We start from the raw sequence: 57,133 nt of genomic DNA, 5'->3' as shown, positions 1-57,133 counted from the left end.
TAGACGATCCCGGATCCCGGCAGCTCGCCCAGGTGCTCGGCGAGCCAGGCGAGGCGGTGCGCCGCGTCGGGCAGCCGGACCACGCCGAGCCGCAGGCTCTCCCGGTCCAGCGGGCCGCGCAGCACCAGGGCCTCGCCGCCGCCGGTGCCGAGCTGCTCGGCGACGTCGGCGGTCACGCGCGCGTTCGCCGTCGCGGTGGTCGCCAGCACGGGCACACCTTGGGGCAGGTCGGCGAGCATGGCGCGCAGCCGCCGGTAGTCGGGGCGGAAGTCGTGGCCCCAGTCGGAGATGCAGTGCGCCTCGTCGACGACGAGGAGGCCGGTCGTGGCGGCCAGTTCGGGCAGCAGCCGGTCGCGGAAGTCCACGGAGTTCAGCCGCTCGGGGCTGACGAGGAGCACGTCGGTCTCCCCGCGCTCGACCTCCTCGTGGATGGCGCCCCACTCCTCGGGGTTGGCCGAGTTGATCGTACGGGCCCGGATGCCGGCCCGCGCCGCGGCCTCGACCTGGTTGCGCATGAGCGCCAGCAGCGGCGACACGATCACGGTGGGGCCCGCGCCGCGGCGGCGCAGCAGCGCGGTGGCGACGAAGTACACCGCCGACTTGCCCCAGCCCGTGCGCTGCACCACCAGCGCCCGGCGGCGCTCGCGCACGAGGGCGTCCACGGCCTGCCACTGGTCCTCCCGCAGCCGGGCCGGGCCCCCGGGGTCGCCGACGAGCCCGGCGAGAACGGCGTCGGCTTCGGCGCGCAGCTCCTGATCGTCCATGCCCCCATGCAACCCGATGGCACCGACAGTCAGCCACCTCACGCACGGTGATCGCTGCTGATATGCAGTTGGTCAGCGGTTGGACAGCGGTCGGGCACCGGCCCGCCGACGGCCGGAAAGGGCCCAGGCAACGGCCGTCGTGGGGCCCGGAAGCGGCCCGTGCCGCAGCGGGCCGGCGACCGGAGAAGAGAGACCTGTCGACAATGCCGCATTGCCGCAGGCCAGTTCGGCGGGGAGAATTGAGGTTCGCTCCCAGCGCCGGCCCGGTCCCCCGGGCTGCTCGACGCTGCGCGCCCACGCCCGTTCGCCCCCGCCGTGCGTTCCGTACGCCCGCAGCCCCAGGGAGGGCCCTTGGTCTTCGGCCCCGCCACCGGCGACACCGGCCCGTCCGGCCGCATCCTCGAACCTGCCGAGTGGGCGGCGGCCGGCATCCCGCTTCTGCGTAACCCCCGCGAGATCGTCACCGGTCTGCACGCCCGCCACCGGCCCGCGCCGCAGACGGCGGTGATCGCCGTGCTCGACCCCGACGAGCGGCTGCGCGCGAGCGCGTCGCTCGCGCGCAGCGGGGCCGGCCGGCCCGAGGTCGCACCGGACGGCTGGGACCTCCGCAACGCGCTGCTGGCCCGGCTCCGCCGGATCATCCCGCACGACCTGCGCCGCCGCTTCCCGGTCCGTACGGCGGTGCTGCTGTACTGCCGCACCGGGGACGCCGGCTGGACGGAGGAGGACGGCGCGTGGATGTGGGGGCTGCGGGACGCCTGCACGCTGCACGGGCTGCGCTGCGGCGCGTACATCACGCTCACCGGCGGCGGCTGGCAGGTGCTGGGCGAGGGCCGCGGCGGCCGCCGCCCGTACGCGGACGGGCCGCCGGCGGACGGGGAGTTCACGGAGGACGCCCCCGCGCGCGAGGTCGGTGCGGCCCCGGGCCCGCGGGCGCTCCAGCCGCCGGAGGCGGACGCGGAGCCGACCATCTCGTGGGCGGTCTGAGCCGCCGGCGCTCCGCCCGCGGGCGGAGCGCGGCGATCAGGCCGAGACGCCCAGGATGCCGTTGATGTAGTCCGCGTCGCCGCAGAGGATCAGCAGCGCCGCCGCGCGCGTCATGGCCGCCGGCAGCGCCGCGGCCGTCGCCTCGTCGCCGCCGCCGTTGACGGCGACGACGACCACCGGCCGCCGGGCCAGCCGCTCCGAGGCAGCGGCGGCGGCGTAGAAGACGTCGTCCCCCGCGGCCTCCTGCGCCCAGTAGCCGTCCTCGCCGAACGACAACTCGTGCGCCGCCCACGGGTGCGGGTCGCCGGTGGTGAGGACGAGGATCTCGGCCGGCGCGCGGCCGGACTCCAGCAGCAGGTCGACGGCTTCGTCGGCGGCGTCGACGGCACCGTCGGGCGTCGCGGGGATGAGCTGGAGCTGCGGCCCGGCGGCGGGCCTGCCCTGGCCGCCGGCGGGTGCGGGACGGGCGCCGGGCGCGGTGGCACCGGGGGCGCGGCCGCCGGGGCCGGAACGGGAGCCGCCACGCGGCCGTACGGGTCGGGGGCCTGGGATGGGACGAGGGGGCGCGCTGCGGCCCGGGACGCTCTCGTGGGTGGGAGAGTCCTCGGCAGGGAGAGGCATGGGCGCATGTCTATCAAATGGCTGTGACAAGCACATCAGCGGGTGGGCAACTGAAGCGGCCGCGCCCGCGGCCCGCGGCCCCGGCGGGAGGCAGCGCGGCACCGGCCGCGGGGCCGCGGGTGTCAGATGTCCAGCCCCAACTGCCCGGCCGCCTCCAGCTCCGCGGCCTCGGGCGCGATCCGCGGGCGCTTCAGGTGCTGCCACCTGTCCAGCCCGTCCATGTACGCCCAGGAGAGCCGGTGCAGATCGGTGGGCCCGTGGTGCTGGAGGGCGGTCCGGTGCACGGGCGAGGGATAGCCGGCGTTGTCCTCGAACGCGTACGGCTCGTACTCGGCCCGCGCGGCGGCCAGTTCGGCCATGCGCGCGTCGCGGTGGACCTTGGCGAGCACGGACGCGGCGGCGACGGCGACGCACGACTGGTCGCCCTTGATCACCGTACGGACCCGCCAGGGCGCCCCGAGATAGTCGTGCTTCCCGTCGAGGATCACCGCGTCCGGCCGTACGGGCAGCGCCTCCAGCGCCCGGCCGGCGGCGAGGCGCAGGCACGCCGTCATGCCCAGCTCGTCGATCTCCCGCGACGAGGCGTGGCCCAGCGCGTGCGCGGTGACCCATCCGGTCAGCTCGGCCGCCAGCTCCTCGCGCCGCTTCACCGTCAACAGCTTGGAGTCGGTGAGCCCTTCGGGCGCGCGGCGCAGCCCGGTGACGGCCGCGCACACGGTGACGGGGCCGGCCCACGCACCTCTGCCGACCTCGTCGACGCCCGCGATGACCTTGGCGCCCGTGGTGGCGCGCAGGGAGCGCTCGACGCGGTGGGTGGGCGGTTCGTAGGGGCTCATAAGTTCAGCTTACGACCCGGCCCCCGCCCGGATCACACGCACCCGCGCGCGGCACCTGACGCGGGGCCCTCCGCGCTCACTGCACTTGCAGCAGCGGGACCATCACCTGGTCGACCAGCTCGTCCATGTCCTTGTCGCTGAGGTCCCGGCCGGTGGTCTTGTGCCGGTACATCATCATCGCCGGCACCACGTCGAGCACCAGGTCCCCGTTCACCTCGGGCCGCACGTCCCCCCGCTCGACCCCGCGGCGCAGCAGCTCCGCGATGAGCTCCTTGCCGGGTTCGATGATCTGCCCAATGATCAACTCGTGGAACTGCTCGGCCTGCTCGCGGTCGCACTCGTCGAGCACGGCGCGCAGCGCCTGCCCGCCGCTGGAGTACATCCGGTCGCGCAGCGCCCGGCAGAACTCGGTGAGGTCGGCCCGCAGGCTGCCCCGGTCGGGCTGGGTCTCCAGGGGCGGCACCCCGGCCCGTAGCGCGTCCTGGACGAGCTCCGACTTCGACGCCCAGCGCCGGTAGACAGCCGCCTTCCCGGTCTGCGCGCGGGCGGCGACGCCCTCGATGGTCAGCCCCTTCCAGCCGGCGATGCCGAGTTGTTCGAGGGCGGCGTCCAGGATGGCGCGTTCGAGAACGTCGCCCCGGCGGCGTCCTCCGCCGGCCTGGCTCCTGCTGGTCTCGGTGCACGCTCCGGGAGCGGTCCGGCGCGAACTACCCATATCGGTCTCTCCATTGGCGGCCATAGTGAACGCTTGCGTTCCCTCGCGGGCACGCCTACGCTCAGCTCATCAGTGAACGCTACCGTTCACTATTTCACTTGCATGGGGAACATGGTGACAACCTCTCAACTAGCGAACGAGCCGGAGGCGGGCAAGGCTCCTCGTGGTGACCAGCGCAACATGGCCCTCGCCATCATCGCGGCCTGTCAGCTCATGGTCGTGCTCGACGCAACGATCGTTAACATCGCCCTTCCGCATATCCAGGACGATCTGGCCTTCTCCACCACCGGCCTGACCTGGGTCGTCAGCGCGTACACCCTGACCTTCGGCGGTCTGCTGCTCCTCGGCGGCCGGGCCGGCGACATCCTCGGCCGCCGCCGCGTCTTCACCTTCGGCATCGCACTCTTCATCGTCGCCTCCCTGCTCGGCGGTTTCGCACAGGAGCCGTGGCAGTTGCTCCTGGCCCGCGCGCTGCAGGGCGTCGGCGGTGCCATCGCCTCGCCCACCTCGCTCGCGCTCGTCACCACCACGTTCCCCGAGGGTCCCGAGCGCAACCGGGCGTTCGGGGTGTTCGCAGCGGTCTCGGCAGGCGGCGGCGCCATCGGCCTGCTCGCCGGCGGCATGCTGACCGAGTGGCTCGACTGGCGCTGGGTGCTCTTCGTCAACGTCCCCATCGGCGTGCTGATCATCGCCGCCGTCCCGCTGTACATCAACGAGTCGGAGCGCCACCCCGGACGCTTCGACATCTCCGGCGCACTGACGTCGACCCTCGGTATGGCCGCACTCGTCTACGGGTTCATCCGCGCAGCCGAGGAGGGCTGGCGTGACAGTCTGACGATCGGCTCGTTCGCGGCGGCCCTGATCCTGCTCGTGGCGTTCGTCCTCGTCGAGCGCAGCGCGAAGGACCCCATCACGCCACTGAAGATGTTCGCCGACCGTAACCGCTCCGGCACGTACGTGATCATGCTGAGCCTCTCCGCCGCCATGTTCGGCATCTTCTTCTACCTCGTGCTGTTCGCGCAGAACGTCCTCGGCTACAGCCCGATCAAGGCGGGCGTGGCGTTCCTGCCGATCACGGTGGCCATCGTCGCCAGCGCGGGCCTCGCGCAGCGGTTCCTGCCCGTGCTCGGGCCCAAGCCGTTCATGGTCGGCGGCTCGCTCATCACCGCTGTCGGCATGGCGTGGCTGGTCTTCCTGGACACCGACAGCACCTTCCTGGGCGGGGTGTTCGGACCCGAGATCGTCTTCGGCTTCGGCATGGGCATGAACTTCGTGACGCTCACCATCACCGCCGTCTCCGGCGTCGCGCCGGAAGAGGCGGGCGCCGCCTCCGGCCTGCTCAACGCCACTCAGCAGGTGGGCGGTTCGCTCGGCCTGTCCATCCTGACCACCGTGTTCGGCACCGCCAGCAGGGACGAGGCGAAGGAGCAGATCCCGTCGTTCATGGCGCAGGCCACGCCGGATCAGAAGGCGGTCTTCGACAAGACCGGCGAGCTGCCCCCGCCGTGGGGACAGAAGGTGCTCGCGGAGGGCATGTCCATGGGGTTCGTCGCGGCCACGGTCATGGTGCTGCTCGCCGTGGTCGTCGCCGTGGTGGCGATCAAGGTGCGCAAGAGCGATCTCGAAGCCCTCTCCGGCGCGGCGGGACCGGGCGTCGCCTGAGGCGGCGCTCCGGAAGCCGGTGGCCCCGCAGTAGGGCGGGGCCACCGGATATCCGACCCCCTGCGCCGCGGCAGTCGCCGCCTCGGTCGCGTACGCCACGGGCCCTTCGCCGGATGTGAACTGTCTGCCCTACGTGCCTCGCCGCCTCCGCAGCGCCGCGGGCCCGCGGCGGTGACGCCGGGTCGGCGGCCGTGCCGTGCCGGCCGTCAGGAGTCCGCGGCCGCGGGGACCCACTCCGGCAGCGGCTCCACGTGGCGTACCCACTCCGCCGGCGGCGCGCCGGCCGCCGCGCCCGCAAGCACTCCGCCGACGATCGCGCACGTGGTGTCCACGTCCCCGCCGGCCTGCACCGTGGCCCAGAAGGCACCCGTGAAGTCGCCGAGGTGCCGGGCGGCCGACCACAGGGCGAACGGCACGGTGTCGTGCGCGGTGCTGCGCCGGCCGTTGCCCAGTACGGCGGCGACGGTGGCGACGTCGTCGTAGTCGAGCATGTCCCGCGCCCGGCGCAGCCCTTGGGCGACGGCGCTGCGCGGCACGAGCGCGATCACCTGGTCGAGCAGCGCGGCCCCATCGGGCCCGGCGGCGCCCGCCGGGCGCGCCGCGGCGTCGCCGGGCGGATCGGCGGCCAGCGCCGCCGCCGCGGCCACCGCCATGCAGCCGGTGACGGCCTCGCGGTGCTGGTGGGTGACGTACGAGGAGATCTCCGCCTGCCGTACCGCCTCCTGGACGTCCCCCGCGTACCAGGCGCCCAGCGGCGCCACCCGCATCGCCGCGCCGTTGCCCCAGGAGCCCTGGCCGTCGAAGAGGGCGGCGGCGAGCCGGCGCCAGTCCCCGCCGTCGCGCACCTGCCGCAGGATCCGGTTCACCGTGCGCCCGTAGCCGCGGGGGCCGCCGGCGTTCTGCCGCCGGGCGAACGAGGCCGCCAGCGCGTCCTGTTCGACGCGGCCGTGCGCGGCGAGCACCGCCACCACCGATGCCGCCATCTCCGTGTCGTCCGTCCAGCGCCACGGCGCGGGCGGCAGCTCACGGCGGGCCAGGAGGGGAAAGATGCCGGGCTCGGAGTACCGGGCGCCCAGCGCGTCGCCGACGGCCAGCCCGCGCAGGCTCGCGAGGGCGCGTACGAGGGGTGCGTCGGGCATCCGCGCGCCCGTGCCCCCGGGTACGCGAGCGCCCCGGCCGTGGCCAGCGGCTGCGGCCGTGTCCGGGGCCGGTTCCTGGGCGGTGCCCGGAGCCTTGGACGGGTCCGGGGACGGGTCCGGCGGCGGGGCGGAAGCGGGATCCGGTGTCATCTCGCGCACAGCGTAGCGGCCGGGCATCCGGTCAGACGGTCCAGGACTCCACGAGATCCACCACGTCCCCCGCCAGCGCCGCCACGTCCGCCGCGGTCTGCGCGCGCAGCGCCAGCCGCTCCACCCGCTCCTCGCGGTACTTGCCGTGTTCCCCTTTCGCCCACCACAGAGACAGCACCAGGAACTCGCCCTCCCCCGACTGCCCCAGCACTCCCCGCAGCATCCCCGGCGACCCCGCCATCGCCGGGTTCCACACCTTCTCCTGCATGAGCGTGAAGTGCTCCACACGGTCCTCGTGCACCCGGCAGTGCGCGAGCCGCATCACGTCCGCCCCCTCGAACCGGGGCTCGAAGCCCATCTTCACGTCCATCCGGTACTCGAAGAGCCGCACCCGCATGTCGCGGAACGTGCCGAGCTGGGCGGCGGCGAGCCGGTCGTGCGAGCGGGCCATGAAGGAGTCGTACAGCGCCCGGCTCTCCCAGAAGGCAATGAGGTGCACCACGCCCTCGCGCGCCCGGCTCCAGCCCCCGCCCTGCCCGAGAAAGCCCGGTTCGCCGGGCAGCCCCGCCCACTTCCGCTGCCCCCGCTCAAAACCCCGGCGGTCCACCACGGTGCAGCGAATCCACTTGACCAGCACCGCGCTATCGTACGGCCTGGTTCAGCGGCGATCACCGGCGTGCGAGGGGCACTTCACGCCCCCTGGCCGCCGGTCACCGCCGCGACGATCTCCACTTCCAGCAGCGCGCCGTCCCGGAAGAGCCGGGAGACCTCGACCGTGGTGCTGGACGGCGGCGGGCCGGGGAAGTACCCGCGCCGCACCTCCGCGTACTCGGAGAGCAGGCCCATATCGGTGACGAACGAGCGGATGTTCACGACGTCCGCGAGGGTGCCGCCGTGGGCGGCGAGGATCGCCGCCAGGCTCTCCATCACGTACCGGGCCTGCACGCGCATGTCCCCGGGGCCGACGACCCTCCCGCCGGCGTCCAGCGCGACCTGCCCGGAGACGAAGAGCAGCGCGTCGCCGCCGCCGAGGCCGAGGCGTACGACGTGGGAGAAGTTGCCCGCGGGCGGCGGGACGGCGGCGGGGTCGTCGAAGGTCTTCTGCAGCGTCATGTGCCGAAACGCTAGGCGGGCGCCCACACATCCGACCAACGAATGTCTCGCATGGATACGATGCGGAGGCCGCATGCCTCGTCGGACCCCGGGAGCCGCCGCATGGACACCGCCTGGCTGGAGGTCTTCCGGGCCGTCGCCCGCCACGGCTCCTTCACCGCCGCGGGCACCGAACTGGGCTTCACGCAGTCCGCGGTGTCCCGGCAGATCGCCGCGCTGGAAGCGGAGTTCGGCGCGCCGCTCTTCGACCGGCTGCCCCGCGGCGTACGCCTCACCGAGCAGGGCCGCCACGCCCTCGGCCACGCCGGGGCGGCCCTCGACCGCCTCGCCGACGCCCGCCGCGACCTCGCCGCCCTGGACCGGCTGGCGGCCGGGCGGCTGCGGCTCGGCTCCTTCGCCACGGCGGACGCCGCCCTCGTACCCCGCGCGCTGGCGGCCTTCGCCGCCGACCACCCGGGCGTGCGCGTGACGCACGTCGAGGGCTACAGCCGCGACCACGTCGCCGCGCTGGCGGCCGGCGGGCTGGACCTGGCCCTGGTGTCGGGCTACCCGGAGCAGGTGGCCGCGTACGAGGGAGTGGAACTGGCGCACCTGCTCGACGACCCGGTGCTCGTCGCGCTGCCCGCCGGTCACCGGCTGGCCGGGAGCACCCGCCCGCTGCGGCTTGCCGACCTGGCCGGCGAGAGCTGGGTGGCGGGCAGCCAGACGCCGGAGGAGACGCTGATCAGCGCCTGCCTGCGGCAGGGCTTCCGGCCCCGTATCGACTACGTCGCCCGCGAGTGGACGGCGAAGTTCGGCTTCGTCGCGGCCGGCCTGGGCCTCACGCTCGTCCCCGCCCTCGCCGCGGGAGCCCTCCCCGCAGGCGTCACCCTCGCTCCCCTCCACCCGGAGGACGCCCCCACCCGCACGGTGCACACGGCCACCCCCCACGCCGCCCACCCGCCGTCGGTCAGGGGCTTCCTCCCGTACCTGCACCGGGCGGCGGGCGCGACGAAGGACTGACACCCGGGAAGAGCCGCCGGCACGCCGCCCAGGACTCCACCCGGATGTGTCCGGCACGCTCCGGACCCGGCCCGTACCGGCGGGGGGTAGATATTCCTGGCGTGCGCTATTCCCCGCCCGATGGTGGCTGGCAGGCGAACGCCCGCAGCCCGCGGCCCGACGCCGTCTCTGCGAGCCGGAGCACACCGGGCTCCTTGGCCGCGAGGGCCTTCCGGGCCACCTGGCACCAGTCCTCGCGGTCGAGAAGTGCCAGATAGCGGTCCCGATAGGACCGCCAACGTTCGGTGGACCCGATCGAGCCTGCATCGCCCTGTTCCCCGAGGCTGCTGGCCAGCCAGGCGGCCGTGGAGTACCTCCCGGCGGAGGGCCCCAGACGCTCAAGGTGACGCAGATGCGCAGTCAGTACTGCCTCGGCGTGGGGGTATCGCGAGAGGGTCATCCCCATGCCCTGGCTGTAGGTCAGCACGAGGAGAAGTCTGCCGGTGTGGTCTGCGATCTCGTTGTCCAGGCAGGGTTCGGTGATGACTTCGTGCAAATCTGTGGTCTCAGCGACACGGCCTGCGAAGTACGCGTTGAGGAAGTCGCCGTCACATGCCCTGCGGAGGAGCCAGGACCGGGCAGCGGGCTCGTCGAGTCGACAGAGGGCTTCCACGACGTAGACCCGTCCCCAGCCGGTGACTCGGTCAGCGAGCCAGAGAAGGGCTTCGGCGCCGCCTTCAGGCAGTCGTTCCAAGGCTCGCGCTGCAAGTGGACCGAAGCGGTTGGAGAGAAGCCCGATCGTGTGGATCAGTGGGATGTCGTCGGCTGTTCCCACGGCCGCAAGGAGGGCAAGGCCCACGGTGACCGCGCATCGATCGGTGCCGTGCCTGACGAGCCATCGGCCCGTCTGGAGAACACGGTCTCTGTCAGCCCGCTGGGCAGCCGCCGTGATGTGCTCGTTTTCGTGAATCGGGACGTAGAGGTCGTGGAAGGCTTCGGCGAGGCTGCTGGGGCCGGCCGAAGGCGAGGCGAGATGAGCGTCCAGGAGGGACGCCACGTCCAATCCGATGCGGCTTCGGTCTTCGGGGGCCTCGGGGCGAAGTCGTCGACGGTGTGTCCGATCGTCTGGATACGGTTCTCCGTCGCGCGGAAGAGGCTCGTCTGGAGTGGACTTGTGTAGCGCCAGCGCGTAGTCGAACAGTGCCGTCTGTGATCCGGGAGGCTTCATCCCGGTCGCCTCGCTCATCGGCGGACGGAAGGCTCGTTTCTCTTGATCATGGGCAGGAGCATGCCACGGCAGAACTGGCGTCACAAGACCTCAGGGCCGGAAGCGCTCAGGCCACGGATATCCCGACTGTGTAGCAAACTCGCGTGAACACCGCAGACTTCGGCAGTCGCCCGGGGGCCGACGTGGAGGAGATCCCGCCACCCCGTCCACCATGTTTCACATTGTATTCAACGCAACCTCGTTGTACTGGTTACGCACCCGCTCCAGGACGCGCCAAGGGGGACCGGCCGATGGCCGGTCCCCCTTAAAACACGCAGGTCAACACGCTTCACTGGTCACGTCGAGTGCTACATGCGAGGCAACTCCGCCTACTTCAGCTGCAGCCGCTGGTCGAGCCGCAGCCTTCGCAGATGTAGCAGCTACCCGCCCGCTGCATCTTCGTGCCGCAGGAGAAGCAGAGCGGCGCGTCGGCCTGGATGCCGAGTTGCATCTCCACCAGCTCCGCCGACGTGTGCGCCTCCTTCGGGGCCGGCTTGGCCTGTTCCATCGTCACCGGCGGGGTCGGCAGCGGTGCCGGCTCGCGGGGGGCCGACTGGGCCAGGCCCTCGACGTCCAGCTCGTCGTCCGTCGGCTCGTACGAACCCGTCTCCAGGTGCCGCTCGCGCTCCTCCGCCGAGTGGATGCCCAGCGCGGAGCGGGTCTCGAACGGCAGGAAGTCCAGCGCCAGGCGGCGGAAGATGTAGTCGACGATCGACTGCGCCATCCGAACGTCCGGGTCGTCCGTCATGCCCGCGGGCTCGAAGCGCATGTTCGTGAACTTCGAGACGTAGGTCTCCAGCGGCACCCCGTACTGCAGGCCCACCGAGACCGCGATCGAGAAGGCGTCCATCATGCCCGCGAGGGTCGAGCCCTGCTTCGACATCTTCAGGAACACCTCGCCCAGCCCGTCGTCCGGGTAGGAGTTGGCGGTCATGTAGCCCTCGGCGCCGCCGACCGTGAAGGAGGTGGTGATGCCCGGGCGGCCCTTGGGGAGGCGGCGGCGTACCGGACGGTACTCGACGACCTTCTCCACGGCCTCGCGGATCGTCTCCTCCGCCTTGTCGGCGGCCTTGTCGGCCTCCTTCTTCTTCGCCGACAGCGGCTGGCCGACCTTCGAGCCCTCCACGTACACGGCGAGGGCCTTGACGCCCAGCTTCCAGCCCTGGAGGTAGATCTCCTCGACGTCCGCGACGCTGCTCGTCGCGGGCATGTTGACCGTCTTGGAGATCGCGCCGCTCAGGAACGGCTGCGTCGCCGCCATCATGCGCACGTGCCCCATCGGCGAGATGGAGCGCTCGCCCATGGCGCAGTCGAAGATCTCGTAGTGCTCGGGCCTGAGGCTCGGGGCGTTCACGACGCTCCCGTGCTCGGCGATGTGCGCCACGATCGCCTCGATCTGCTCCTCCTGGTACCCCAGGCGCTTCAGCGCCATGGGCACCGTCTGGTTGACGATCTGCATCGAGCCGCCGCCGACCAGCTTCTTGAACTTCACCAGCGCCAGGTCCGGCTCGATGCCCGTCGTGTCGCACGACATCGCCAGGCCGATGGTCCCCGTCGGGGCCAGCACCGACGCCTGGGCGTTGCGGTAGCCGTGCTTGTCGCCGAGGCGGACCACGTCCTGCCAGGCTTCGGTGGCGGCGGCCCAGACGGGGGTGTCCAGGTCGTCCATGCGCTTGGCCGTGCCGTTGGCGTCCGCGTGCTGCTGCATGACGCGCTTGTGGGCGGTGGCGTTGCGGGCGTAGCCGTCGTACGCGCCGACGGCGGCGGCCAGTTGCGCGGAGCGCTTGTACGCGGTGCCGGTCATCAGGGAGGTGATGGCGCCGGCGAGGGCGCGGCCGCCGTCCGAGTCGTAGGCGTGGCCGGTGGCCATGAGCAGCGCGCCGAGGTTGGCGTAGCCGATGCCGAGCTGGCGGAAGGCGCGGGTGTTCTCGGCGATCTTCTGGGTGGGGAAGTCGGCGAAGGAGATGGAGATGTCCATCGCCGTGATGACGAGCTCGACGACCTTGGCGAAGCGCTCGACCTCGAAGCTCTGCCGGCCGTCGGCGTCCTGCTTGAGGAACTTCATCAGGTTCAGCGAGGCGAGGTTGCACGAGGTGTTGTCCAGGTGCATGTACTCGCTGCACGGGTTGGACGCGGTGATACGGCCCGACTCCGGCGCGGTGTGCCAGTGGTTGATGGTGTCGTCGTACTGGATGCCGGGGTCGGCGCAGGCCCAGGCGGCCTCCGCCATCTGCCGGAAGAGCTTCTTCGCGCCGACCTCCTCGATGACCTCGCCGGTCATCCGCGCGCGCAGGCCGAACTGCTCGTCGTTCTCGACGGCCTTCATGAACTCGTCGGTGACCCGGACGGAGTTGTTGGCGTTCTGGTACTGCACGGAGGTGATGTCGTCGCCGCCGAGGTCCATGTCGAAGCCCGCGTCGCGCAGGGCGCGGATCTTCTCCTCTTCCTTGACCTTGGTCTCGATGAACGCCTCGATGTCGGGGTGGTCGACGTCGAGCACGACCATCTTCGCCGCGCGCCGGGTGGCGCCGCCGGACTTGATGGTGCCGGCGGAGGCGTCCGCGCCGCGCATGAAGGAGACCGGCCCCGAGGCGTTGCCGCCGGAGGAGAGCAGTTCCTTGCTGGAGCGGATACGGGAGAGGTTGAGGCCGGCTCCGGAGCCGCCCTTGAAGATCATCCCCTCTTCCTTGTACCAGTCGAGGATGGACTCCATGGAGTCGTCGACGGAGAGGATGAAGCAGGCGCTCACCTGCTGGGGCTGCGGGGTGCCGACGTTGAACCACACCGGCGAGTTGAAGCTGAAGATCTGGTGCAGCAGGGCGTAGGTCAGCTCGTGCTCGAAGATCTCGGCGTCCGCGGGCGAGGCGAAGTACTTGTGGTCCTCGCCGGCCTTCCGGTACGTCTTCACGATCCGGTCGACGACCTGCTTGAGGCTGGTCTCCCGCTTGGGGGTGCCCACCGCACCGCGGAAGTACTTGCTCGTGACGATGTTGACCGCGTTGGCCTCCCAGAACTCGGGAAACTCCACGCCGCGCTGCTCGAAGTTGACCGAACCGTCGCGCCAGTTGGTCATGACGACGTCACGGCGAGCCCACTCCACCTCGTCGTACGGGTGCGTACCGGGGGTGGTGTGGATCCGCTCGATGCGCAGGCCCTTGTTCCCCTTGGCGCCGCCCTTGCGGGAACTACGCGCCGGGCCGCTCGTCGTCTCTGTCATGCCGCCTCCCTATACGGGCGTGAACGCCCTGATGTGCCCGCATCTTCCCGGGCACGGTTCCTGTTCTTGATCTGCTTGTTCCGCAGGCGGACGGCGCGCTGCGCCGCGCACCGGCCGGGTGTGGATGACGGGTGGCCCGCGGTGGGCGTCAGCCGGCCGCTCTGCCGGGTGACGGGACTCCGGGGGCCTCGCCGCGGCCCGGACTGCGGCCGGGGCCGGGCGCGCCGGGGTCGCCCGGCGCGGGAGGTGGGGCCTGGTCGTCCTGTCCGTCGGGGCCGCCGCTGTCGGCGGGGGGCCTGTCCGCGGTCCGCAACTGCGTGATCGCGTCGTCGAAGTCCTCGAGGGAGTCGAAGGCGCGGTAGACGGAGGCGAAGCGCAGGTAGGCGACGAGATCGAGATCCTGCAGCGGGCCCAGTATGGCGAGCCCGACGTCGTGGCTGGAGACCTCGGCGCTGCCGGTCGCCCGGATCGCCTCCTCGACCCGCTGACCGAGCTGGGCCAGCGCGTCTTCGGTGACGGGGCGGCCCTGGCAGGCCTTGCGGACGCCCGTGATCACCTTGGCGCGGCTGAAGGGCTCGGTGACCCCGCTGCGCTTGATGACCATCAGGGACGCGGTCTCCACCGTGGTGAAGCGGCGCGAGCAGTCGGGGCACTGCCGGCGGCGGCGGATTGCTGCGCCGTCGTCGGTCGTGCGGCTGTCGACGACCCGGCTGTCGGGGTGCCTGCAGAAGGGGCAGTGCATCTTCTCCACCCTCCCCTTCTCGCGCACGGCACGTCGGTCCGGCGGCCCCCCGCGGCCCGCCGGAGCAGACCTCAATCATATGGGATGCCCTTCCGCTGAGAGGAAGGGGGACCACAACTTGTGGGCTGCTGACACCCATCTAACCACTAGATCTGGGGTTTGGCTGCCATTGAGATGCGGAGAGCGTGTTGCCGCGCCACGAGATCGGGCGGGGCGCGGGACAGGGCACCGCGCACGACATCGGCAGCCTACGTGAGCGCGCGGACCGCGACACGGGAGGGGCGGGGGTGACAAGCTGGACGGCACCCCCCGCGCCGACGGGGCGGCACCTGGTACCCGCGCGGCGGCAGGCCGGCGCGGGGCGGTGCGGCGGGCGGCGCTCAGCCATCAGGCCAGCGCTTTACACCCAGTTGATGGATCACGGAAGTGAAACCGAAGTTTTTCACTCGAACGTGTGTTTGGCGCAACCTTTCGAAAGCAACTACCGTTGGTCCTACGAGAGAGAGACCCGTCTCGAGAGGGGCCCGCCGACGTGACCACTACCGCAGACACCACAGCCATCGCCGCCCACGAACGGCCCCAGCAGGCAGCAGAGCCGCAGCTCACGCCGCCTTCCGGGGACGGCCGTGAGGGCGAGGCGCAGCCACCCAAGCGCTCCATGCCCGGGCGTCCGCCGGGCATCAGGGCCGACAGCTCGGGCCTGACCGAGCGGCAGCGCCGCGTCATCGAGGTCATTCGCGACTCGGTGCAGCGCCGCGGCTACCCGCCGTCGATGCGCGAGATCGGCCAGGCCGTCGGCCTCTCGTCCACCTCGTCCGTCGCGCACCAGCTCATGGCCCTGGAGCGCAAGGGCTTCCTCCGCCGGGACCCGCACCGGCCGCGGGCGTACGAGGTGCGCGGCGCGGACACGCCCACCACCCAGGCGGCCACCGACACCACGGGCAAGCCCGCCGCGTCGTATGTGCCGCTGGTCGGCCGGATCGCCGCCGGTGGCCCGATCCTCGCCGAGGAGTCGGTCGAGGACGTGTTCCCGCTGCCCCGGCAGCTCGTCGGCGACGGTGAGCTCTTCGTGCTGAAGGTCGTCGGCGACTCGATGATCGACGCGGCGATCTGCGACGGGGACTGGGTCGCGGTGCGCCGCCAGCCGGTCGCCGAGAACGGCGACATCGTCGCCGCGATGCTGGACGGCGAGGCCACAGTGAAGCGCTTCAAGCGCGAGGACGGCCACGTGTGGCTGCTCCCGCACAACGCGGCGTACCAGCCGATTCCGGGCGACGAGGCGACGATCCTCGGCAAGGTCGTCGCGGTCCTCCGCCGGGTCTGACACCCGGCACGGCATATCCGGCCCGGGACCTGGCCCCCGGGCCGCCGCCTCGCGCGGCGCGGAGTGTCGCGAACCGGCCGCGGCGGCGGCCGGACACGCGCGCACGGCGGAGGCACGGCCTCGCGTACGGCACAGGTACGCACGGCGGGTACGGGCGGCGAGGACACCGCCCCCGGCCCGCACCGGGGTCCGTACGACTCCGGCCCGCTCAGGTCTGCCGGGCCAGGCACTGACGGCAGCACAGAGCCCCTTCCTGCCCGGCCCTCCTGCCCGTACGCCGGGGCAGCTCGGCCCGCCGAGGCCGTCTCCGACGCTGAGCCCGGCAACGCGGCCCGCGCGACGGCCGTCTTGGACGCCGCGCCGGGGCATCCCCGGCGCCTTCGGCCCTACGCCGCTCAGTCCGCCAGCAGGTCCTCCGCCTCCTCGCCCTCCGCCTCCAGCGCCTCACGGACGACGCGGATCGCCAGCCCCTCCCCGTAGCCCCGGCGGGCCAGCATGCCCGCGAGGCGGCGGACGCGCTTGTCGCGGTCGAGGCCGCGGGTGGCGCGGAGCTTGCGGGCGACCAGCTCGCGGGCCGTCTCCTCCTCGGTGTCCGCGTCGAGCCGGCCCACCGCCTCGTCGACCACCGGGGCCGCCACGCCCCGGGTGCGCAGTTCGCGCGCGAGCGCGCGGCGGGCGAGACCGCGGCCGTGGTGCCGGGACTCCACCCAGGCACCGGCGAACGCCGCGTCGTCGATCAGCCCGGCCGCTTCGAGGCGGTCGAGCACGGCCTCCGCCACCTCGGCGTCGACGTCACGCTTGGCCAGCGCGTCCGCGAGCTGCTTGCGGGTGCGCGGCGACCCGGTGAGCAGCCGCAGGCAGATCGCCCGCGCCCGTTCCTCCGGGCTGAGCGACGTCTCCCGCACCCGGTCCTCGGAGGGCTCCCGGCGGCCCCGCGAGCGCCGCCGGGAGGCCCCGCCGCGCCCGGACCGGCCGGGCTGCCCCGGTCCGCCGGAGCCGTCAGGGTCCTCCTCCGGCCCGTACTCCCCGTCCTCCGGCCGGGCGCCGTCGGGCCCGTCCCCTTCGCCGTACGCCGCCGGGCCCCGGCCGCCCCGCCGGCGCCCGCCCGGCGGGGCGGCGCCGTCCTCCGGGCCGCCCCCGAACGGGGGGCGGCCGTCGTCCGGGGGCGGGAGCGGCCAGTCGGTGCGCCGGACCACGGATCAGCTCTTGGCCGCGGCCTTGGCCGCCTTCGCGGTCTTGGCCGGCGCCGGCACCGTCTTCTTGCCCGCGGGGGCGGCACCCTCCGCGGGCGCGGCGGGACCGGCGGCCGCGTCCGCACCCGGCTCGCCCTCCGGGCTCTCCTGCTTCGGGCCGATGCCCAGCTTCTCCTTGATCCGCCTCTCGATCTCGTCGGCCAGGTCGGGGTTGTCCTTCAGGAACGTCCGCGCGTTCTCCTTGCCCTGGCCGAGCTGGTCGCCCTCGTGCGTGTACCAGGCGCCGGACTTGCGGATGAAGCCGTGCTCCACGCCCATGTCGATCAGGCCGCCCTCGCGGCTGATGCCCTGCCCGTAGAGGATGTCGAACTCGGCCTGCTTGAAGGGCGGCGCGACCTTGTTCTTCACGACCTTCACGCGCGTGCGGTTGCCGACGGGCTCCGTGCCGTCCTTGAGCGTCTCGATGCGCCGGATGTCCAGCCGCACCGAGGCATAGAACTTCAGCGCCTTGCCGCCGGTGGTGGTCTCGGGCGAGCCGAACATCACGCCGATCTTCTCGCGCAACTGGTTGATGAAGATCGCGGTGGTCTTCGACTGGTTCAGCGCGCTGGTGATCTTCCGCAGGGCCTGGCTCATCAGCCGGGCCTGCAGGCCGACGTGGGAGTCGCCCATCTCGCCCTCGATCTCCGCGCGCGGCACGAGGGCCGCGACCGAGTCGATGACGATCAGGTCGAGCGCGCCGGAGCGGACGAGCATGTCCGCGATCTCCAGCGCCTGTTCGCCGTTGTCGGGCTGGGAGAGGATGAGGGAGTCGATGTCGACGCCGAGCTTCTTCGCATACTCCGGGTCGAGGGCGTGCTCCGCGTCGACGAACGCGACCGTGCCGCCGGCCCGCTGCGCGTTGGCCACCGCGTGCAGCGTCAGGGTCGTCTTGCCGGAGGACTCCGGCCCGTACACCTCCACCACGCGGCCGCGCGGCAGGCCGCCCACACCGAGCGCCACGTCGAGCGCGGTCGACCCGGTGGGGATGACTTCCACGGGCTCGTTCGGCCGCTCGCCGAGGCGCATCACGGCACCCTTGCCGAATTGCCGTTCAATCTGGGCGAGTGCGGCGTCGAGCGCCTTCTCGCGGTCAGTCGCTGCCATGGGTTCCACCCGGGATGTCTGAGTCGATCGCTTCACGTCCACGACGCTAGCGCCTGCCACTGACAACGCGCCTCGCGTCGGGCCGGCCTGGGGAAAACCCGGCCGATCCCTCATGGGAACCTATGTTCGATTTAGCTGTCAACCCGCACCGCCGGACCCATCCGCCCCGTGCGTCCCCCCGTGCCCGTGCGCTCTCGCCGCCTCAAACCCGGTGGCCGCGCCGGCCCCGCGCAGCCTAGGTTCGGCCGCATGGCCGACGACTGTTTCGCGCATCCACGGCTCGCCGCGATCTACGACCCGCTCCACCCCGACCGCCGCGATCTCGACGCCTACCTGCGGCTCACCGACGAGTTCGGCGCCCGCCGGGTGCTGGACATCGGCTGCGGCACGGGGGTGTTCGCGCACCTCCTGGCCGACCGCGGGATCGAGGTCGTCGGCGTCGATCCCGCCCAGGCGTCCATCGACGTCGCCCGCGCCAAACCGGGCGGTGAGCGGGTGCGCTGGATCTGCGGCGACGCGACCGCGCTCCCACCGCTGCGGGCCGACCTCGCGACGATGACGGCGAACGTCGCCCAGGCGATCGCCGATCCGCAGACGTGGAACGAGACCCTGCGCGGGGCCCGCGCCGCGCTGCGGCCCGGCGGGCACCTGGTCTTCGAGACCCGGGACCCGGCACGGCGCGCCTGGGAGGAGTGGACCCGCGAGCGCTCCTCGCGCGTGACGGAGGTCCCGGGTGCCGGCTCGGTCGCGAGCTGGGTCGAGCTGATCGAGGTGGACCTGCCGCTGGTGACCTTCCGCTGGACCTACGAGTTCGCCGCCGACGGCCGGGTGCTGACCTCGGATTCGACCCTGCGGTTCCGCGGGCGGGAGGAGGTCGAGCAGGACCTTGCCGCCCACGGCTACGCGGTGGAGGACGTCCGCGACGCGCCCGACCGGCCGGGAAAGGAGTTCGTGTTCCTTGCCCGCCGTCCGTGAGCGACTGCCGTCCGTCCACCCCGGATGTCATCCGCCCGGGGCGGCTTCCGGCCCTACGGCTTCTCCTGCCGGTAGTAGCGGGCCGCCCCCTCGTGCAGCTCCAGCGGGTCGGTGAAGACCGCCGTGCGCAGGTCGACCCGCTGGGCGGCGTGCACCACGCGGCCGATCCGGTCCCGGTCCCGTATCACCGTGCTGGTCACGCTCTCCGTCAGCCGGGGGTCCTCCCGGTCGGTGGTGACCAGCAGGTTCGCCACCGCGAGCGTCGGCACGGCGGTGTCGCGCTGGACCGTCGGGTAGGCGTCGGGCGGCATGACCGCGGCGCGGTAGTAGCGGGCCAGTTCGCCCTGGGCATGGAGGGGGCCGAGAAGGTCGCCGAGCGGTACGAGTTCGATCTCGGTCTGCTGCGCCAGGCGTTCGACGGCTTCCGTGGGCAGGCCGCCGGACCAGAAGAAGGCGTCGATCTCCCGGTCGCGCAGGAGTCCCGGCATCGTGTCGAGGCCCTCGCGTACCGCCGTCACGTCCTCGTCGAAGTCGAGCCCGGCCGCCGACAGCAGCCGCCGGGTGATCAGTTGGACACCGGAGCCGTCCTCGCCGACGCCGACCTTGAGGCCGCGCAGGTCGGCGGCGTGCCGCACGGGCGAGTCGCGCAGGACGACGAGCTGCACGTAGTCGTCGTAGAGCCGGGCCACCGCGCGCAGCCCCTGCCAGCCGGGCAGCCGGTCGCGGCGGTACGTGGCCACGGAGTCGGCGGTGGCGATGGCGAAGTCGGCGCGGCCCGCGGTGACCTTGCGCAGGTTGTCGATGGAGCCCTGGCTGGTGTGCAGCCGTACGTCGAGGTCCGGCTCGTCCCGGGCGAGCCCTTCGCGCAGCAGCCGCCCGTACTCCGCGTACACGCCCGAGCGCACCCCGGTGGCGAAGACCACCTTGCCCGCCGGGCTGCCGCTGCCGCCCAGCGGCAGCAGCCACCACAGGAGCAGCCCGAGCACGGCCGCCGTCGCCACGGCGGCCTGCAGCGCTCGGCGCCTGCCGAGGCGGCGCGGGACGGAGTGGACCACGCGGCGATCCTGCCAAACCGGGGCCCGGCACGGCCAGCGCGCCGGACTCCCGGCGGGAGCCCGGCGCGCCTGCGGGCTTGCGTACGGCCCGGCGCGGCAGCGCGGGGCCGTACGGTACGGGCGGGCTAGCCGCCGCTCACCTCGTCGAAGACCGCCTTGGCCTCCTTGTCCAGCCGCGGCCCGGCGAGCCAGGTGGCCTGCAGCGGGCCGATCGACGTGACGGACACGAGCTGCTCCTCGCCGCCGTTCGACGCGGTCCAGCCGCCGCCGGAGGCGCCGGCGGTCATGGTGCAGCCGATGCGGTACATCGTGGGCTGCGACGCCTGGATCGACAGCCGGCCCGGCGCGTCGGTGCAGGAGTAGAGGCGCCCGCCGTCGTACGGCGCGGCCGCCGGGTAGCCGGTGGCGGTCAGGTCACCGACGTCCTTCACGGCCGGGGCGTCGAACCAGACGGGCACCGAGGCGCCGACGGCCTCCTCCAGGGACTGCCCGCCGCCGTCCTTCGGCTGGACCTTCAGCACGGCGAAGTCGTACGGGGCGCCCACGCCGCCCTGCGACTTGCCCTCGGAGATCCACTCGTCGGTCGTACGGGCCTCCTCGGCCCAGAACGTGCCCTTGGGCGCGATGTCGGCCTCGGTCGCCTGCTCGGCCTCCAGCTCGGCGACGGTCTTGCCCTCGGGGTTGAAGGAGGGCACGAAGATGACGTTGCGCCACCAGCCGCCGTCGGAGCCCTTGTGCACGCAGTGGCCGGCGGTGGCCACCAGGTTGGACTTGCCCGGGTTGGCCGGGTCGGCGACCACGGTGCCGGAGCAGACCATGGGGCCCTCGGGGGTGTCGAAGAAGATCTTCCCGGCGGCGGGCTGCGACTCGTCGTACGGCGTGGCCGCCTCGACGGCCTCGACCGGCGCCGGCTCCGGGTCGGTGACGCCCTGGTCCCCGGACACGTCGTCCTCGTCGACCCGGCTGGGCGGCTGCTCGGCGTCCCACATCCGGTCGGGGTCCCAGAGGTCCTCGATGATCGGGTTGACGAACTCGCGCGCGTCGCGCAGCCAGTCCTCCTTGGCCCAGTCCTCCCAGCCGCCGTCCCTCCACTTGTCCAGGTCGAGGTTCTTCAGCGCGTCCGGGATCCCCTCGGGGAGCGCCAGTTCCTTCTCGGGCGCCTGCGACTCCTGCTGCTTGTCGTCGGCGCCGCTGTCACCTCCGCCGTCCTCGCAGGCACCGGCGGTCAGCGCCAGCGTGACCGCGAGGGCCGCCGCGGCCAGCGCCTTTCTCGGTATACGACGTTTCCCGTTGGCGGGCATGGATCGAATCCCCCAGTTCTCTGCACAGGTGCCCCGGCGGGACACGAGCCCCCACTATGCCGGTGCCGTTGGGGACGGCCGCACCGGGCCCCGTGGTTCCACCGGGCCCAAGGATCTTGGCGGCGGGCCGTGTTCCTGCGGCGGGTGCGTCGTTGGTAGGGGCGGGGGATGCGGACCCGTATCCGGTGCGAGGGGGTGGGGCTGTGCCCGCGGTTCGCGCAGCGGACGTGCACGCGCGCGTCTGCCGTACGCGCCACGCCCCCGCCGCGCCCCCTGCGCCGGGTCCTTCGTCCCTCCTCCCCGGCCCCTCCGTGCGGCCCGGGGACGCTCGATCCCGTACGCGACCCATCCCGAGGTGCACGTCTGTGAACGCGAAGCCCGCCGGCGACGAACTCCCCGCCGGCAGCGGCCGGCCCCCGGTGCGCCGGCGGCTGGCCCGGCTCATCGAGCCCGCGGTGCCCCGTCAGTACCGGCGCGGCGCCGAGGGCGGCGGCGGGCAGCCCGAGCCCGACCCGCTGGAGCACCCGGACCCCAAGGCCGCCGCCGACGCGGCGGGGACCGAGAACCTGCTGCGCTGCTGGGTGCGCGAACAGGGCGTGGCGGAGCCGGAGAACGGCACGCTGCGGCTGCTGCTGCCCGCCAGCGGTGCGTGCCTGCGCGTCCCGGTGCGGTACTGGTCGGCGGCTGGCTGGCACCGCTTCGGGCGGCCCGTGCTCCACGGCGCCCCCAAGGACGCGCCTCCGCTGGACGCCGTGACCCTGGCGTCGCTGCTGAGCCGGGAGGCCGCGTACGCCGCCGCGCAGGCCGCCGGCGCCGACGGCAGCGGCGCGCGTACCGCGCCCGGGCCGGCCGGCGGCGGCGCCGACCTCGTCGGCCGCGTCGCGGACTCCGTACGGCACACCGCGGTGTTCCTCACCGCCCGCCGCGCCGGCTCCCCGCCCCCGACCGCGGACCCGTTCCTCACCGGCGAGCAGTCCCTGCTCCTCGGCCACCCCCTGCACCCGACGCCCAAGAGCCGCGAGGGGCTCTCCGAGGCGGAGGCCCGGCGCTACTCCCCCGAGCTGCGCGGCAGTTTCCCGCTGCACTGGCTCGCCGTCCACGACAGCGTCCTCGCCTGCGACTCGGCGTGGACCGAGCGCGGCAAGGGCGTGCCCGCGCGCGAGCTGGCCGCCCGGCTGGCGGGCCCCGGGCTGCGCGTGCCGCCGGGCTGTACGCCGCTGCCCGTGCACCCGTGGCAGGCCCGCGAGGTCCGCGAGCGCCCCGGCATCGCCGCGCTCTTCGACGCCGGTCTGCTGCGCGACCTGGGTCCGCACGGCGACCCCTGGCACCCGACCGCGTCGGTGAGGACGCTCTACCGCCCCGGCGCGCCCGCGATGCTGAAGCTCTCCCTCGGCGTGCGGATCACCAACTCCCGCCGCGAGAACCTCCGCAAGGAGCTGCACCGCGGCACGGAGGTGCACCGGCTGCTGCGCGCCGGCCTCGGCAAGGAGTGGCAGGCGTCGTTCCCCGGCGGCTTCCCCGGCGCACCGGGCTTCGACGTCGTACGGGATCCGGCGTGGCTGGCGGTCGACACGCCGGCGGGCGAGCCGGTCGCGGGTCTGGACGCGGTCGTACGGCACCAGCCGTTCGCGGCGCAGGACGACGCGCTGTGCGTCGCGGCGCTGACGTCCCCGGTGCCGCGGTCGCCGAAGGGGGCGATGCGCTCGCGTCTGCAGGAGGTCGTCGGGCAGTTGGCCGACCGCACGGGGCAGGGTGCGGCGGCGGTGGCCGCGGAGTGGTTCCTGCGCTACCTGGAGGTGGTCGTGCGGCCCGTGATGTGGCTGGACTCCGAGGCGGGCGTGGCGCTCGAGGCGCACCAGCAGAACACCGTGCTGCTCCTCGACGCGGACGGCTGGCCGGCCGGCGGCCGGTACCGGGACAACCAGGGGTACTACTTCCGCGAGTCCCGCCGCGCCGAGCTGGAGCGCCGGCTGCCGGGCCTGGGCGCGGCCAGCGACACGTTCGTCCCGGACGACGTGACGGACGAGCGCTTCACCTACTACGTGGGAGTCAACAACGTCCTCGGCCTCGTCGGCGCCTTCGGCGCCGCGGAACTGGTCGACGAGCGCGTGCTGCTCGCCGCCTTCCGCCGCTTCCTGGAGCAGTCCGCCGCGGCCGGGGGCCGCTGCGCGCTGGCCGAACGGCTGCTGAGCGGCGGGACGCTGCGCTGCAAGGCCAATCTGCTGACCCGCGTGCACGGCCTGGACGAGCTAGTCGGCCCGGTGGACACGCAGTCCGTCTACGTCACCGTCCCCAACCCGCTGCTCTCCTGACCGCCCCTCGACTCCCTTCCGTACGACGAGAAGAGGCACCGTGTCACCCGATCCCCCGACCTCCACCGGGCCCCCGGAGCTGCTCCCCGACGACACCATCGACTTCGGCGTCGGCCTCGCCCGGCTCCTCAGGGGCGCCGCCCGGTCCCCCGCGCCGTACGACATCACTTGCTGGTCGCCCGCCGGAACCCCCGCCGGCCCGTTCCGTCTGGAGCCCGTCGACGCGGCCGAGCCGGAGCGCGACCTGACGCTCCTGCACAACTGGATGAACGACCCGTCGGTGGCCGCCTTCTGGAAGCTCGCGGGTCCGGTCGAGGTCACCGCGCGGCATGTGCGGGCGCAGTGGGAGGCGGGCCACAGCGTGCCCTGTTTCGGTGTCCTGGACGGCGTGCGGATGAGCTACTGGGAGGTCTACCGCGCGGACCGCGACCCGCTCGCCGGGTACTACCGCGCGCTCCCGTACGACACGGGGGTCCATCTGCTCCTCGGCGGCGGTGCCGACCGCGGCCGGGGGCTCGGTTCCCTGCTGATCCGCGCGGTCAGCGACCTGGTGTTCGCCCACGCCCCGCGGTGCGGGCGGGTGCTCGCCGAGCCGGACGTGCACAACGTGCCGTCGGTCGCCGCCTTTCTGAACGCCGGTTTCCACTTCCAGGAGGAGCTGGCACTGCCCGACAAGCGTGCGGCGCTGATGGTGCGGGAGCGCGCGCTGCGCGACATTGACAGCGACGGCCACGACGACGGCGGGACCCGCGCCGGTCCCGCGCCGCCGCCGGGCCCGCCCCCGAGCCCGCCCGGGCCGCCCCGGCCCGGCCTGCCGTAGGACGGAGAGGAGCCAACGCCCTTGTCCGACGCCGCGAATACCACCCGCAGAACCGACTGGGACCTGGCGGCCCGCCGGCTGCTCGCCAAGATGCTGGGCGAGTTCGCCTATGAGGGCATAGTCACCCCGGAGCCCGACCCGGCCCCCGCGCCGGAACCCGGGCCCCGTCCCGGCCCCGCCGGCCACGGCCGGTACCCCTACCGCCTCCCGGTCACCGACGAGGTGACCTACCACTTCACCGCCCGCCGCGGACCGTACGGCCACTGGCGCGTCGATCCCGGCTCCCTCACCCCCGACGGCGACCCGCTGCGCTTCCTCGCGCAGGCGCACGACGGCCTCCTGCGGCTGGCCGGCGACACCACCGGCCACCTGATCCGGGAGCTGACCGCGACCCTCGCCGCTGACGTCCGCCTCGCCCGCGGCGCCCCGTCCGCCGCCCGCCTCGCCGACCTCGGCTACGCCGAGCTGGAGGGCCACCAGACCGGCCACCCGTGGCTCGTGGCCAACAAGGGGCGCATCGGCTTCTCCGCCGCCGACGCCGCCGCGTACGCCCCGGAGGCCCGCCTCCCGCGGCGGCTGCCGTGGCTGGCGGTGCACCGCTCGCTCGCCGAGTACCGCGGCGTGCCCGCCCTCGCCCGCCCCGAGGACCTGTACGCGCAGGAGCTGGGGGACACCACGCGCGCGGGGTTCGCCGCCGCGGTCGCCGCGGCCGGCCGGGACCCGGATGCGTACCTGTGGCTGCCCGTGCATCCGTGGCAGTGGGACGAGACCGTCGCCACGCTCTACGCACCGCAGGTCGCCGCCGGGCTCGTGATCCCGCTGCCGCCGGACGCCGGCCCCGCCGACATGTGGCTGCCGCAGCAGTCGGTGCGTACGTTCCTCAACCTCAGCCGCCCGCAGGCACGTTCCGTCAAGCTGCCGCTGTCCGTGCTCAACACCCTGGTCTGGCGCGGCCTGCCCACCGAGCGCACCCTCGCGGCCCCCGCGGTCACACGCTGGGTGCACGGCATGCGGGACGCGGACCCCTTCCTCGCCGAGGAGACGCGCGTCCTGCTGCTCGGCGAGACCGCGAGCGTGACGGTGCGCCATCCGCTCTACGACTCCCTGCCGGGCGTCCCGTACCAGTACCGCGAGCTGCTGGGCTGCATCTGGCGGGAGCCCGTCGGCCCGCTGCTGGACCCCGGGGAGCGGGCCAGGACGCTGGCGGCGCTGCTGTGGACGGACGCCGGCGGGCATTCGCTCACGGCCGAGCTGGTACGCCGCTCGGGGCTCGCGCCCCGCGCGTGGCTGGCGCGGCTCTTCGCCGCCCTGCTGCCGCCGCTGCTGCACTTCCTGTACCGCTACGGCACCGTCTTCTCGCCGCACGGCGAGAACGCCGTGGTGGTCTTCGACGGTGCGGACGTGCCGGTGCGGCTGGCGGTGAAGGACTTCGTCGACGACGTCAACGTCAGCTCCAAGCCGCTGCCGGAGCACGCCGGGATGCCGGGCGACGTACGCCGCACGCTGCTGACGGAACCGCCGGAGTTCCTGCCGCAGTTCATCCACTCGGGGCTCTTCGTCGGCGTCTTCCGCTATCTGGCGCCGCTGTGCGCGGACGAACTGGGCGTGCCGGAGGCGGAGTTCTTCGGCCTCGTACGGGCGGAGATCCTGCGCTACCAGCGGCGGTTCCCCGAGCTGAAGGAGCGCTTCGCGCTCTTCGACCTGCTCGCGCCGCGCATCGACCGGCTCTGCCTGAACCGGAACCGGCTCTACCTCGACGGCTACCGCGACCGGGCCCGGCGCCCGCACGCCGCCGTGGACGGCACCGTACCCAACCCTCTTCACTCGACGTGACGGCCGTCACTGTCAGTGCCGCCCCTTAGGGTTGCGTGCCATGGCAGACCAGAACGTCCTCGCGCCCGACGAAGGCGCCGGTACCCCCACGCACGACGGCTCCGACGACCGCAGCGAGCTGCGCGAACTGCTCCATGCGGCCGTGGCCGCCGTCGGCGGCGTCGAGCGGGAGGGCCAGGTGGCGATGGCCGAGGCGGTCGCGGAGGCGATCGCGGACGGCTCGCACCTGCTGGCGCAGGCGGGGACGGGGACGGGCAAGTCGCTGGGCTACCTGGTGCCGGCCCTGGCGCACGGCGAGCGGGTCGTGATCGCGACGGCGACGCTGGCGCTGCAGCGGCAGCTCGTCGAGCGCGATCTGCCGCGCACGGTGGAGGCGCTGCATCCGCGGCTGCGCCGCCGTCCGGAGTTCGCCACGCTGAAGGGGCGGTCGAACTACCTCTGTCTGCACCGGGTGCACGAGGGCGTGCCGCAGGACGACCCGGACCTGGGCGCCGGGCTCTTCGACCCGTTCGAGAGCGCGTCGTCGCAGCCGTCGAGCAAGCTCGGCCAGGATCTGCTGCGGCTGCGCGACTGGGCGGACGAGACGGAGAGCGGCGACCGTGACTCGCTGACGCCGGGCGTCTCGGACCGCGCCTGGTCGCAGGTCTCGGTGTCGGCCCGGGAGTGCCTGGGCGCGGCGCGCTGCGCGTACGGCCCGGAGTGCTTCGCGGAGGCGGCGCGGGAGCGGGCGAAGCTGGCGGAGGTGGTGGTCACGAACCACGCGCTGCTGGCCATCGACGCCCTGGAGGGCGCCCCGGTGCTCCCGCCGCACGAGGTGCTCATCGTCGACGAGGCGCACGAGCTGGTCTCCCGGGTGACCGGCGTGGCCACCGGCGAGCTGACTCCCGGGCGGGTCAACCGCGCGGTGCGGCTGTCGGCGAAGCTGGTCAACGAGAAGGCGGCGGACGCCCTGCAGACGGCCGCGGAGAGCTTCGAGCGGCTGATGGAGCTGGCGCTGCCGGGCCGCCTGGAGCCGGTCCCCGAGGATCTGGGGTACGCGCTGCTGGCGCTGCGGGACGCCTCCCGTACGGTCATCTCCGCGCTGGGCACGACCCGGGACTCCTCCGTGCAGGACGAGGACGTGGTGCGCCGGCTCGCGCTCGCCTCGGTGGAGAACGTGCAGGAGGTCGCCGAGCGGATCACGCAGGGCTCGGAGTTCGACGTGGTGTGGTTCGAGCGGCACGACAGGTTCGGTGCGTCGCTGCGGGTGGCGCCGCTGTCGGTGTCGGGACTGGTGCGCGAGAAGGTGTTCAGCGACCGCTCGGTGACGCTCACCTCGGCGACGCTCAAGCTGGGCGGCGACTTCGCGGGGATCGGCGCCTCGCTGGGGCTTCCGCCGGAGGGCAGCAGCGAGGAGGGCGCCCCCGTCTGGAAGGGGCTCGACGTCGGCTCCCCCTTCGAGTACCGCAAGCAGGGCATCCTCTACGTCGCCAAGCATCTGGAGCGGCCGGGCCGGGACGGCACGCGCAAGGACATGCTCGACGAGCTGGCGGAGCTGGTGGAGGCGGCCGGCGGGCGCACGCTGGGCCTCTTCTCCTCCAAGCGGGCCGCCGAGGCGGCGGCCACGGAGCTGCGCGGCCGGCTCGACGTCCCGGTGCTGCTGCAGGGCGAGGAGACGCTCGGCGAGCTGATCAAGCGCTTCGCGGCGGACGAGGCGACGTGCCTGTTCGGCAGTCTGTCGCTGTGGCAGGGCGTCGACGTCCCGGGCGCCGGCTGCCAGTTGGTGGTGATGGACCGCATCCCCTTCCCCCGCCCCGACGACCCGCTGGCCACCGCGCGGCAGGAGGCCGTGGAGAAGGCCGGGGGCAACGGCTTCATGGCGGTCGCGGCGACGCACGCGGCGCTGCTCATGGCGCAGGGCGCGGGCCGGCTCGTACGGGCCACGGGCGACCGCGGCGTCGTCGCGGTGCTCGACCCGCGGCTGGCGACGGCCCGTTACGGGAGCTATCTCCGCGCCTCCATGCCGGACTTCTGGTATACGACCGACCGCAACCAGGTACGTCGTTCGCTGGCGGCAATCGACGCATCCGCAAGGGCCGATCGCTCGAATGGGTGATCTGGACCACGCTGGGCGAGAGCCGCATCTCACTGCGTGATGGGCTCGGTAGCATCAAGTACCGGCACGGGAGCCGGTGAGCTGCCGGAGGTGCCGATTGAGCGCAGAGGTCCACAGTCCGGGCAATCCGGCGGGCGGTTCCCGCCGACGCGGCAGGGCCCGCCTCGATCTCCGCCGGCTGGGCCGGGTGGCCCTGCTGGGCGGCGCGTCGTCGCGGGACGGTCTGCCGCACGCCTTGGAGCATGTGGCCAAGGCGCACCGCGGGTTCTATCCCGACGCCGACATCCGCACGCTGCGTACGGCGTATCTGCTCGCCGAGGACGCGCACCGGGGCCAGATGCGCAAGAGCGGCGACCCGTACATCACTCATCCGCTGGCGGTCACCCTCATCCTGGCCGAACTCGGCGCCGAGACCACGACGTTGACGGCCTCGCTGCTCCACGACACGGTCGAGGACACCGAGGTGACGCTCGATCAGGTGCGGTCGGGCTTCGGCGAGGAGGTGGCGTACCTCGTCGACGGCGTCACGAAGCTGGAGAAGGTCGACTACGGGGCCGCCGCCGAGCCCGAGACGTTCCGCAAGATGCTGGTGGCGACCGGCAGCGACGTGCGGGTGATGTCGATCAAGCTCGCGGACCGGCTGCACAACATGCGCACGCTGGGCGTGATGCGCCGGGAGAAACAGGTGCGCATCGCGCGCGTGACGCACGATGTGCTGATCCCGCTGGCCGAGCGGCTGGGCGTGCAGGCGATCAAGACCGAGCTGGAGGACCTGGTCTTCGCCGTCCTGCATCCCGAGGACTACGCGCGCAGCCGTGAGTTGCTGCTCGCGAACGCCGGGAGGCCGGACCCGCTGGAACAGACGGCGGCCGAGATGCGCGAGGTCCTGCACGCCGCCGGCATCACCGCGGAAGTCGCCATCCGGCCGCGGCACATCGTCTCGGTGCACCGGGTGCTGCAGAAGCGCGGCGAGCTGCGCGGGACGGACTTCGGCCGGCTGCTGGTGCTGGTGCCGGAGGCGGCCGACTGCTACGCGGTGCTGGGCGAGTTGCACACCTGTTTCAAGCCCGTGCCCGCGGAGTTCAAGGACTTCATCGCGGTACCGAAGTTCAACCTCTACCAGTCGCTGCACACGGCCGTCGCCGACCAGCGCGGGTACGTCGTCGAGACGCTGGTACGCAGCCGGCAGATGCACCGCGTCGCGGAGGCCGGCGTGGTGGCGCTGGCCAGCCCGCTGGCGCGGCCCGCGGCCGGCCAGGTGGGCGACTGGCTGAAGCGGCTGCTCGAGTGGCAGCGCGCCACTCCCGACCCCGACGCCTTCTGGTCCGCCTTACGCGAAGACCTCGCCCCCGACCAGGAGATCACGGTCTTCTGCGACCCGGGCGGGCCGTTGGTGCTGCCCGCGGGCGCCAGTTGTGTGGACGCGGCGTACGCGCGCCACGGGGAGACGGCGCACACGCTGGTGGGCGCGCGCGTCAACGGGCGCCTCGCCGGCCTCGGGACCCGGCTGCGGGACGGCGACGCGGTGACGCTGCTGCTGGCGCCGGAGGCGTCGGGGCCCGCGCCGGAGTGGCTGGACCACGCGCAGACGCCCGCGGCGCGCATCGCGATTACCCGCTGGCTGGGGGACCACCCGGCGGCGCAGCCCGCCGACGCGGCGATCCCCCTCCCGGCCGACTACGTCCCGGCCGCCCCCGCCGCGCCCGGCTCCCCCGCCCACGGCGAGGCCGCCGCCCCCGCCGGCGTACCGGCGGCCGACGCACCGGGAGACGACGTAGCCACAGACGGCGCACCGGCAGACGACGCACCCCCCGGCGACGCACCGGCCGACGGCATCCCGCGCGCCGCCGAGCCCGCCGTTGCCGAGCTGCCGGGCGCCACGCCCCGCCTCGCCCGCTGCTGTACGCCCGTGCCCCCCGACGCCGTCACCGGGTTCGTCATCCGCGGCGGCGCCGTCGTCGCCGTACACCGGGCGCAGTGCGCCACCGTGGCCCGGATGGCCGCCGCCGGCCGCCGCGAGCTGCGGGTCCACTGGCGTACGGGCGAGGGCGCACCACCCGCCGACCTGCGGGTGACGCTGAAGGCGGAGGCGTTCGTACGGGCCCATCTGCTCGCCGACCTCACCGAGGCCATCGCCGCGGAGGGCGTCGCCATCGTCGCCGCCGACGTCGAGCCGCCGCACGAGCAGCGCGTCCGGCACACGTACACGCTGCAGCTCCCCGACCCGGCGGGGCTGCCGGGGCTGATGCGCGCGATGCGCAAGGTGCCGGGGGTGTACGACGTCTCCCGCGCCCAGCACCCCGCGGGCGCGGAGGGGCAGGCGCCCGGGCTGCGCGCCCGCACTCGTTAGAGTGCACCGCTGCCGCGTCGGCGGCACGCGGGGGTCGCCCGCTGATAGCGGTAGCGCATGCTCCGCTCCGTCCGCCCGCGCCGTCCGCTGCGCCACGCCCTGCTCGCCGCCGCCGTCCTCGCCACCCTGGCCGCCGCCCCGGCCGCACCGGCCGTCTCCACCGCGCCGGCCGCCCCCGGCCGTACCGGCGCGCAGGACGGCCCACCCCGCCCCGCCGGCATCGGAGACCCGCTCTTCCCGCACCTCGGCAACCCCGGCTACGACGTCCTCGGCTACGACATCGCCCTCACCTACCCCGGCCGCAACGACGCCCCGCTGACCGCCCGCACCGAGATCACGGCCCGCGTCACCGGCCGGCTGCCCCGCATCAACCTCGACTTCACCCACGGCACCGTCCGCGACGTCACCGTCAACGGCCGCCCCGCCGCCCACGCGCGCGCGGGCGAGGACCTCGTCGTCACCCCCGGGCGCACGCTGCACCCGGGAGAGCCGCTGCGCATCGCCGTACGGCACACCAGCGACCCCCGCGGCAACGGCGGCGGCTGGATCCGTACGAAGGACGGGCTGGCGATGGCCAACCAGGCCGACGCCGCGCACCGCGTCTTCCCCGGCAACGACCACCCCGCGGACAAGGCCCGCTTCACCTTCCGCGTCACCGCGCCCCAGGACCTCACGGTCGTCGCGGGCGGCCTGCGCCTGTCCCGCGAGCGCGCCGGCGCGCGCACCACGTGGACGTACCGCACCGCGCACCCCATGGCCACTGAGCTGGCGCAGGTCTCCATCGGCCGCTCCGCCGTGCTGCGCGGCACCGGCCCGCACGGGCTGCCGCTGCGCCACGTCGTCCCCGTGCGCGACCGGCGCACCGCCCGCCCCGTCGTCGACCGCACGTCCGCGCAGATCGCCTGGATGGAGCGGTACGTGGGCCGCTATCCGCTGGAGTCGTACGGCGTGCTGTCCGTGGACGCGCCGCTGAACTTCGCGCTGGAGACGCAGACGCTGTCGGTCTTCGGCCGCGACTTCCTGCGGGCCGTCGCCCAGCACCCGAAGCGCGCCGAGGGCGTCCTCGTGCACGAGCTGGCGCACCAGTGGTTCGGCAACAGCGTGACGCCGCGCAGGTGGTCGGATCTGTGGCTGAACGAGGGCCATGCCACCTGGTACGAGGCGCTGTTCACCGACGAGCGGCATGACCGCGGCAGCCTGGTGCGCCGGATGCGCGCGGCGTACGGGCAGTCCGACGGCTGGCGGCGGGCAGGCGGCCCGCCGGCCGCGCCGCGGCGGCCCGCGGACGGCGGCCAACTGGAGCTGTTCCGCCCGGTCGTCTACGACGGCAGCGCGCTGGTGCTGTACGCGCTGCGCCAGGAGATCGGGGCGCCGGCCTTCGAGGAGCTGGAGCGGGCGTGGGTGACGCGCCACCGGGACGGCACCGCCGGCACCGCGGACTTCGTCGCCCTCGCCTCCGAGGTCGCCGGCCGCGACCTGGAGGACTTCCTGCACTCCTGGCTGTACGGCGAGCGCACCCCGCCGATGCCGGGCCACCCCGGCTGGAAGGCGGCGAAGCCCGCGACGCCCGGGAAGGCCGCCGCGCCCGCCGGGCCCGCGAAGGGCGCCAGGCCCCCGGAGGCCGGGAAGCCGGCGCGCTGAGCCGCCCTGCCCGCGGGGCCCGCCGGGGCGTCCCGGCGGGCCCCGCGGGCGGTAAAGCGGGTGACGCCCGTGCGGCAGCGTGCGACCATCGTGGATGCCACGACGCCCGCCGTGCGGGGAATCCTCCGGGTCTGCGGGGCGTTGTCGCAGAAGCAGAGAACCGCTCTCACAGACAAGGATCCGATGACTTCTCCCACCCACCTTCCCCAGGACGATCAGCGTCTCCCGGAAGGCCTGCGTGCCGACGCCCTCATGGAAGCCGAAGCCGCGTGGAGTCCCGGATCCGACGCCGATCGCGACGGCGATCAGTTCGACCGCGAGGACCGTGCGGCGCTGCGCCGCGTCGTCGGTCTCTCGACCGAGCTGGAGGACGTCACCGAGGTCGAGTACCGGCAGCTCCGGCTGGAGCGGGTCGTGCTCGTCGGCGTGTGGACCTCCGGTACGGCCCAGGAGGCCGAGAACTCGCTGGCAGAGCTGGCCGCGCTCGCCGAGACGGCCGGCGCGCTCGTCCTCGACGGCGTGGTGCAGCGCCGCGAGAAGCCCGACCCCGCGACGTACATCGGCTCCGGCAAGGCGCTGGAGCTGCGCGACATCGTGGTCGAGACCGCGGCCGACACGGTCGTCTGCGACGGTGAGCTCAGCCCCGGCCAGCTCATCCACCTCGAAGACGTCGTCAAGGTCAAGGTCGTGGACCGCACCGCGCTGATCCTCGACATCTTCGCCCAGCACGCCAAGTCCCGCGAGGGCAAGGCGCAGGTCGCGCTCGCGCAGATGCAGTACATGCTGCCGCGGCTGCGCGGCTGGGGTCAGTCGCTCTCCCGGCAGATGGGCGGCGGCGGCTCGGGCTCGGCGGGCGGCGGCATGGCCACCCGCGGCCCCGGTGAGACGAAGATCGAGACGGACCGGCGGCGCATCCGCGAGAAGATGGCGAAGCTCCGCCGGGAGATCGCCGACATGAAGACCGGCCGGGACGTCAAGCGGCAGGAGCGCAAGCGGCACAAGGTGCCGTCGGCGGCGATCGCCGGCTACACGAACGCGGGCAAGTCCTCGCTGCTCAACCGGCTCACGGGCGCGGGCGTGCTGGTGGAGAACGCGCTGTTCGCCACCCTCGACCCGACCGTGCGCAGGGCGGAGACGCCCAGCGGCCGGCTCTACACGCTGGCGGACACCGTCGGCTTCGTCCGGCACCTGCCGCACCACCTCGTCGAGGCGTTCCGCTCCACCATGGAGGAGGTCGGCGACGCCGACCTGATCCTGCACGTGGTCGACGGGTCCCACCCGGCGCCCGAGGAGCAGCTCGTCAGCGTCCGCGAGGTGATCCGCGACGTGGGCGCGACGTCCGTGCCCGAGATCGTGGTGATCAACAAGGCGGACATCGCGGACCCGGACGTGCTCCGCCGGCTGCTGCGCATGGAGCCGCGGGCGATCGCGGTCTCGGCGTCGACCGGCGAGGGCATCGAGGAGCTGAAGGCGCTCATCGACGTGGAGCTGCCGCGCCCGCAGGTCGAGATCGAGGCCGTCGTGCCATACACGAAGGGCGGGCTCGTCTCGCGCGTGCACGACGAGGGCGAGGTGCTCGTGGAGGAGCACATCGCCGCGGGCACGCTGCTCAAGGCCCTGGTCCACGAGGAACTGGCCGCCGAGCTGAGGCGGTATGCCCCCGCGGGACAGGCCGACTGAGGCGGTCGCCGAAGTCGTAGACTGACGGACGGGCCGCCCCGGCGGCCCGTCCGTGAACCCCCCGTCGCCGTTTGGATGATCGCTGGCATGCCCGAGGAAGTCGCACAGCCGCGCACGTACGAGGTCAGGACGTTCGGTTGCCAGATGAACGTCCACGACAGCGAACGGATGTCGGGGCTGCTTGAGGAGGCGGGCTACGTCCGCGCGGAGCCGGACGCCGGCACCGCGGACGTGGTCGTGTTCAACACCTGCGCGGTACGGGAGAATGCCGACAACCGGCTGTACGGCAACCTCGGCCAGCTCGCGCCGAAGAAGGCCGCGAAGCCCGGCATGCAGATCGCGGTCGGCGGCTGCCTCGCGCAGAAGGACCGCGACACGATCGTGAGCCGCGCCCCGTACGTCGACGTGGTCTTCGGCACGCACAACGTCGGCAAGCTGCCGGTGCTGCTGGAGCGCGCGCGGGTGGCCCGCGAGGCGCAGGTCGAGATCGCCGAGTCCCTGGAGGCGTTCCCCTCCACGCTGCCGACGCGGCGGGAGAGCCCGTACGCCGCGTGGGTCTCGGTCTCCGTCGGGTGCAACAACACCTGCACGTTCTGCATCGTCCCGGCGCTGCGCGGCAAGGAGAAGGACCGCCGCAGCGGCGACATCCTCGCCGAGGTCGAGGCGCTGGTGTCCGAAGGCGTCAGCGAGATCACGCTGCTGGGGCAGAACGTCAACGCGTACGGGTCCGACATCGGCGACCGGCAGGCGTTCGGCAAGCTGCTGCGGGCCTGCGGGCGGATCGAGGGTCTGGAGCGGGTGCGCTTCACCTCGCCGCACCCGCGGGACTTCACCGACGACGTGATCGAGGCCATGGCCGAGACGCCGAACGTGATGCCGCAGTTGCACATGCCGCTGCAGTCCGGCTCGGACACGGTGCTGCGCGCGATGCGGCGTTCGTACCGGCAGGAGCGGTACCTGGGGATCATCGAGAAGGTACGGGCCGCGATCCCGGACGCGGCGATCACCACGGACATCATCGTCGGCTTCCCCGGCGAGACCGAGGCGGACTTCGAGCAGACGCTGCACGTGGTGCGCGAGGCGCGCTTCGCGCAGGCGTTCACCTTCCAGTACTCCAAGCGGCCGGGGACGCCGGCGGCGGAGATGGCGGGGCAGGTGCCCAAGGCGGTCGTGCAGGAGCGGTACGAGCGGCTGGTCGCCCTCCAGGAGGACATCTCCTGGGGCGAGAACAAGAAGCAGGTCGGCCGGGTGCTGGAGGTCATGGTCGCCGAGGGCGAGGGCCGCAAGGACGGCGCCACGCGGCGGCTGTCGGGACGGGCGCCCGACAACCGGCTGGTGCACTTCGCGCGGCCGGAGGAGCCGGTGCGGCCGGGCGACATGGCGACCGTCGAGATCACGTATGCGGCGCCGCACCACCTGCTGGCGGAGGCCCCGCCGCGGGCGGTACGCCGCACGCGCTCCGGCGACGCCTGGGCGGCGCGGCAGGCGGCGCCCGACGCGGGCGGCACGGGCGTGCTGCTGGGCCTGCCGAAGGTGGGCGTCCCGGATCCGCTGCCGGCGGCGCAGGGCTGCGCGGCGCACTGACCGGTCCCGCCGGGTGCGCCCGGAAAGCCCTGATTCCGTACGGCCCGTCCCGCTGCGCCGCGTGCGACGTACGCGCGCGTAGGGCAGCTCCCGGGGACGTCCTGCCGTGATCGCCGGACGCGCCGGGGTCCCCGGAGGTGGGGCGGCTAGGCTGCGGTTCATGCTCGTCGCCGCCGCCTGCTGCCCGTGTCCGCCCCTGCTGGTGCCCGAGGTGGCCTCTGGTGCCGCCGGCGAGCTGGAGGCGCTCAGAGCGGCGTGTATGGACGCGGTGGGGGTGCTGGCGGCGGCGCGGCCGGACCTGCTGGTCGTCGTCGGGCCCGCGGCGGAGTCCGGGCGGGGCCCGTATCCGCAGGGGGCCGAGGGGTCGTTCCGGGGCTACGGGGTGGATCTCGCGGTACGGCTCGGGCCGGCCGGCGACGCGGAGCGGGAGCCCGGCGGACGGGAGCTGCCGCCGTCGCTCGCGGTGGGCGCCTGGCTGCTGGAGCGGGCGGAGTGGAACGGCGCCCCCGTGGAAGGGCTGGGCGTCGGCGAGCCGCTGGCGGGCGAGCGCTGCGCGGCGGCGGGCCGGGAGATCGCCGCGCGGGCCGGGCGGGTGGCGCTGCTGGTGCTGGGCGACGGCAGTGCGCGCCGTACGCAGAAGGCCCCCGGCTACTACGACGAGCGCGCCGCCGGCTTCGACGCCGAGGCGGCCCGCGCGCTCGGCGCCGCGGACGCCGCCGCACTGGCGGCGCTGGACGCGGAGCTGGCCGCGGAGCTGCAGGCCGCGGGCCGCGCCGGCTGGCAGGTCGCCGCGGGCGCGGCGGAGAGCGCCGCCCTGCGCGGAGCGCTGCTGTACAACGAGGCGCCGTACGGCGTGGGTTACTACGTCGCCACCTGGTCCTGACGCCGCCGCCCCGGTGGCCCGGAGGCCGCGGGCCCCGTGCGGGGCCGCGCGCCTCCCGGGGTCCTACTTGCGGGCCTCGTCGCCCGCGTCACTGTCCGCGGCCCCCTCGGCCGACTGCTGCTTCGGGATCCCCGCGGCGGCCGCGGCCTCCGCGTTCGCCGGCTCCCCGGCGGCCTCCGGCTGCGCCGCGGTCGCCGCGGCCTCCCCGGCCGGCGGTTCCGCGGCGGGCGCCGGCTCCTTGGCGGCCTGCCCCTCCCCGCTCGATCCGCCGCGACGAAGAAGCTTGGCAAAAACGCCCATCTCTACTCCATAACTGACTCGTGTGGGCGAAATTCCGCGCCGTCCGGAACGGCTCATTGCGCCGCCCGGGGGCCCGGTCCGTAAACCGGCGTTCGGAACCTCGGAACGGGAAACGACCCCGAGGACACCGCGTTACGTCACTCGTTCGAGGGGTGTCCCGTTGTTTGCGAGACTTGCCGCGTGACAGAGACCACCCCCCGTCCCCAGGTCGTCGCGGTCGTCGGGGCCACGGCCACCGGCAAGTCCGAGCTCGGGATCGCGCTCGCCCGCCGGCTCGGCGGCGAGATCGTCAACGCCGACTCGATGCAGCTCTACCGGGGGATGAACATCGGCACGGCCAAACTGACGCCCGCGGAGCGGCAGGGCGTGCCGCACCACCTGCTCGACGTGTGGGACGTCACGGAGACCGCCAGCGTCGCCGCGTACCAGCGCCTGGCCCGCGCCGAGATCGACCGGCTCGGCGCCCTCGGCCGCACCGCGGTGCTCGTCGGCGGCTCCGGCCTGTACGTGCGCGGGGCCGTCGACGCGATGGACTTCCCCGGCACCGACCCCGCCGTCCGCGCCCGGCTGGAGGCGGAGCTGGCGGCCGGGGGGCCGGGGCCGCTGCACGCGCGCCTGGCCGCCGCCGACCCGGACGCCGCCGCCGCGATCCTGCCGGGCAACGGCCGCCGGATCGTCCGGGCCCTGGAGGTGATCGAGCTGACCGGCCGCCCCTTCACGGCCGGCCTCCCGGCGCACGAGTCGGTCTACGACACCGTCCAGATCGGCATCGCCGTGCCGCGGCCGGAACTGGCGGACCGGATCGAGCGGCGCGTGCACCGGATGTGGCGGGCCGGTCTGGTGGACGAGGTGCGGCGGCTGGAAGCGGAAGGGCTGCGTGAGGGCCGTACCGCCGCCAGGGCCCTGGGGTACCAGCAGGTGCTGGCGTTCCTCGCCGGCGAGTGCACGGAAGCGGAGGCCCGGGACGAGACCGTGAGGGCGACCCGGAGGTTCGCGCGGCGGCAGGAGACATGGTTCCGGCGCGACGCGCGCGTGCACTGGATCAGCGGCTCGGAGGCCGACCGTGACCGCCTTCCGGACACCGCGTGTGACCTACTCGAACGGTCGGTCACAGGCTGATCACGTCATGGCATCGGGACGCCTCGGTGGCACTGCGGGTGTTCCCCGCCGTGCCATCATCGAGGCGAGCTGGAAGCCTGAAAGTCGCCGGAGGTTGGGAGGGCACGTGGCTATGGAGGCCGGCCCTCGTGACAGTCGACGGGAGCCGCAGGACGACCGGATCGCCGGGCCCGTGGCAGAGCCCGCGGACGACCTCGCGGGGGATCTCACCGACGCGCCGGAGCCTGTGGGCCAGGAGTCCTTCCGCGAGCTGCGCCCGCCGCGGCTGCTCCGCTTCTGGCAGCTCGCCCCCATCGTCGCGCTGGCCGCGCTGGGCTCGCTGATGTTCGCGTTCCCGCTGGCCTTCGAGTTCGGCGGCGGCGGCCCCGTCGTGGCGATGCTCGGCCTGCTCATCAGTTGCTGTGCCGCCGGCTGGGCCATGATGGCCGCGCGCCGGGTGGGTCTCGCGCTGCCGGGGCTGCCGCGGCGCGGCTCGGGGCGGCGCGCGGACTGGCGGATCGCGCTGCTGTACGCGGTGGCGGTGGCGGCGGTCGTCGCGCTCGCCGTCTGGCGGGTGGCCCGGCTGGGCTGACCGGCGCCCGGGGCCCGGTCCCACCCCGTCGCCGGGGCGTTGTCGGCGCGGACGGTTACGATCACAGAGTGAGCACCGCGCGACTGCACTTCCTCAAGGGACACGGCACCGAGAACGACTTCGTGATCGTCCCGGACCCGGCCGGTCTCATCGACCTCTCCCCGGCCGCCGTGGCCCGGCTCTGCGACCGCCGGGCGGGCATCGGGGGTGACGGCCTGTTGCGGGTCGTGCGGTCCGACGCGCACCCGGAGGGGCGGCGGATGGCCGCCGACGCCGAGTGGTTCATGGACTACCGCAACGCGGACGGCAGCGTCGCCGAGATGTGCGGGAACGGGGTGCGGGTCTTCGCCCGCTATCTCCAGCACGCCGGGCTCGTGGAGAGCGGCGACCTGGCGGTCGGCACGCGCGCGGGGGTGCGGCGGGTCCACCTGGCGAAGGACGGTGACATCACGGTCGGCATGGGCCGGGCGGCGCTCGCGGCCGGGCCGGACGCCGAGGTGACGGTCACGGTGGGCGAGCGGAGCTGGCCCGCGCGCAATGTGGGCATGGGCAATCCGCACGCGGTGGCGTTCGTCGCCGACCTCGCGGACGCGGGGCGGCTGTACGAGGCGCCGGGTGTCGCGCCGGCGTCGGCGTATCCCCAGGGTGTGAACGTGGAGTTCGTCGTGGACCGCGGCCCGCGGCACGTGGCGATGCGGGTCCACGAGCGCGGCTCGGGTGAGACCCGCTCGTGCGGTACGGGCGCGTGCGCGGTGGCCGTCGCCGCCGCCCGCCGCGACGGGGTGGACCCGGCGGCGACGGGCCGCCCGGAGACGTACACCGTGGATGTGCCCGGTGGCCGCCTCGTGGTGACCGAACACCCCGACGGCGAGGTGGAGATGACGGGCCCGGCCCTCATCGTCGCCGAAGGCGACACGGCGGCCGGCTGGATCTAGCCGGCGGCGGCCGGCGCCCTGGCCCGTCCTGCTCCCCGGTCCTCTCCGGTCCGCGCTCCTCCGCCCGGCTACTCCTCCGCGTCGTCAGGCCGGCCCAGCATCCGGTTCGCGCACAGCCGCATCGACTCCTCGCGCACGCCCGCCAGCGCGGCCATCAGATGACCGTCCGGGCGGATGTAGAGGACCGTGTGCGGCGCCGCGCCCGGGTAGGTCTCCGCGACCAGCAGCCGGGCGCGGACGGGGAGTTCGCCCACGAGCCGCACCAGCTTCGGCATCAGCCCCGCCTGCATCCAGCGGCTGCGGTCCCAGACCCGGGTGCCGGGTGCGACCAGCACCACCAGGGGGTCGCCCCCCAGCCGTTCGGAGAGCCTGCCCGTCCAACCGTCCGGGGCGATCACTTGGACGTCGTCGACGAGAGCGCCGGGTGCCGTGCCCACCTCCACCGCCCCGTCCAGACCCGTCGGCGCCGTGGCATACACCGGCGGGCCGCCTATCCGGCCGCGGCCCAGGTGCCCGTCCGTCAGCAGCTCCGCCGCCGACTTGCCGCGCACCGCCGCCCGCAGGCCGCCGGCACGGCGCAGCAGCGGGCGGACCTGGTCGGCGGCGCGCAGCCGGGCGCTGATGGCGCCGCGGCGCTCGGTGACGTAGGTGTCGACGAGGTCGTCGCCGGAGTCGTCGCGTCCTGCCTGGTGCCAGACGCGGCCGAGCTTCCAGGCGAGGTTCTCGGCGTCGGCGAGGCCCTCGTCGAGTTGCTGGGTGCCCAGCGAGCCGACGAGGTGCGCGGCGTCCCCGGCGAGCAGCGTGCGACCGCGGCGCCAGCGGCGGGCGAGCCGGTGGTGGACGGTGTGCACGCCGGTGTCGAGGAGTTCGTACGAGGGGTGGCGGGTGCCCGTCCAGACGCGCAGGGTGGCCTCCAGCCGCGCGACGAGGGCCTCCGGGGTGACGACGCCGCCGCCGGGCGGCAGCAGCCAGTCCAGCCGCCACCGGTCGTCGCCGAGCGGTCTGGCGACGCACTCGGCGCCGGGTCCGCTGCGCGGGGTGCCGCGGTACAGCACGCCCTCGCCGGACCAGGGCAGGTCGGCCCGTACCGCGGCGACGGCGTGCCGCTCGACGGCCGTGCGGCCGGCGTACGGCACCTCCAGCAGCTTGCGCACGGTCGACCGGGCGCCGTCGCAGCCGACGAGCCAGCTCCCGCGCCACCAGGTCCCGGCCCGGGTGCGGACGTTGACGCCGTACGGCTCCTGCGTCAGCTCCGTCAGCCGGCTGCCGCGGAAGACCTCCACGTGGTGGGAGTTGTCGGCGAGCGCCGCCAGCGTGGTGGTCAGGGCGGACTGCGCGACGTGCAGCGGGGCGGGGCCCGCGGCCTCGCCGAACTCCACCCGCACCTGCGTCCGGCCGCCGCGCAGCACCCGCCAGCCTGCGAGCGGGGCGCCGTGCTCGCGGGTCTCCGCGGCGCCGAGGCGGTCGAGGAACGCGGTGGTGTGGGGGCGCAGCACGGCGGTACGGGCCGGGCGCGGTCCCGCGGGCCTGCCGTCCTCCTCGGCGTCGCCGGCGGGCCGGTCGTCGAGGAGGACGGTGGGGACCGCGTGCCGTGCCAGAGCCAACGACAGGGCGAGCCCGACCGGGCCCGCCCCGACGATGATCACCGGGTCCACGGTGATGCGCCTCCGGCGCCATGGTGCCTACGTACTAAGGGGTGGGGAGCCCGGTGCGCGATCACAGGGGGTATGCAACCCACTGCCGCACACCGCAGTCAAGCCGAGGGCTTCCGGCCGCCCCCTCGGGCTGCCTTCGAGCTACTTGCCGGCGTCTCTGCGACCGCCTCCACCGCCGGGATCGGCATCGCCCTTGAAGATCGCTGGAGGGACCCCGCCGGTCGCGATACCCACCCCGCCGTCTACGGCGCCGGTGCTCAGGTCGTCGACCTGCCCGACCCCGACCACCGCGCCGGTGGTCCGCTTGCCGCGCCGGACGACCTGCTCCAGCCAGCTCGCCAGCGACGTCAGGATGAAGTTCACGACGACGTAGATCGCCGCGACGACGATGAAGCTGGCGAAGACGTTGGAGTAGTTGGACGCCAGCGTGCGCCGCTCGACGAGCAGTTCGCTGAAGCCGATCATCGCGCCGCCGAGCGCGGTGTCCTTCACGATGACGACGAGCTGGCTGACGATCGCCGGCAGCATCGCCGTGACGGCCTGCGGCAGCAGCACGGAGCCCATCATCTGGCCCTTGCGCAGGCCGATGGCCTTGGCGGCCTCGGTCTGCCCGCGGGGCAGGGAGAGGATGCCCGCCCGGACGATCTCGGCGAGCACGGAGGAGTTGTAGAGCACGAGCCCGGTGACGACGGCGTACAGGGGACGCTCATCGCTGCTGATGTCGGTGTACTCGGAGTAGAACTGGTTCGCGAACAGCATCAGGAGCAGCACCGGGATGGCCCGGAAGAACTCCACGACCGCGCCCGCCGGCACCCGTACCCACGCGTGGTCGGAGAGCCGCGCTATGCCGAAGAGCGCGCCCAGCGGCAGTGCGATGAGGAGCGAGAGCCCGGCCGCCTTCAGCGTCTCGCCGAGGCCCGGCAGCAGGTAGGTGGTCCATGCCTGGGAATCCGTGAAGAACGGCTTCCACAGCACCCATTCGAGCTGGTTCTTCTCGTTCAGCTTGTCGATGACCCACCACACGCCGAGCGCCAGCACGACGAGGAAGACCACGGTGTAGACGACGTTGCGCCGCTTGGCCTTCGGGCCGGGGGCGTCGTAGAGAACGGAACTCATCGCTTGACCGCCACCTTCTTGCCGACCCAGCCGAGGAAGAGCCCGGTCGGCAGGGTCAGGACCAGGAAGCCGAGCGCGAAGATCGCCGAGATGAGGAGGAGCTGGGCCTCGTTCTCGATCATCTCCTTCATGAGGAGTGCCGCCTCGGCGACGCCGATCGCCGCCGCCACCGTGGTGTTCTTGGTGAGCGCGATGAGGACGTTCGTGAGCGGGCCGACGACCGACCGGAACGCCTGGGGCAGCACGATGAGCCCGAGGACCTGGGTGAAGCTCAGCCCGATGGCACGGGCGGCTTCCGCCTGTCCCACGGGCACGGTGTTGATGCCCGAGCGCAGCGCCTCACAGACGAACGCCGCGGTGTACGCGGACAGTCCGAGCACCGCCAGCCGGAAGAACTTGGAGTCGAAGTCGATGCCGGCACCCAGGGTGACGCCGAACACGTCGGAGAGGCCGAGGGCGCAGAAGACGATGATGACCGTGAGGGGGATGTTCCGGATGACGTTCACGTAGACGGTCCCGAAGCCCCGCATGAGCGGGACGGGGCTGACCCGCATGGCCGCCAGGATCGTTCCCCAGATGAGGGAGAAGAGACCGGACAGCAGGGTGAGCTTCACGGTGACCCAGAACGCGTCCAGAATCTGTGTGTCGTAATCGGAGATGATGTCCAACGTCAGTCCAGCGCTCTCGCCTTAAGTGGACGCGGTGGTGTCCCACCCGGGCCGGGCGGCACACCACCGCTCTGACAGTGCGGTCGCACCGCCGCCGGGGCGGCGGTGCGGCGGGGTCACTGCTTGATGTCGCCGATCTTCGGCGCGGGCTCGAAGTCGTAGTTCGCGGGGCCGAGGTTGGCGTCCATGAACTTCTCCCACGAACCGTCGGAGACCATCTTCTCCAGGGCCGCGTCGATGTCGGTCTTCATCTTCTCGTCGCCCTTTTTGATGCCGACGCCGTAGTTCTCGTTGCTCAGGTTGAGCCCGGCGAGCTTGAACTTGCCCTTGTTGGCTTCCTGGGCGGCGTAGCCGGCGAGGATGGAGTCGTCGGTGGTCAGGGCGTCGATCTGGCCGTTGGCGACGGCGTCGAGGCACTCGGAGTAGCCGGGTCGCTCGGCGAGCTGCGCCTTGGGCGCGATGGTGTCCTTGACGTTCTGCGCCGAGGTGGAGCCGGTGACCGAGCAGAGCGTCTTGCCGTTGAGGTCCTCGCCCTTGGTGATGTCGTCGTCGGCGCGGATCAGCAGGTCCTGGTGGGCCAGCAGGTACGGGCCGGCGAAGTCGACCTTCTGCTTGCGCTCGTCCGTGATCGAGTAGGTGGCGGCGATCATGTCGACGTCGCCGCGCTCCAGCATGGTCTCGCGGTCGGCACTGATCGCCTCCTTCCACTCGATCTGGTCCTCGGAGTAGCCGAGTTCCTTGGCCACGTACGTGGCGACGTCGACGTCGAAGCCCGAGTACGAGCCGTCGGGCTCCTTCAGCCCGAGGCCGGGCTGGTCGAACTTGATGCCGATGGTGATGGAGTCCTTGCCACCGCCGCCACCGTCACCGTTGTCGCCGCTGTCGTCGTCGGAGCCGCACGCGGCCGCGGTGACGGTGAGGGCGAGTGCGCAGGCAGCGGCCGCGCTGACCTTGCGAAGATTCATGGTGAGCATCCTTCTGTCTGGTGTGTTGCCGGCAGCTCAGTGGTGCAGGATCTTCGACAGGAAGTCCTTCGCCCGGTCGCTGCGAGGGTTGGTGAAGAACTGGTCGGGGGTCGTCTCCTCCACGATCTGGCCGTCGGACATGAAGACCACCCGGTTCGCCGCCGAGCGGGCGAAGCCCATCTCGTGCGTGACGACGACCATAGTCATACCGTCCCGGGCGAGTTGCTGCATTACCTCCAGCACCTCGTTGATCATCTCGGGGTCGAGGGCCGAGGTGGGCTCGTCGAAGAGCATCACCTTGGGCTCCATCGCCAGCGCGCGGGCGATCGCCACCCGCTGCTGCTGGCCGCCGGAGAGCTGCGCGGGGTACTTGTCCGCCTGGTTGCCGACGCCCACCCGGTCGAGCAGGGCCCTGGCGGAGGTCTCCGCGGCCGCCTTGTCCTTCTTGCGGACCTTGATCTGCCCGAGCATCACGTTCTGCAGCACGGTCTTGTGGGCGAAGAGGTTGAAGGACTGGAAGACCATGCCCACGTCGGCGCGGAGCTTCGCCAGCTCACGGCCCTCGGCGGGCAGGGGCTTGCCGTCCAGGGTGATGCGGCCGGAGTCGATCGGCTCCAGCCGGTTGATCGCGCGGCACAGCGTGGACTTCCCGGACCCGGACGGCCCGATGACGACGACGACCTCGCCGCGCGCGATCGTCAGGTCGATGTCCTGGAGCACGTGCAGCGCACCGAAATGCTTGTTGACGTTGTCCAGCACGACCAGCGGTTCGCCCGCCGCCGGGACGGCGTCCTTGGCCGTCGAAACCTCGGTCATCCGCGTCTTGCTCCGTCCTTTTCGGTTGCCTGGACCTTAGTGAGCAGCCGCGACCAGCGTCATCACATCTGAGGGGAAATTGAGCATAACGATCCGGCTGCAATCGGACACAATGGGCGGAATCGGGGCGCCGCTCTCCGTACCTGTCACACAACGGAAACCGCTGGGTGACCTGGCCGGACTTGACGCGGCAGGGCCGCATCCGCCTGTATTCGTGTGCGGGCTGAGACGATACGCGAGAGAGGGAACGGGAGGGTCGATGAGGCTGCTGCTCGTCGAGGACGACGACCACGTGGCCACCGCGCTCTCCGCGGTGCTGGCCCGGCACGGCTTCGAGGTGGGCATGGCCCACAGCGGCCAGGAGGCGCTGCAGGAGCTGCTCCACAGCGAGCTGGCCCCCTTCGACGTGGTCCTGCTGGACCTGGGGCTGCCCGACCAGGACGGCTTCGAGGTGTGCGGACGTATCCGCAAGCTGACCGGCACTCCCGTGATCATGGTGACCGCGCGCTCCGACGTCCGGTCCCGGATCCACGGGCTCAACCTGGGTGCCGACGACTATGTCGTCAAGCCGTACGACACGGGCGAGCTCCTCGCGCGCGTGCACGCCGTCGCCCGGCGCACGGCGGCGGCGGAGCCGGAGCCCGCCGCGGGGCCCGGCGGCGCGGGTCCCGCCGCGGCCGGCGAGCGGGCCGAGGAGACCGCGGCGCCGCTGGTCGTGGGCCCCGTGACGCTGGAGCCCCACTCCCGCAGGGTCAGCGTCGGCGGCGCGGAGGTGCAGCTCACCCGCAAGGAGTTCGACCTGCTCGCGCTGCTCGCGGCGCGTCCCGGAGTGGTGTTCCGGCGGGAGCAGATCATCAGCGAGGTGTGGCGCAGCAGTTGGGAGGGTACGGGCCGGACCCTGGAGGTCCACATCGCCTCCCTGCGCAGCAAGCTCGGCCTGCCCGCGCTCATCGAGACCGTGCGCGGCGTGGGCTATCGCCTCGTGCCCCCGCCGGGCGGCTGAGGCCCTCTCCTTATGCGTACCCGTCTGCTCCCCCTGCTCATCGTGCTCATGGCCGGCATGCTGCTCGCGCTCGGCTTCCCGCTGGCCGACCGCATCGCCGGGCAGGAGCAGCAGCGCGTGATCGTGGACCGGATCGACGACACCGCCCGCTTCGCGTCCCTCGCGCAGTACGTCGCCTCCCGCAACGAGGCCCGTCCGCCGGCCGAGGACGAGCGGCTGCGCGCGCTCCAGGAGGAGCTGCACCGGTACCACGACCTCTACGGCATCCGCGCCGGCGTCTACTACCGCGACCGCTCCGCGATGGCCGCCGCCCCCGCCGGCTGGCGGGCCATGGCCCGCGCCGAGGGCGACCGGGCCTTCTCGGAGTCCCTGGCGGGCCGCCGCAGCCACGACCCCCCGCAGGTCTGGCCCTGGCAGGACGACCGGCTGACCGTCGCCTCCCCGGTCGTACGGGACGGGGACGTGGTCGCCGTCGTGGTCACCGACTCGCCCACCGGGGCCATGCGCTCGCGCACGCTCACCGGCTGGCTCTGGCTCGGGGCCGGCATCGCCGCCGCGATGACGGTCGCGGTGGCGGCGGCGTACCGGCTGACCGGCTGGGTGCTCAGGCCCGTGCGCGTGCTCGACAAGGCCACCCACGACATCGCCACCGGCCGGCTGAAGTCCCGCGTCGCCGCCGCGGGCGGGCCGCCGGAGCTGCGCCGGCTCGCGGGGTCCTTCAACGAGATGGCGGACAACGTCGAGAGCGTCCTGGAGCAGCAGCGCACCTTCGTCGCGGACGCCTCCCACCAACTGCGCAACCCGCTGTCCGCTCTGCTGCTCCGCATCGAGCTGCTGCGCCTGGAGGCGCCGCAGGCCGCGGCCGAGATCGATTCGGTGCAGGCGGAGGGCGCCCGGCTGGCGCGGGTGCTGGACGACCTGCTGGATCTGGCGCTGGCCGAGCACTCCCCCGCCGACCTGCGGGTGACCGACGTGGCCCGGCTGGCGGCGGAGCGGGTCGCGAGCTGGCGCCCGCTGGCCGAGGGACAGGACGTACGGCTGTTCCTGTCCGGCGCCCCGGCCGTGACCGGCTGGGCGGACGAGGTCGCGCTGTCCAGCGCGCTGGACGCGGTGGTCGACAACGCCGTGAAGTTCTCGCCGCGGTGCGGCGAGGTGGAGGTGCGGGTGGACACGGCGGGCGACGAGGTGACGGTCGCCGTCGCCGACCGCGGGCCCGGGCTCACCGACGAGGAGCTGGGCCGCATCGGCGACCGCTTCTGGCGCAGCGGACGGCATCAGAACGTCTCCGGCTCGGGTCTCGGCCTGTCCATCGCCCGGGCGCTGCTGGCGGCGGGCGGGGGACGTATCTCGTATGAACGCAACGAGCCCGAGGGGCTCCGGGTGACGATCGCGGTGCCGCGCACGGCGCCGGAGGGCGGCGTGCGGGAGGGCGGTTAGGGCGCGCGGGGTGCGTCGCCGGAGTCCGCGGGCTCCGGGCCGGGGTTCGCGCCGGGTGGTGCGCTGGGGTGGCGCAGCAGCGCGCGGATCCGGGTCAGCCGGGCGGGGCCGCGGCGGCGCAGGGGGCGCTGCTCCTGGACGCGGGCGTCGACCTCGTAGCGGCGTACGTACGCGGAGAGGAACGCCTGGAGCGTCGCCGTCGCCGGGATCGCGATCAGCGCGCCCACCGCGCCGAGCAGCGCGGCGCCCGCGATGACGGAGCCGAAGGCCACGGCGGGGTGTATGTTCACGGTCTTCGCGGTGATCCGCGGCTGCAGCAGGTAGTTCTCGAGCTGCTGGTACAGGATCACGAACCCGATCAGCCACACCGCCGTCCACGGCCCGACGGTGAACGCCAGCAGGATGGGCAGCGCTCCGGCGATGTACGTGCCCACGGTCGGCACGAACTGCGAGACCACCCCCACCCACACCGCGAGCGCGGGCGCGTACGGCACGTCCAGAAGCAGCATCGCGATGTAGTGGGCGATGCCCGAGACGATGGCCATCAGGCCGCGCGAGTAGAGGTAGCCGCCGGTCTTGGCGACCGCGATCTCCCAGGCGCGCAGCACCTCTGCCTGCCGCGCAGGCGGCAGTACGGAGCAGATCGCGCGGCGCAGCCGCGGCCCCTCGGCGGTGAAGTAGAAGGCGAACAGCACTACGGTGAGCGCGGTGAAGAGGCCGCCGAGGACGGTGGTGGAGATGCCCCACACGTTGTCGGCGCTGCGCTGCAGGTAGTCGCGTACGACCTCGGACTTCAGGAAGTCCTGCTGGAGGTCGTCCACGCGCAGCTCGGTGCCGAACTGCTCGTTGATCCACTCGACGAGGGACTCGACGTAGGCGGGGAAGTTCTCGACGATCAGCCGGACCTGGTCGGCGACCAGCGACCCGAGGGCGGCGACGAACGCCGCGGCGGCCGCCAGCACCCCGAGGAAGACCAGCGCGGTGGCGGCGCCGCGGCGCATGCCGCGGGCCGCGAGCCGGTCGACGGCGGGCTCGCAGGCCAGCCCGATGAAGAAGGCCACCAGGATGTTGAGCAGCAGCCCGTACAGCTCGTGGAAGGCCCACTCGGCGACGTGGAAGCAGGCGAAGAGGGCCAGCGCGAGGACGATCGCGCGGGGCAGCCAGGGGGGCATGCGCTCGCGGGGGCTCGCGGGCGGGGTGCCGTCGCCCGGGGGCGTGCCGGGCGTGGAGGGGGCGTCCTGGGCGTCCGGGGCGGTGCGGGCGTCCGGGACCGGCGGGGTCTCTCGTGCGCGGGCGGTGCCGTCGGAAGCAGCCGATGATGCAGCCATGGACGAACAGTGTGGCCGACGTCCGCCGCGGCGGCGTCAGCGCATCTCCGCCGGGATGTCCATCGCCGCGCACACCCCGCGCCAGACGTCGCGCGCGTCCCACCCCGCGTCCAGCGCCTCGCGGACCGTACGCCCGCCCAGCTCGGACATCACGTGGTCGCGGGCGAAGGAGTCGACGTAGGGCTCGCCGAAGTAGTCGCGCATCCGCTGCCAGAAGACCGTCAACCGCATGCGTCCATTATCCCGCGCGTACGTGCACTTGAGAGTGCTCCCGGCCCGTTGGCCTCCCGGTCGGCCCCGCCGTGCTCGTAACGTCGCCCCATGGCTGACTCCCCGCAGGTCCGCGCCGCAGAGTTCATCTGGCTGACCGCCCGTGTACTGGAGCAGCGCCGGTTCGCGCACCACTTCGTGCCCGGCGCCGCCGACGCCGACGGGGTGGAGAAGGCGCTGGAGGCGTACCGGAACGCCGACGGCGGCTACGGGCACGCTCTCGACCCCGACCTGCGCGGTCCCGGCAGCCAGCCGCTGCACACGGCGCACGCGCTGCGGATCCTCGACTCCCTCGGCCGCTGCACCGGCCGCCGCGCGGAGGACGTCTGCCGCTACCTGACCGCCGTCTCCAACCACGACGGCGCCCTGCCCGCCGTGCACCCGTCGCTGCGCGGCTACCCGGCCGCGCCGTGGCTGCCGGTGCCCGCGGACCCGCCGAGCGCGCTGCTGACCACCGCGCCGGTCGTGGGACTGCTGCACCGCAACGACATCTGGCACGCCTGGCTTTTCCGCGCCACCGACTTCTGCTGGCACGCCGTGGAGACGCTGCGCGGCAGCCGTCCGTACGAGGCGGAGGCCGCGGTCGCCTTCCTCGACCACGTGCCCGACCGGCGGCGCGCCGAGGCCGCCGCGGAGCGGCTGGGCCGGCTGGTGCGCGCCGAGCGGCTGGTGCTGCTGGACCCGGCCCGGGCGCACGCGGAGCCGGCCGCGGAGGGCCACGCGCCGGGCGAGCACCACCATCCGCACGACTTCGCCAGGCGGCCCGCGTCGCTGGCGCGGCGGTGGTTCAGCGACGCGGAGATGGAGCGGTCGCTGGACTTCCTGGCGGCGAACCAGCGGGCGGACGGCGGCTGGCCGGTGGCGTGGCGGCGCTGGTCGCCGGGGGCGGAGCTGGAGGCGCGGCCGCTGGCGACGCTGGAGGCGCTGCTGACGCTGCGGGCGTACGGGCGGATCTGACGACACTCGGCGGCACGCGGAGAGGTGTGGGGGCGCACGGGGCGGACAGGGGCGTGCGGCGGAGGCCGGGGCGTGCGCGGGCACCGGCCCTTGTCGGCCCGCGCACGCCCCGGAGTCGGTCAGCCGGCCACGGCGCGTACCGCCGCGGTCACGACCACCGCGGCGGCCACCACGACCAGGAACGGCGCCCGCAGCAGCAGTGCGGCGCCGGCCGCCGCCAGTCCCGCGGCGCGGGCGTCGAGGACCAGCGCGGTGCCGTCGGCGAACGTCTGCTGCGCGGTGAGCGCCGCCAGCAGCGCGACGGGCAGCAGGGCGGCCAGGCGCCGGACGAGCGGGCGCTCCAGGGCGCCCGAGGGGACGGAGAGGCCGAGCAGCTTGACCGCGTAGCAGCCGGCGAAGGTGAGCCCGATCGCAAGCCAGGTGGTCACGCGGCACCCTCCGCCTCGCGCGCGTCCGTGCCGTCTGTGCGGTCCGTGCCGTCCGGAGGGTCACCCTGCGCGCGCCCGCGCGTGCGCCTCCCGTGCAGCGCCAGCACCAGCGGCGCCGCCAGCGCGGCGACCAGCACCGGCGTCCCGGCGGGCAGCGCCGGCAGCGTGCCGAGGACGAGCGCGACCGCGACGAGGGCGGTGGCCCGCTCCACGGTCCCCGTCAGCATCGGCCCCACCAGCGCCAGGAACACCGCGGGCCCGGCGGCGTCCAGGCCCCAGGCGGCGGTGTCGCCGATGGCTTCCGCACCGAGCACGCCGACGAGGGTGGTGACGTTCCAGCAGACGTAGAGGGTGAGTCCGGTGACGGCGAAGCCGATGCGCTGGGCGCGGCGGGTGGGCTGGGCGATGGTGACGACGGCCGTCTCGTCGATGACCCACTGGGCGGCGAGCGGCCGCAGCGCCCGGGGCAGCCGGAGCATGGGCGCCAGGCGCAGCCCGTAGAACGCGTTCCGTACGCCGAGGAAGAAGGCCCCGGCCGCGGCGGCGAAGGGGCCGCCGCCCGCGGCCACCGCACCGGCGAGGGCGAACTGCGAGGCGCCGGTGAAGATCAGCAGGCTCATGGCGCACGCCTGCGCGGCGCTGAGCCCGGCGCCGGCCGCGGTGACGCCGAACGCGAACCCGGAGAGCCCGACGGCGACCCCGACCCCGAGGCCGTCGCGCAGGGCGGTGCGGTCCTCGGGCGCGGGATCTGCGGTGGACGGAGGCTGTGCTTCTGTGGCCATGCGCCGGACGTTATGCGGCCGGGGTCCGACCGGTCTTGTACGTTCTTGCGCGACCCCGCCCACCCGGGCCCGCCCACGCGACCGCGTGACGCGCAGTCCCGCGCCACCCGGCCCGCTCAGCCCGTCCGTTCAGCCCGCCCGCTCCCGCCGGTACGCGCCCGGGGGCACGCCCACGATGCGGGTGAAGTGCCGGTTCAGATGCGGCTGGTCGGTGAACCCCACGGTCACCGCCGCCTCCGACGGCCGCAGCCCCTCGTCCAGCAGCCGCCGCGCGCGCCGTACCCGGGCGTCGGTCAGCCAGCGGTGCGGCGGCGTGCCGTACGCCTCCTTGAAGGCGCGCAGCAGCGCGAAGGGTGACGTGCCCAGCTCCGCCGCCAGCGCCTCCAGCGTCGGCGGCGCCGCCATCCGCTCGTAGAGCACCGCCCGCGCCCGCGCCGCGGTCCGCGCGCCCGCGGACGCCACCACGCGCCCCGGGAGCCGCGCGCCGTGGCGGCGCAGCAGGCGGGCCAGCACGACGCGCAGCACGCTGTCGGCGGCCAGCGGGTTGTCCTCCTCCGCGGCCCGGTGCACCTCGGTGATGAGGCGGGCGCCGCCGGGGTCGTCGACCATGGTCTCGCCGAAGCCCGCGGTGCCCCCGATGGCGGTGACCTCCGCCGCCACCTCGGCGACCAGGTCCGCGGTCGGGTAGAGCGTCGCGTACGACCAGCCCTCCGCGGCGCCCGCGCGGGCCGTGTGCGGCACCTCGGGGTTGATCATGACGACGGTGCCGGGGCCGGCGAGGAGCGTGCCGTCCGGCATCCCGACGGCCTCCACGCCTGCGGTGACGGCGCCGAAGACGTAGCCGTCGTGGGAGTGGGTGGGGAAGGTGTGCCCGACGTAGCGGGCGCGCAGCAGGTCGAGGCCGGGCAGGCTGGTGTAGCGCCAGTGCCGGGCCCACTCGCGATCGGCGTCGCCCGACGCCCGCGCCGTACGCGACCCCATGGGGACAAGTGTGCTGGGTGTCAGTGGTCGGGTGCACGATGGTTCACATGGCGAGATCGGTGCTGGAGACGTTCGACCCGGCGACGCGGGCATGGTTCGAGGGCGCCTTCGCCGCGCCCACGGCGGCCCAGGAGGGCGCCTGGCGGGCGCTGGGCGAGGGCTCCGACGTGCTGGTCGTGGCGCCCACGGGCTCGGGCAAGACGCTGGCGGCGTTCCTCTCCGCGCTCGACGGGCTGACGTCCGCCCCGCCGCCCGCGGAGGCGCGCAAGCGCTGCCGCGTGCTGTACGTGTCGCCGCTGAAGGCGCTGGCCGTGGACGTCGAGCGGAATCTGCGCAGCCCGCTCACGGGCATCCGCCAGGAGGCGGTCCGCCTCGGCCGGCCGGAGCCGGAGGTGCGGGTCGCGATCCGCTCCGGCGACACGCCCGCGGCCGAGCGCCGCTCGATCGCCAACCGTCCGCCGGACATCCTCATCACCACGCCCGAGTCGCTGTTCCTGATGCTCACGTCCGCCTCGCGGGACGCACTGGCCGGCGTGGAGACCGTGATCCTGGACGAGGTGCACGCCGTGGCGGGCACCAAGCGCGGCGCCCACCTGGCGCTCTCCCTGGAGCGGCTGGACGAGCTGCTGCCGCGGCCCGCGCGCCGCATCGGCCTGTCGGCGACGGTCCGGCCGGTGGAGGAGGTGGCGCGGTTCCTCTCCCCCGGGCGGCGGGTGGAGGTCGTGCAGCCGCCGTCGGAGAAGCGGTTCGACCTGTCGGTGGTCGTGCCCGTCGAGGACATGGGCGAGCTGGGCGGCTCGCCCGCGCAGGACGACGGCGCGGGAGGCGACCGGCCATCCATCTGGCCGCATGTGGAAGAGCGGATCGTCGACCTGGTGGAGGAGCACCGTTCGACGATCGTCTTCGCCAACTCGCGCCGGCTCGCGGAGCGGCTGTGCAACAGGCTGAACGAGATCGCGTACGAGCGCGCGGCCGGCGAGCCGATGGCGGAGGACGCGCCGCCGCCCGCCGAGATCATGGCCCAGTCCGGCGCGGCGCAGGGCGCGCCCGCGGTGATCGCCCGCGCGCACCACGGCTCGGTCTCCAAGGAGCAGCGGGCGCAGGTGGAGGAGGACCTGAAGGCCGGGCGGCTGCCCGCGGTGGTCGCCACCTCCAGCCTGGAGCTGGGCATCGACATGGGCGCGGTGGACCTGGTGGTGCAGGTCGAGTCGCCGCCGTCGGTGGCCTCCGGGCTGCAGCGGGTGGGCCGCGCGGGGCACCAGGTGGGCGCGGTCTCGCGCGGTGTGGTCTTCCCCAAGTACCGCGGTGACCTGGTGCAGTCCGCGGTGGTCACGGAGCGGATGCGCGAGGGCGCCATCGAGGCGCTGCGGATCCCGGCCAACCCGCTGGACGTACTGGCGCAGCAGATCGTCGCGATGACGTCCATGGATGTGTGGGACGTGGAGGAGCTGCTGGCGCTCGTGCGGCGGGCGGCGCCGTTCGCGGCGCTGCCGGAGTCGGCGTTCACGGCCGTGCTCGACATGCTCGCGGGACGCTATCCCTCCGACGCCTTCGCCGAGCTGCGCCCGCGCCTGGTGTGGGACCGGGTGGCGCAGACGGTCAAGGGCCGCCCCGGCGCGCAGCGGCTCGCCGTCACCTCCGGGGGCACGATCCCGGACCGCGGCCTCTTCGGCGTCTTCCTCGCCGGGGCCGACCCGAAGAAGGGCGGCGGCCGGGTCGGCGAGCTGGACGAGGAGATGGTCTACGAGTCGCGGATCGGGGACGTCTTCACGCTGGGCACCACGTCGTGGCGCATCGAGGACATCACCCGGGACCGGGTGCTGGTCTCCCCCGCGCCCGGGGTGCCGGGCCGGCTGCCGTTCTGGAAGGGCGACCAGCTCGGCCGGCCGCTGGAGCTGGGGCGGGCGCTGGGCGCGTTCCTGCGCGAGCTGAGCGGGATGGACCGGCAGGCGGCCCAGGAGCGGCTGCGGGCGGCGGGGCTGGACGCGTGGGCCGCGGGGAACGTGATCGCGTATCTGGAGGAGCAGCGCGCCGCCTGCGGGCACGTGCCGGACGACCGGACGATCGTCGTGGAGCGCTTCCGGGACGAGCTGGGCGACTGGCGGGTGGTGGTGCACTCGCCGTTCGGCGCGCAGGTGCACGCGCCGTGGGCGCTGGCGCTCGGCGCCCGGCTCACCGAGCGGTACGGGATGGACGCCCAGGTGATGCACGCCGACGACGGCATCGTGCTGCGACTGCCCGACACCGACCTGATGGGCCTCGACCTGCTGGACGTCGACCCGGCGGGCGGGGGCACGGCCGCGGACGCGGCCGGGGACGACGGGCAGTCGCCGGTCGGCGCGGCCGACGTCCTCTTCGACAAGGGCGAGGTCGACCAGGTCGTCACCGACCAGGTGGGCGGCTCGGCGCTGTTCGCCGCCCGGTTCCGCGAGTGCGCGGCGCGCGCGCTGCTGCTGCCCCGCCGCGACCCGCGCAAGCGCACGCCGCTGTGGCAGCAGCGGCAGCGCGCCTCCCAACTGCTCCAGGTGGCGAGCGAGTTCGGCTCGTTCCCGATCGTGCTGGAGGCGGTGCGCGAGTGCCTTCAGGACGTCTTCGACGTCCCGGGGCTCACCGAGCTGATGGGCGACGTCGAGAACCGCCGGGTGCGGCTGGTGGAGGTGACGACGCAGGAGCCGTCGCCGTTCGCCCGCTCGCTGCTCTTCGGCTACGTGGCGCAGTTCCTGTACGAGGGCGATTCGCCACTGGCCGAGCGCCGGGCGGCGGCGCTGTCGCTGGACTCCCGGCTCCTCGCCGAGCTGCTGGGGCAGGCGGAGCTGCGCGAGCTGCTGGACGCCGAGGTGCTGGCGGAGCTGGAGCGCGAGCTGCAGTGGCGTACGGACGACCGGCGGCTCAAGGACGCCGAGGGCGTCGCGGACGCGCTGCGCGTGCTCGGGCCGCTGACGGACGAGGAGCTGGCGGAGCGCGGCGCGGAGCCGGCCTGGGTGCGGGAGCTGGAGGGCGCGCGCCGGGCGATCCGGGTGCGGCTGGCGGGGACGGCGCACTGGGCGGCCGTCGAGGACGCCGGGCGGCTGCGGGACGCGCTGGGCACCGCGCTGCCGGTGGGCGTGCCGGAGGCGTTCACCGAGCCGGTGGCGGACCCGCTGGGCGACCTGCTGGCGCGCTTCGCGCGCACGCACGGCCCGTTCACCTCCGGGCAGGCCGCGGCGCACTTCGGCCTGGGTGCGGCGGTCACCGACGGCGCGCTGCACCGGCTGGCGGCGGCGGGCAGGACCGTACAGGGCGAGTTCCATCCGGCGGGCATCGGCCAGGAGTGGTGCGACGCCGGGGTGCTGCGGCGGCTGCGGCGCCGGTCGCTGGCCGCGCTGCGGGAGGAGCTGGAGCCCGTCGCCCCGGCCGCGCTCGCCGCGTTCCTGCCGCAGTGGCAGCACCTGGGCACGCACAGCCTCCGCGGTCTGGACGGCCTCGTCCGGGCGGTGGAGCAACTGCAGGGCGCGCCGGTGCCGGCGTCGGCGCTGGAGAAGCTGGTGCTGCCGTCGCGGGTCGCGGGGTACGTACCGACGATGCTCGACGAGCTGACGAACTCCGGGGAGGTGGTCTGGGCCGGCGCAGGTGCGCTGCCCGGCAAGGACGGCTGGATCTCCCTGTACCCCGCGGACTCCGCCCCGCTGCTGCTGCACGAGCCGCATCCGCTGGAGATCACGCCGCTGCACCAGGCGGTGCTGGCCGCGCTGACCGGCGGGTACGGGCTGTTCTTCCGGCAGATCGCCGAGCAGGTGCGCGCGACGCACCCGGACGCCACCGACGCGCAGCTCGCCGACGCCGTCTGGGACCTGGCCTGGTCCGGGCGGCTGACGAACGACACCCTGGGACCGCTGCGCGCCCTCCTCGGCTCGGGCCGCACCGCGGGCGCCACCGCGCACCGCGCGAAGCGGCCCACGCCGCGCGGGCGTTACGGCAGCCTGGCGGTCGCGGGCGCCGCGCGCACGGCGTCGCGGAACGGGCCGCCGACGGTCTCCGGCCGCTGGTCGCTGCTGCCCGAACGCGAACCGGACACCACGCACCGCGCGCACGCGCTGGCCCGCACGCTGCTCGACCGGCACGGCGTCGTCACGCGCGGCGCGGTGGCGGCGGAGGGGGTGGAGGGCGGCTTCGCGGCGGCGTACCGGGTGCTGTCGGCGTTCGAGGAGACGGGTCAGGCCCGCCGCGGGTACGTGGTGGAGGGGCTGGGCGCCGCGCAGTTCGCGATGGACGGCGCCGTGGACCGGCTGCGGGCGGTGGCCACGTCGCGGGAGCGCGGGGCTGTGGAAGCCGCGGCGGCGGGGCAGGCAGGGCAGGTGGGGGACGACGGTTTCGTGGACGAGGAGGGGCCGGCCGGTCCGTACGGCGGGCACACGCTGGGCGGCGGCCGCCCGCGCGGCGGCGGCCCGCGGGCGTACGGCGCCGGTGGGGCCGGGCGCGGCGGGCAGCGGGCGCTGGTGCTGGCCGCGGCGGACCCGGCGAACGCGTACGGGGCGGCCCTGCCCTGGCCCGAGCCCCCGCCCGGCACGACGCACAAGCCCGGCCGGAAGGCCGGTGCGCTGGTGGTGCTGGTGGACGGCGACCTCGCGCTGTACGTGGAGCGCGGCGGGCGCACGCTGCTGGCCTGGCCCCCGGCGGACGACCCCCGCCTCGCCGCCGCGGCCGACGCGCTCGCAGCGGCGGCCCGCGGCGGCGCCCTGGGCCGTACGGCGACGGTGGAACGCATCAACGCGACCGCGGCCCTGGACTCCCCCCTGGGCACGCTCCTGGAGCGGTCCGGCTTCCTGGCCACCCCCCGCGGCCTGCGCATCCGCTCCTGACGGCGGGAGCGGGGTGCGGCGGCCGGACCCGGCCGGGCCCGGAGCCGGCCACCGGCCCCCGCCCAAGGGGCGCGCCGTGCCCGGGCGCTCCGGGCCTACTCCACCTGCCCGTTCAGATACGCCAGCACCGCCCGCACCCTGCGGTTGTCGTCGTCCGACGGGGGCAGGTCCAGCTTCGCGAAGATGCTCGTCGTGTACTTGCTCACCGCGCCCTCGGAGAGGAAGAGCTGACGCGCGATCGCCGTGTTCGAGCGGCCCTCCGCCATCCCCGCCAGCACCTCCCGCTCGCGCGGCGTCAGCCGCCCCAGCGGCTCGTCCCGCGCGTTGCTCGCCAGCAGCTTCGCGATGACCTCCGGGTCCATCGCCGTGCCGCCCTCGGCCACCCGCCGCACCGAGTCCACGAACTGCCGCGCCGCGAACACCCGGTCCTTCAGCAGGTACCCCACCGCCCCGCGGCCGTCGGCAAGCAACTCCCGTGCGTACAACTGCTCCACGTGCTGCGACAGGATCAGCACCGGCAGGTCGGGACGCTCCCGGCGGGCCGCCAGCGCCGCCTGCAGCCCCTCGTCCGTGAACGT

Annotated in this window: 47 protein-coding genes (2 of these 47 cut by a window edge); 21 read left to right on the top strand and 26 right to left on the bottom strand. The window is 73.9% G+C overall.

From position 1 onward, the window contains the following. On the bottom strand, positions 1-764 hold the 5' end (the start) of the coding sequence (locus DMB38_RS28200) for a RecQ family ATP-dependent DNA helicase (RefSeq protein WP_125937500.1). 1,396 nt of this gene lie to the left of the window's left edge; 764 of the gene's 2,160 nt are visible here — the first part of the coding sequence; it begins with the start codon at positions 762-764; the stop codon falls past the left edge of the window. Positions 765-1,115: 351 nt separating this feature from the next. Here DMB38_RS28200 and DMB38_RS28195 point away from each other — a divergent pair, with 351 nt between their 5' ends. Then, the gene (locus DMB38_RS28195; RefSeq protein ID WP_125937499.1) at positions 1,116-1,751 is read left to right on the top strand and encodes a hypothetical protein; all 636 of its coding nucleotides are present in this window, start codon (positions 1,116-1,118) and stop codon (positions 1,749-1,751) included. Positions 1,752-1,787: 36 nt separating this feature from the next. On the opposite strand, the gene DMB38_RS28190 is transcribed toward DMB38_RS28195, so the two are convergent. From DMB38_RS28190 to DMB38_RS28180, 3 genes are all read right to left on the bottom strand, one after another. Next, positions 1,788-2,372, bottom strand: a complete 585-nt coding sequence (locus tag DMB38_RS28190; protein WP_125937498.1) for a hypothetical protein — start codon at positions 2,370-2,372, stop codon at positions 1,788-1,790. Between the two features lie 122 nt (positions 2,373-2,494). Further along, positions 2,495-3,208, bottom strand: coding sequence for a ribonuclease HII (locus tag DMB38_RS28185; RefSeq protein WP_125937497.1), 714 nt, complete (start codon positions 3,206-3,208; stop codon positions 2,495-2,497). 76 nt (positions 3,209-3,284) lie between these two features. Then, positions 3,285-3,923 carry a TetR/AcrR family transcriptional regulator gene (locus tag DMB38_RS28180; RefSeq protein ID WP_125937496.1) on the bottom strand — a complete coding sequence of 213 codons (639 nt, stop codon included), beginning with the start codon at positions 3,921-3,923 and terminating at the stop codon, positions 3,285-3,287. Positions 3,924-4,037: 114 nt separating this feature from the next. On the opposite strand from DMB38_RS28180, the gene DMB38_RS28175 reads away from it, so the two are divergent. Continuing rightward, positions 4,038-5,585 carry an MFS transporter gene (locus DMB38_RS28175; protein WP_125939325.1) on the top strand — a complete coding sequence of 516 codons (1,548 nt, stop codon included), beginning with the start codon at positions 4,038-4,040 and terminating at the stop codon, positions 5,583-5,585. A 206-nt stretch (positions 5,586-5,791) separates the two neighbouring features. Here DMB38_RS28175 and DMB38_RS28170 read toward each other — a convergent pair whose 3' ends face one another. The 3 genes from DMB38_RS28170 to DMB38_RS28160 all read right to left on the bottom strand — a co-directional run bounded on the left by DMB38_RS28170 (position 5,792) and on the right by DMB38_RS28160 (position 7,987). Next, a complete protein-coding gene (locus DMB38_RS28170; RefSeq protein WP_125937495.1) occupies positions 5,792-6,724 on the bottom strand; it encodes an ADP-ribosylglycohydrolase family protein in 933 nt (310 codons plus the stop codon). Positions 6,725-6,905: 181 nt separating this feature from the next. Next, on the bottom strand, positions 6,906-7,511 hold the full coding sequence (locus DMB38_RS28165; protein WP_125937494.1) for a YdbC family protein: 606 nt from the start codon (positions 7,509-7,511) through the stop codon (positions 6,906-6,908). Positions 7,512-7,564: 53 nt separating this feature from the next. Further along, positions 7,565-7,987 (bottom strand): RidA family protein, encoded by a 423-nt coding sequence (locus tag DMB38_RS28160; protein WP_125937493.1) that lies wholly within the window; start codon positions 7,985-7,987, stop codon positions 7,565-7,567. Between the two features lie 102 nt (positions 7,988-8,089). On the opposite strand from DMB38_RS28160, the gene DMB38_RS28155 reads away from it, so the two are divergent. Further along, a complete protein-coding gene (locus DMB38_RS28155) occupies positions 8,090-8,989 on the top strand; it encodes a LysR family transcriptional regulator (RefSeq protein WP_125937492.1) in 900 nt (299 codons plus the stop codon). Positions 8,990-9,095: 106 nt separating this feature from the next. On the opposite strand, the gene DMB38_RS28150 is transcribed toward DMB38_RS28155, so the two are convergent. The 3 genes from DMB38_RS28150 to nrdR all read right to left on the bottom strand — a co-directional run bounded on the left by DMB38_RS28150 (position 9,096) and on the right by nrdR (position 14,194). Beyond that, positions 9,096-10,214 carry a hypothetical protein gene (locus DMB38_RS28150; protein ID WP_240662508.1) on the bottom strand — a complete coding sequence of 373 codons (1,119 nt, stop codon included), beginning with the start codon at positions 10,212-10,214 and terminating at the stop codon, positions 9,096-9,098. A 355-nt stretch (positions 10,215-10,569) separates the two neighbouring features. Continuing rightward, positions 10,570-13,452 (bottom strand): vitamin B12-dependent ribonucleotide reductase, encoded by a 2,883-nt coding sequence (locus DMB38_RS28145; RefSeq protein WP_125937491.1) that lies wholly within the window; start codon positions 13,450-13,452, stop codon positions 10,570-10,572. A gap of 148 nt (positions 13,453-13,600) precedes the next feature. Further along, positions 13,601-14,194, bottom strand: a complete 594-nt coding sequence (nrdR, locus tag DMB38_RS28140) for a transcriptional regulator NrdR (RefSeq protein WP_047018459.1) — start codon at positions 14,192-14,194, stop codon at positions 13,601-13,603. Positions 14,195-14,726: 532 nt separating this feature from the next. Here nrdR and lexA point away from each other — a divergent pair. Next, the gene (gene lexA, locus DMB38_RS28135) at positions 14,727-15,518 is read left to right on the top strand and encodes a transcriptional repressor LexA (protein WP_125937490.1); all 792 of its coding nucleotides are present in this window, start codon (positions 14,727-14,729) and stop codon (positions 15,516-15,518) included. Between the two features lie 395 nt (positions 15,519-15,913). Here lexA and recX read toward each other — a convergent pair whose 3' ends face one another. Both recX and recA read right to left on the bottom strand, forming a co-directional pair. Further along, positions 15,914-16,714 (bottom strand): recombination regulator RecX, encoded by an 801-nt coding sequence (recX, locus tag DMB38_RS28130; protein WP_125937489.1) that lies wholly within the window; start codon positions 16,712-16,714, stop codon positions 15,914-15,916. 3 nt (positions 16,715-16,717) lie between these two features. Further along, on the bottom strand, positions 16,718-17,857 hold the full coding sequence (gene recA, locus DMB38_RS28125; RefSeq protein ID WP_047018456.1) for a recombinase RecA: 1,140 nt from the start codon (positions 17,855-17,857) through the stop codon (positions 16,718-16,720). Between the two features lie 249 nt (positions 17,858-18,106). On the opposite strand from recA, the gene DMB38_RS28120 reads away from it, so the two are divergent. Beyond that, a complete protein-coding gene (locus DMB38_RS28120) occupies positions 18,107-18,832 on the top strand; it encodes a class I SAM-dependent methyltransferase (RefSeq protein WP_125937488.1) in 726 nt (241 codons plus the stop codon). A 53-nt stretch (positions 18,833-18,885) separates the two neighbouring features. On the opposite strand, the gene DMB38_RS28115 is transcribed toward DMB38_RS28120, so the two are convergent. Beyond that, complete coding sequence (locus tag DMB38_RS28115) at positions 18,886-19,887, bottom strand: TAXI family TRAP transporter solute-binding subunit (protein WP_125937487.1); 1,002 nt, start codon at positions 19,885-19,887, stop codon at positions 18,886-18,888. A 125-nt stretch (positions 19,888-20,012) separates the two neighbouring features. After that, a complete protein-coding gene (locus DMB38_RS28110; protein ID WP_125937486.1) occupies positions 20,013-21,188 on the bottom strand; it encodes a hypothetical protein in 1,176 nt (391 codons plus the stop codon). Positions 21,189-21,553: 365 nt separating this feature from the next. Here DMB38_RS28110 and DMB38_RS28105 point away from each other — a divergent pair, with 365 nt between their 5' ends. The 9 genes from DMB38_RS28105 (at position 21,554) to DMB38_RS28065 (ending at position 36,386) form a co-directional block, all read left to right on the top strand. Next, positions 21,554-23,500, top strand: a complete 1,947-nt coding sequence (locus DMB38_RS28105; RefSeq protein WP_125937485.1) for an IucA/IucC family protein — start codon at positions 21,554-21,556, stop codon at positions 23,498-23,500. Between the two features lie 40 nt (positions 23,501-23,540). Further along, entirely contained in the window at positions 23,541-24,320 is a 780-nt protein-coding gene (locus DMB38_RS28100; protein WP_125937484.1) for a GNAT family N-acetyltransferase, read from the top strand. Between the two features lie 21 nt (positions 24,321-24,341). Next, complete coding sequence (locus tag DMB38_RS28095) at positions 24,342-26,153, top strand: IucA/IucC family protein (RefSeq protein WP_125937483.1); 1,812 nt, start codon at positions 24,342-24,344, stop codon at positions 26,151-26,153. Positions 26,154-26,193: 40 nt separating this feature from the next. After that, entirely contained in the window at positions 26,194-28,248 is a 2,055-nt protein-coding gene (locus DMB38_RS28090; protein WP_240662507.1) for an ATP-dependent DNA helicase, read from the top strand. A 97-nt stretch (positions 28,249-28,345) separates the two neighbouring features. Beyond that, the gene (locus DMB38_RS28085; RefSeq protein WP_125937482.1) at positions 28,346-30,598 is read left to right on the top strand and encodes an HD domain-containing protein; all 2,253 of its coding nucleotides are present in this window, start codon (positions 28,346-28,348) and stop codon (positions 30,596-30,598) included. Positions 30,599-30,655: 57 nt separating this feature from the next. Beyond that, positions 30,656-32,239 carry a M1 family metallopeptidase gene (locus DMB38_RS28080; RefSeq protein ID WP_240662506.1) on the top strand — a complete coding sequence of 528 codons (1,584 nt, stop codon included), beginning with the start codon at positions 30,656-30,658 and terminating at the stop codon, positions 32,237-32,239. Positions 32,240-32,422: 183 nt separating this feature from the next. Then, positions 32,423-33,919 (top strand): GTPase HflX, encoded by a 1,497-nt coding sequence (hflX, locus tag DMB38_RS28075; RefSeq protein ID WP_125937481.1) that lies wholly within the window; start codon positions 32,423-32,425, stop codon positions 33,917-33,919. Positions 33,920-34,006: 87 nt separating this feature from the next. Next, on the top strand, positions 34,007-35,503 hold the full coding sequence (gene miaB / locus DMB38_RS28070) for a tRNA (N6-isopentenyl adenosine(37)-C2)-methylthiotransferase MiaB (RefSeq protein ID WP_125937480.1): 1,497 nt from the start codon (positions 34,007-34,009) through the stop codon (positions 35,501-35,503). Positions 35,504-35,663: 160 nt separating this feature from the next. Continuing rightward, positions 35,664-36,386, top strand: coding sequence for a class III extradiol dioxygenase subunit B-like domain-containing protein (locus tag DMB38_RS28065; protein WP_125937479.1), 723 nt, complete (start codon positions 35,664-35,666; stop codon positions 36,384-36,386). A 63-nt stretch (positions 36,387-36,449) separates the two neighbouring features. On the opposite strand, the gene DMB38_RS28060 is transcribed toward DMB38_RS28065, so the two are convergent. Continuing rightward, positions 36,450-36,686 carry a hypothetical protein gene (locus tag DMB38_RS28060; protein ID WP_125937478.1) on the bottom strand — a complete coding sequence of 79 codons (237 nt, stop codon included), beginning with the start codon at positions 36,684-36,686 and terminating at the stop codon, positions 36,450-36,452. A gap of 180 nt (positions 36,687-36,866) precedes the next feature. On the opposite strand from DMB38_RS28060, the gene miaA reads away from it, so the two are divergent. The 3 genes from miaA (at position 36,867) to dapF (ending at position 39,311) form a co-directional block, all read left to right on the top strand. After that, a complete protein-coding gene (gene miaA / locus DMB38_RS28055) occupies positions 36,867-37,805 on the top strand; it encodes a tRNA (adenosine(37)-N6)-dimethylallyltransferase MiaA (RefSeq protein ID WP_125937477.1) in 939 nt (312 codons plus the stop codon). 112 nt (positions 37,806-37,917) lie between these two features. After that, positions 37,918-38,376 carry a hypothetical protein gene (locus tag DMB38_RS28050; RefSeq protein WP_164716222.1) on the top strand — a complete coding sequence of 153 codons (459 nt, stop codon included), beginning with the start codon at positions 37,918-37,920 and terminating at the stop codon, positions 38,374-38,376. Positions 38,377-38,444: 68 nt separating this feature from the next. Continuing rightward, positions 38,445-39,311, top strand: a complete 867-nt coding sequence (dapF, locus tag DMB38_RS28045; protein ID WP_125937476.1) for a diaminopimelate epimerase — start codon at positions 38,445-38,447, stop codon at positions 39,309-39,311. A gap of 68 nt (positions 39,312-39,379) precedes the next feature. On the opposite strand, the gene DMB38_RS28040 is transcribed toward dapF, so the two are convergent. The 5 genes from DMB38_RS28040 to DMB38_RS28020 form a co-directional block, all read right to left on the bottom strand. Continuing rightward, a complete protein-coding gene (locus DMB38_RS28040; protein ID WP_125937475.1) occupies positions 39,380-40,966 on the bottom strand; it encodes an FAD-dependent monooxygenase in 1,587 nt (528 codons plus the stop codon). Positions 40,967-41,107: 141 nt separating this feature from the next. Then, a complete protein-coding gene (locus tag DMB38_RS28035) occupies positions 41,108-42,082 on the bottom strand; it encodes an amino acid ABC transporter permease (RefSeq protein ID WP_125937474.1) in 975 nt (324 codons plus the stop codon). Continuing rightward, positions 42,079-42,750, bottom strand: coding sequence for an amino acid ABC transporter permease (locus DMB38_RS28030; protein ID WP_047018439.1), 672 nt, complete (start codon positions 42,748-42,750; stop codon positions 42,079-42,081). Before DMB38_RS28030 ends, DMB38_RS28035 begins: the two co-directional genes overlap by 4 nt. 116 nt (positions 42,751-42,866) lie before the next feature. Continuing rightward, positions 42,867-43,715 carry a glutamate ABC transporter substrate-binding protein gene (locus DMB38_RS28025; RefSeq protein ID WP_047018438.1) on the bottom strand — a complete coding sequence of 283 codons (849 nt, stop codon included), beginning with the start codon at positions 43,713-43,715 and terminating at the stop codon, positions 42,867-42,869. 36 nt (positions 43,716-43,751) lie between these two features. Beyond that, positions 43,752-44,531, bottom strand: a complete 780-nt coding sequence (locus DMB38_RS28020) for an amino acid ABC transporter ATP-binding protein (RefSeq protein ID WP_125937473.1) — start codon at positions 44,529-44,531, stop codon at positions 43,752-43,754. A 259-nt stretch (positions 44,532-44,790) separates the two neighbouring features. Here DMB38_RS28020 and DMB38_RS28015 point away from each other — a divergent pair, with 259 nt between their 5' ends. After that, a complete protein-coding gene (locus tag DMB38_RS28015) occupies positions 44,791-45,534 on the top strand; it encodes a response regulator transcription factor (RefSeq protein ID WP_125937472.1) in 744 nt (247 codons plus the stop codon). A gap of 12 nt (positions 45,535-45,546) precedes the next feature. After that, the gene (locus DMB38_RS28010; RefSeq protein WP_125937471.1) at positions 45,547-46,971 is read left to right on the top strand and encodes a HAMP domain-containing sensor histidine kinase; all 1,425 of its coding nucleotides are present in this window, start codon (positions 45,547-45,549) and stop codon (positions 46,969-46,971) included. Here the strand turns inward: DMB38_RS28010 and DMB38_RS28005 are convergent. Then, positions 46,968-48,299 carry an AI-2E family transporter gene (locus DMB38_RS28005; protein WP_240662505.1) on the bottom strand — a complete coding sequence of 444 codons (1,332 nt, stop codon included), beginning with the start codon at positions 48,297-48,299 and terminating at the stop codon, positions 46,968-46,970. The genes DMB38_RS28010 and DMB38_RS28005 overlap by 4 nt on opposite strands. A gap of 36 nt (positions 48,300-48,335) precedes the next feature. Further along, the gene (locus tag DMB38_RS28000) at positions 48,336-48,530 is read right to left on the bottom strand and encodes a DUF3046 domain-containing protein (RefSeq protein WP_027752675.1); all 195 of its coding nucleotides are present in this window, start codon (positions 48,528-48,530) and stop codon (positions 48,336-48,338) included. 90 nt (positions 48,531-48,620) lie between these two features. Here DMB38_RS28000 and DMB38_RS27995 point away from each other — a divergent pair, with 90 nt between their 5' ends. Then, positions 48,621-49,526: a hypothetical protein gene (locus tag DMB38_RS27995; protein ID WP_125937470.1), complete on the top strand. Its 906-nt coding sequence runs from the start codon at positions 48,621-48,623 to the stop codon at positions 49,524-49,526. A 119-nt stretch (positions 49,527-49,645) separates the two neighbouring features. Here DMB38_RS27995 and DMB38_RS27990 read toward each other — a convergent pair whose 3' ends face one another. The 3 genes from DMB38_RS27990 to DMB38_RS27980 form a co-directional block, all read right to left on the bottom strand. Continuing rightward, positions 49,646-49,954 carry an AzlD domain-containing protein gene (locus DMB38_RS27990; RefSeq protein ID WP_047018432.1) on the bottom strand — a complete coding sequence of 103 codons (309 nt, stop codon included), beginning with the start codon at positions 49,952-49,954 and terminating at the stop codon, positions 49,646-49,648. Further along, positions 49,951-50,736, bottom strand: coding sequence for an AzlC family ABC transporter permease (locus tag DMB38_RS27985; protein WP_125937469.1), 786 nt, complete (start codon positions 50,734-50,736; stop codon positions 49,951-49,953). Before DMB38_RS27985 ends, DMB38_RS27990 begins: the two co-directional genes overlap by 4 nt. Positions 50,737-50,865: 129 nt before the next feature. Then, positions 50,866-51,717 (bottom strand): AraC family transcriptional regulator, encoded by an 852-nt coding sequence (locus DMB38_RS27980; protein ID WP_125937468.1) that lies wholly within the window; start codon positions 51,715-51,717, stop codon positions 50,866-50,868. Between the two features lie 47 nt (positions 51,718-51,764). Here DMB38_RS27980 and DMB38_RS27975 point away from each other — a divergent pair, with 47 nt between their 5' ends. After that, positions 51,765-56,555, top strand: coding sequence for an ATP-dependent helicase (locus DMB38_RS27975; protein ID WP_125937467.1), 4,791 nt, complete (start codon positions 51,765-51,767; stop codon positions 56,553-56,555). Positions 56,556-56,650: 95 nt separating this feature from the next. Here the strand turns inward: DMB38_RS27975 and DMB38_RS27970 are convergent, their stop codons facing one another. Then, on the bottom strand, positions 56,651-57,133 hold the 3' portion of the coding sequence (locus tag DMB38_RS27970; protein ID WP_047018428.1) for a response regulator transcription factor. 171 nt of this gene lie beyond the right edge of the window; 483 of the gene's 654 nt are visible here — the last part of the coding sequence; its start codon lies off the right edge, out of view — the gene reads right to left on this strand; it ends in the stop codon at positions 56,651-56,653.

Origin of the sequence: Streptomyces sp. WAC 06738 (assembly GCF_003945505.1) — a bacterium.
Taxonomy (GTDB): domain Bacteria; phylum Actinomycetota; class Actinomycetes; order Streptomycetales; family Streptomycetaceae; genus Streptomyces.
Note: the sequence above shows the minus strand (reverse complement) of the source record. Positions and strands in the feature narration are given on the sequence as shown.

Bases quoted from the DNA above. Each gene is read 5' to 3' on its own strand.
- DMB38_RS28190 (WP_125937498.1), bottom strand. From the start codon at position 2,372: ATGCCTCTCCCTGCCGAGGACTCTCCCACCCACGAGAGCGTCCCGGGC.
- DMB38_RS28185 (WP_125937497.1), bottom strand. From the start codon at position 3,208: ATGAGCCCCTACGAACCGCCCACCCACCGCGTCGAGCGCTCCCTGCGC.
- DMB38_RS28180 (WP_125937496.1), bottom strand. From the start codon at position 3,923: ATGGGTAGTTCGCGCCGGACCGCTCCCGGAGCGTGCACCGAGACCAGC.
- DMB38_RS28170 (WP_125937495.1), bottom strand. From the start codon at position 6,724: ATGCCCGACGCACCCCTCGTACGCGCCCTCGCGAGCCTGCGCGGGCTG.
- DMB38_RS28160 (WP_125937493.1), bottom strand. From the start codon at position 7,987: ATGACGCTGCAGAAGACCTTCGACGACCCCGCCGCCGTCCCGCCGCCC.
- DMB38_RS28155 (WP_125937492.1), top strand. From the start codon at position 8,090: ATGGACACCGCCTGGCTGGAGGTCTTCCGGGCCGTCGCCCGCCACGGC.
- DMB38_RS28150 (WP_240662508.1), bottom strand. From the start codon at position 10,214: ATGAGCGAGGCGACCGGGATGAAGCCTCCCGGATCACAGACGGCACTG.
- DMB38_RS28145 (WP_125937491.1), bottom strand. From the start codon at position 13,452: ATGACAGAGACGACGAGCGGCCCGGCGCGTAGTTCCCGCAAGGGCGGC.
- nrdR (WP_047018459.1), bottom strand. From the start codon at position 14,194: ATGCACTGCCCCTTCTGCAGGCACCCCGACAGCCGGGTCGTCGACAGC.
- recA (WP_047018456.1), bottom strand. From the start codon at position 17,857: ATGGCAGCGACTGACCGCGAGAAGGCGCTCGACGCCGCACTCGCCCAG.
- DMB38_RS28120 (WP_125937488.1), top strand. From the start codon at position 18,107: ATGGCCGACGACTGTTTCGCGCATCCACGGCTCGCCGCGATCTACGAC.
- DMB38_RS28110 (WP_125937486.1), bottom strand. From the start codon at position 21,188: ATGCCCGCCAACGGGAAACGTCGTATACCGAGAAAGGCGCTGGCCGCG.
- DMB38_RS28090 (WP_240662507.1), top strand. From the start codon at position 26,194: ATGGCAGACCAGAACGTCCTCGCGCCCGACGAAGGCGCCGGTACCCCC.
- DMB38_RS28080 (WP_240662506.1), top strand. From the start codon at position 30,656: ATGCTCCGCTCCGTCCGCCCGCGCCGTCCGCTGCGCCACGCCCTGCTC.
- hflX (WP_125937481.1), top strand. From the start codon at position 32,423: ATGACTTCTCCCACCCACCTTCCCCAGGACGATCAGCGTCTCCCGGAA.
- miaB (WP_125937480.1), top strand. From the start codon at position 34,007: ATGCCCGAGGAAGTCGCACAGCCGCGCACGTACGAGGTCAGGACGTTC.
- DMB38_RS28065 (WP_125937479.1), top strand. From the start codon at position 35,664: ATGCTCGTCGCCGCCGCCTGCTGCCCGTGTCCGCCCCTGCTGGTGCCC.
- DMB38_RS28060 (WP_125937478.1), bottom strand. From the start codon at position 36,686: ATGGGCGTTTTTGCCAAGCTTCTTCGTCGCGGCGGATCGAGCGGGGAG.
- DMB38_RS28050 (WP_164716222.1), top strand. From the start codon at position 37,918: ATGGAGGCCGGCCCTCGTGACAGTCGACGGGAGCCGCAGGACGACCGG.
- DMB38_RS28035 (WP_125937474.1), bottom strand. From the start codon at position 42,082: ATGAGTTCCGTTCTCTACGACGCCCCCGGCCCGAAGGCCAAGCGGCGC.
- DMB38_RS28025 (WP_047018438.1), bottom strand. From the start codon at position 43,715: ATGAATCTTCGCAAGGTCAGCGCGGCCGCTGCCTGCGCACTCGCCCTC.
- DMB38_RS28020 (WP_125937473.1), bottom strand. From the start codon at position 44,531: ATGACCGAGGTTTCGACGGCCAAGGACGCCGTCCCGGCGGCGGGCGAA.
- DMB38_RS28015 (WP_125937472.1), top strand. From the start codon at position 44,791: ATGAGGCTGCTGCTCGTCGAGGACGACGACCACGTGGCCACCGCGCTC.
- DMB38_RS28010 (WP_125937471.1), top strand. From the start codon at position 45,547: ATGCGTACCCGTCTGCTCCCCCTGCTCATCGTGCTCATGGCCGGCATG.
- DMB38_RS28005 (WP_240662505.1), bottom strand. From the start codon at position 48,299: ATGGCTGCATCATCGGCTGCTTCCGACGGCACCGCCCGCGCACGAGAG.
- DMB38_RS28000 (WP_027752675.1), bottom strand. From the start codon at position 48,530: ATGCGGTTGACGGTCTTCTGGCAGCGGATGCGCGACTACTTCGGCGAG.
- DMB38_RS27995 (WP_125937470.1), top strand. From the start codon at position 48,621: ATGGCTGACTCCCCGCAGGTCCGCGCCGCAGAGTTCATCTGGCTGACC.
- DMB38_RS27985 (WP_125937469.1), bottom strand. From the start codon at position 50,736: ATGGCCACAGAAGCACAGCCTCCGTCCACCGCAGATCCCGCGCCCGAG.
- DMB38_RS27980 (WP_125937468.1), bottom strand. From the start codon at position 51,717: ATGGGGTCGCGTACGGCGCGGGCGTCGGGCGACGCCGATCGCGAGTGG.
- DMB38_RS27975 (WP_125937467.1), top strand. From the start codon at position 51,765: ATGGCGAGATCGGTGCTGGAGACGTTCGACCCGGCGACGCGGGCATGG.